This is a genomic window from Aeromicrobium duanguangcaii, assembly GCF_024508295.1.
GTDB classification, from domain to species: Bacteria; Actinomycetota; Actinomycetes; order Propionibacteriales; family Nocardioidaceae; genus Aeromicrobium; species Aeromicrobium duanguangcaii.
In genome coordinates this window covers 1,634,782-1,692,452 of record NZ_CP101990.1, presented here as the reverse complement: position 1 = coordinate 1,692,452, position 57,671 = coordinate 1,634,782, and the positions used below count along the sequence as shown (strand labels likewise).

Genomic DNA, 57,671 nt, shown 5'->3' with positions numbered 1-57,671 from the left:
GTCGTCCCGGCGACGGGTCTGTCGGACGCGGAGGCGGCACGCAGGCTCGAGGAGAACGGCCCGAACGAGCTGCGCGGCAAGGACGCGATCCCGACCTGGCGCAAGATCCTCGCGCAGTTCCAGGACCCCCTCATCTACCTGCTGCTGGTGGCCGTCGTCATCTCGTTGGTCTCCTGGGCCATCGAGGGCGCAGACGGGGTCCCGGTCGACGCGGTCGTGATCGCCCTCGTCGTCATCCTCAACGCCGTGCTCGGGTACACGCAGGAGTCCCGGGCGGAGGACGCGGTCGCTGCGCTCGGCTCGATGACGGCTGCGACGTCGACGGTGTTCCGCGGGGGTGAGCTCAAGACCGTGCCGTCGGCCGAGCTCGTGGTCGGTGACGTGCTGGTCCTCAACGAGGGCGACGCAGTGGGCGCCGACGCGCGACTCCTGAGCGCCAGTGCGCTCCGGATCCAGGAGGCGTCGTTGACTGGTGAGAGCGAGGCGGTGACCAAGAACGCCGCGACGCTGGCCGAGCCGGCGCCTCTGGCCGAGCGACGCGACATGGTCTACAAGGGCACTGCCGTGGTGCAGGGAGTCGGCCGCGCCGTGGTGACCGGAGTCGGCATGTCGACCGAGGTCGGCGCGATCGCCGAGATGCTCGACGCGACGGAGGAGGAGCCCACGCCGCTGCAGGTCGAGGTCGCCTACATCAGCAAGATGCTCGGGATCGTCGTGGTGGTCATCGCGCTGATCGTGATGATCACGATCGTCGTGGTCGACGGGGTGACCGAGCCGGCCGACTTCGTCGTCGTCCTGCTGCTGGGCGTCTCGCTGGCGGTGGCGGCGGTGCCCGAGGGGATGCCCGCGATTCTCTCCGTCGTCCTCGCGATCGGCGTGCAGCGCCTGGCGCGACGCAATGCGGTGGTGAAGCAGCTCAACTCCGTCGAAGCGCTCGGATCGGCATCGGTGATCTGCACCGACAAGACCGGCACCCTGACGCGCAACGAGATGATGATCGAGCGTGTGGTCACGTCGTCGGGCAGCGCCGACGTCAGCGGTGTCGGCTACCGGCCCGAGGGTCAGGTCACGGTGGGCGGTGAGCCGCTGGCGGGGGCACAACGTTCGGAGACCCAACTCCTGCTGGCCGCGGGAGCGCTCGCCAATGACGCCCAGCTGACCGAGCGGGATGGGGAGTGGAGCATCCAGGGCGATCCCACCGAGGCGGCGTTCCTCGTCGCGGCGCGCAAGCTCGAGGGCACGGGGGAGGAACTCGCCCGGTTCGAGCGCCAGGCCGAGATCCCGTTCACCTCCGAGCGGAAGATGATGTCCACGGTGCACCGCGAGCGCGGGGACGGGTCCCGTCTCATCTTCAGCAAGGGCGCGCCCGACGTGCTGCTGGCGCACTGCACGGCCTACCAGGTCGGTGAGACCACGGTGTCGCTCACCGAGGAGGCCCGGGCCGAGCGTCTGGCCCAGGTCGAGGCCCTGTCGGGTGAGGCCTTCCGGACCCTCGGCGTCGCCTACCGGGTGGCCGACGACCTGCCGGTCGACGGACCAGGCGAGGTCGACGCCTCCATCGAACGCGATCTGGTCTACGTCGGCGTCGTGGGCATCATCGACCCGCCGCGGGCCGAGGCCGCCACGGCAATCGCCGAGGCCCACCGCGCCGGCGTCCGGGTCATCATGATCACCGGCGACCACCCGACCACCGCGACGCGGATCGCGGCCGATCTGGGCATCATCGAGCCCGGCGGTCGCGCCGTGACGGGCGCGGAGCTCGACACCCTCGACGACGGCGCGCTGGACGAGACCACCCGCGAGGTGTCGGTGTACGCGCGGGTCTCGCCCAAGCACAAGCTGCTGCTCGTCGACACCCTGCAGTCGCAGGGACAGATCGTGGCGATGACGGGCGACGGCGTCAACGACGCACCCGCGCTCAAGTCCGCCGACATCGGCGTGGCCATGGGCGTGACCGGCACCGAGGTCACGAAGGAGGCCGCCCGGATGATCCTCGGCGACGACAACTTCGCGACGATCGTCATGGCGGTCCGTCAGGGACGGGTGATCTTCGACGACATCAAGAAGTTCCTGCGCTACCTGCTCTCGTCGAACATGGGCGAGGTGCTGACGGTCTTCCTCGGGGTCGTGTTCGCCGGGGTGCTCGGGCTCAACGAGGCGAGCAACGAGACGATCGTGCTGCCGCTGCTGGCGACCCAGATCCTGTGGATCAACCTGGTGACCGACTCCGGCCCGGCGCTCGCGATGGGCGTCGATCCCGAGATCGACGACGTCATGCAGCGACCGCCCCGCCGGCTGGACGACCGCGCGATCGACCCGCGCATGTGGAGAGGCATCGTCACGATCGGACTCGTGATGGCGATCGTGAGCCTGTTCTCGATCGACGTGTTCCTGCCGGGGGGACTGGTCGAGGGCGACGATTCCCTCGAGGTCGCCCGGACGGCCGGGTTCACCACCTTGGTCCTCGCTCAGTTGTTCAATGCGCTCAACGCGCGGTCGGAGACCACGACGGTGTTCCACGGGCTGTTCCGGAATCCCTGGCTGTGGGGCGCGATCGTCCTCGCGGTGGTCCTCCAGGTCGCCGTGGTGGAGATTCCGGTGCTCCAGGTCGCCTTCGGCACCGGCTCCCTGGACCTGGTCCACTGGGTCGTCTGCACGGCACTGGCTTCCGTCGTGCTCTGGTACGACGAGGTGCGCAAGATCGTCATCCGGGGATTCGCGCGTCGTTGAGACGACCCCCGTGGACGCCCCCGTACTGTCGAATGGTGACCGTCATGCGACGGTCCACGACCCGCGAGAGGACCACGCATGATCGAGTCACCCGCGGCGTCACCACGCCGTGCCCTGGTCGTCGGAGTCACCGGAATCGTCGGGCAGGCGGTCGCCCGCCGTCTGGTCGAGGACGGCTGGGAGACCTACGGCCTGTCGCGCAGCGGATCGACGCCGCACCCCGACGTTCGCACGATTCGCGCCGACCTGAGCGATCCCGCCGGGCTGCACGCTGCGCTGGCGGACGTGGCCCCGGAGTTCGTGGCGATCACCGCGTGGACCCGGATGGAGACCGAGGCCGAGAACATCCGGGTCAACGGCGGTGCCGTGCGCGACCTCCTCGGGGCGCTGTCCCCGGCCGCATCGGTGAAGCACGTGGCTCTGATGACCGGGCTCAAGCACTACCTCGGCCCCTTCGAGGCCTACGGCCAGGGCGACATGCCCGACACCCCCTTCCACGAGGACGAGGAGCGGCTGCCGTACCCGAACTTCTACTACGCGCAGGAGGACGAGCTCTTCGCCGCCGCCGAGCGCGACGGATTCACCTGGAGCGTGCACCGCTCGCACACGGTGTTCGGGTTCGCCACGGGGAACGCCATGAACATGGTGGCGACTCTCTGCGCCTACGCGTCGCTGTGCCGCGAGCTGGACCAGCCCTTCGTCTTCCCAGGTTCGGAGCAGCAGTGGAACGGGTTGACGGACGTCACCGATGCCGGCCTGCTCGCCGAGCAGATGACGTGGGCGGCGCGGACTCCGGCGGGTCAGGACGAGCCCTTCAACACGGCCAACGGCGACGTCTTCCGCTGGCGCTGGCTGTGGCCCCGAATCGCGGCGTGGTTCGACCTGGAGTGGGAGGGCTACGCCGGCGCCCCCCGCACGCTCGAGGCGTCCATGGCCGGTGCGGAGACGACATGGCGACAGATGGCGGAGACGTACCGCCTTGTCGAGCCGGACCTGTCCCGGGTGGCCTCCTGGTGGCACTCCGACGCCGACCTGGGCCGCGGGATCGAGGTGGTCACCGACATGAACAAGAGCCGCACCGCCGGCTTCTCGGCGACCCGCGACACCCGCGCGACGTTCTTCGACTACGCCCAGCAGTACCGCGACGCCCACGTCATCCCGTGATTCCCCCACGGGCTCGACTGGGCGCCTCGTGCCGGAGGCGAGGCGGTCAGGAAGGCTGAGCCCCCAGGGCGGCCGGGCGGTCGTCCCTCTCGCGCCGCCAGGCCTTGGCGGCGACGGTGCCGGTGACGACCACCGCGAGCAGGATCAGCGGAGCGTCGATCCAGGTCGGCAGGCCGCCCACGGCATCGACGATCGTGACGGCGTTGACCACGATCACCAGGCCGCCCACCAGGGTGCCCATCGCCGCATGCGGCAGCCGGCCGGCCAGTCGCGCGGCGATCGGGGCCATGATGACGCCGCCGAGGGCGAGGCCGGCCACGGGCAACCACGGGATCCCGTGCTGCGCGGCGCCGGTGAGGAATCCGAAGGAGACGGAGACTGCGACCAGGAACTCGGCGGCATTCGCGGTTCCCACGATCTTGCGCGGCTCGTGACGGGTGACGGTCATCAGGCTGGGGGTGACGACCGGACCCCAGCCGCCGCCACCGGTGGCGTCGACGAAGCCGCCGAGCAGGCCGATCGGTGAGAGCCAGCGTGCGGTGTGGCCGTTCTTGGGTGTCGGGATCAGCTGGGCTCCGAGGCCGAACCTGGCGAAGATCACGAAGCCGAAGAAGACCAGCAGCCCTGACATCCAGCCCTTCGCCGAGGCGAGGCTGATGTTGGTGAGCACGACGGCGCCCAGGAAGCCGCCCACCGCGCCCGGCAGTGCGACGCGGACCAGGACGCCGGTGTCGATGTTGCCCTCACGCCAGTGCGACAGCCCGCTGATCAGCGTCGTCGGCAGCTTCGCCGCGTGGGTGGCGGCACTGGCCGTGGCGGGCGCGACACCCATGAACAGCAGCACGGTGGCCGAGGTGACGCCGAAGCCCATGCCGAGGGTGCCGTCGACGAGCTGAGCAAGCCCGCCCGCGAGCGCGAAGGCCACGACGATCCCCATGCCAACCCCGCCTCAGACGTTCCAGTAGTGGTCAAACACGAGTAGGTTACGTGAGTTAGAAACCATGTGGACGGGTGTCCGGAACGTGGAGCGGCCGCCGGTCGGACGCGACGGCGCACCGCCAGCGTCGGATCCGGAGAAGGTCGCCAACTCCCATGACAGGCCGATCGACACGACGTGACGTCGCCGCGCCTCCTGCTCGGACGCGGTGGGCGCCGGTCCTGGCCGTGATGGTGGTGGCGCCGTGGTTCGCCGAGCTGTCCTGGGGCGGCTATCCCGCCACCGACCTCCCGCTGATCGTGCTGTTCCTCGGTCCGATGTACGGGGGAGCGGCGGTTCTGATCCGCGAGGTGGCTCGACGTACCGGCCGTGGGTGGCCGACGATCGTGCTGTTCGCAGCCGCGTTCGGTGTGCTGCAGGCGGGCTTGGTCGACCAGTCGCTGTTCAACCCCCGCTTCGGGCGCTACGACTTCCAGCACCCCGTGCACATCGAGGGCATAAACATCAGCCTCTACTACCTGGTGACCTTCGTGACCGGGCACGTCGTGGCCAGCATCGCCATACCCATCGCCCTCACCGAGGCGTGGTCACGGCGCGGCGCCGAGCCGTGGCTCAGTCGCCGCGGCGTGTGGATCGTGGTCGCGCTCTACGCGATGGCGACCCTGGTCAACTTCCTTGGCGTCAAGGACGAGGACGGCAACGGCTTCCAGGCCTCGCCGCTCCAGATCGGAGTCGCCGTCGCCGCGGTGTCGTTGTTGGGGGCCGCGGGGCTGTGCTGGCGCCGACGCGCGGCGACGGACACGCGCGTTCCGCCCCCGTGGGTGCTCGCCGCCGGCGGATTCGCCGCGTACCTGCTCTACCTGCCCGGCGAGAACGCCGTCGCCCTTGCTGTCGGTGTTCTGGTGATCACGACCGCCATCATGGCGATCGGCACGTGGTCGCGCAGTCGCCGGTGGAAGTCCGAGCACACGCTGGCACTCGCTCTGGGCGCCGTTCTCGTCGGCGTCGTCGTACCCTTCTGGGCCGACCCCTACGACGACTCGGTGGGCGCCAGCGTGGAGCTCCTCGCCGACCTCGGTGCCGCCGCCATCAGCCTGACGATCGTCGTCGCCACGCTGCTACGCCAGCGCACGCTCCGTGCCGACCCCGATTGACCCATGGAGTTCCTCGTCCGAACCGCAGGGAAGAGTCAGCAATCGCAAGCCTGGGCGGCACGTCGGGACGGATGATGTGGACGTGACAGAGACCACGGGAGCGGACCGGCGTCCGTGACGTCCTGCGCACCGGGGGGAGCCTGATGTGGTGGCTGGTCGACATCGAACTCGCCTTCGCCCCATACGTCGACCGATTCACAACACAAGGGTGCACGGCGAACGCGGTCAGATCCCGCTGGCTGAGTTTGGGGTCAACCACCCGGCCGGTTGGCGGCACATTGGCGACCCAGTCGAGTCCGAACAGCGCCACGACCACGAGCAGAGGGGCTCGACGCCGGGACCCGCCGCCGGGGGCACGGCCAGCAGCGCCGGTCCCGATCCCTCCGGGGTTCCCATGTCCGTCATTCGCGCCTCCATCCCGACTCACACCGCGCACGCGCAGGCCAGGCGATCGGCCGTGGGCCCCCGCGGCAGCTGCCCGCCGCGGGGACCGAGCACGGGCGGCCCCAGCATCGGGTGCACTCCGGCGAGGTGCGGTCCTGTCGTTCAGCGCTTGAAGGTCCAGGCGGTCCTGCCGATCGTGCGGAACCCGGTCTTCGCCGTGACTGTCACCCGCACGGTCTGGCCCTTCTTGACCTTGAGCACGGCCTTGGAGCCCTTGAAAGTGATGGTCCTGACCTTCGCCTTCTTGCCCTTGGCGGTGATCCGCACCTTCACCACGAGACCTTCGGTCCGGGTGAAGGTGAGCGTGCCCTTGCGCTTGACCCACTTCGGCTTCTTCGCCTTGACCTGGGTGACCTTCGCCTTGGCGGGAGTCTTGACCGGCTCGGCGCCGGGCACCGCGGCGGTGTCGTCGGGCGGCGTGGCCGCGGCCGGCGGCGTGGTCGGTGTGGACCACGCCCACGTCGAATCGACGCCGTCGGCGATCCGCACGGTGTCCGACGCAGGCTCGGCGACCACCTTGGCGGGCAGCGCGACCGGGTGGCTCCCAGCGCCGAGCAGCGTGCCGTTGACCCGGTATGCGACGCCTTCGGTCGCGGGCACCGTGATCGTGGACGTGTCCGCGTCGAGGGTGGGTGCCGCCGGGGTGACCGCCGCCCTCAGGTCGAACAGCCACTTCTTCGCGCCGAACAGCTCCCACGAGCGGTTCTCAGCCACTGCCGTGACGACGACTCGGGTGGTGAACTCGTGAGTTCCGGCCGCCACGACCTCTCCGTCGATGCGGTACTGCACCCCGGCGAGAGACGGGACCGTGATGGTCCTGGCGGACGTGTCTGCGGTGGGGGACAGGACGATGACCGCGTGCGTCGTGAACTGGTGGTCCCAGGCCGACGTGGCGCTCTCGTCGATCCTGTACCCCGTGTCGGCCTTGGCGGAGACGCGCACGGTGCCGGCAGACACGACGTGGATCCCCGGCCCGACGGGTTTCCCATCGATCGCGTAGGTGGCCCCGGTGACCTCAGGGATCTCCACCGTCATGTCTTCACCGTCGAAGACGGGTTCCTGCAGGTGGACGATCTCGCCCAGATCAAGTGCCCGCCACCCGGTGAAGCCCACGACGCGGACCTCGGGGCCGGCCGGGACGACACCCACCGCCACGATGCCGCGGACGTGATGGTCGCCGGTTGCTGCCGGCTCACCGTCGATCGTGTAGCTGATCCTCGCGTCGTGAGCCGGTATGGTCAGCCGGCCGGCGTCGAGGTCGACGTCAGGCCACGGAGCCCGCACGAGGTCGAAGCGGAAGTCGTGCTCCCAGCTGGTCGGCGCGCCGGTGGTGACGACGTGCTTGCGCGGCTCCTTGAGCTCGGCGCGGATGCCGACCGTGGTGGTGGCTTCGTTCCGGCCGGGCACGGGGTGCGTCCCGGCCTCGACATCGCCCCCGCCGGAGATCTCGTACTGGAACGCGTCGCTCGACGGGATCGTGAAGGTCTTGGTCGTGTCGTCGAACGTGGGCACCGGCGGGGTCATGACGGTGCGGAAGTCGAAGCTCTCGGAGGTGACGCCCCCCAACCGCAGCAGCGGGTGGGTGGAGACTGCGTGGACCGTGACGATCTCCTCGGAGAACGGACCTTGGAGCCCGCTGACCGGTTTGCCGTCGATGCGGAATTCGATCCACTTCTGGTTCGGGAGCACGAGGGAGTTCCCGTCCTCGCCGACGCGGGCACGGAGCGGCAGGAACGAATCGAGGGCTCCGAAGGAGAACGTCCAGGAGATCGTGCCCGCGAGCATCGTCTCGGCCGGATCGGTCGCGACCGCCGTGATGTCGACGTTGCCCGGCGTCGACTTCTCGTACCAGTGGACGCCCGGCTCCACAGGCTCGCCGTCCACCAGGTACTGCACACCTTCGGTCTGCGGGATCGTGTAGCCGAAGTAGTCGCCCTCGAAGGGCGGGAGGGGCGTGACCCGCAGACGTTCGTCCCACGTCCACGAGGTCTGGCCCTCGATGACGTACCTGGCGGACGCAGGCTCGGCGGTGATGGTGAAGACGCGGGGGAGGTCGTGGACGCCGGTCGCCACCCGCTCGCCGTTCAGGCGGTAGACCACTCCGGTCGTCGCCGGAATCCGGATCCGGTTCCCGCTCAGGAACTCGAACGACGTGACGACGACCTTGATCTGCTCGAAGTCGAAGGTCCAGGACGCGCTGGCTCCGGCGGTCACGGCGTACGTGTCGTCCGCGGTCGTCGCGGTGACGGTCACGGCGCCGCGGCGATCGACCAACCGGCCCTCCTCGACGGGTGTGCCGTCGATCGTGTAGATCAACCCGTGCACGGACGGAATGTCGAGGGTCATCGCATCGAGGTCGGCGGTGGGGGCGACCGGGGTGAGCCGACGACGTACGTCCAGGTCCCACGTCGCGACGCCGTCGAGACGGTGGAACTCGTCGGTCGGCTCGGCGGTCACCCGGACCCGGCCGTAGGGGCCGTGCTGGCCGGGGGCCAGGACCTCGCCGTCGACCCGGTACTTCACGAACGGAGCACTCGGGATGACGATGTGACGTGCCGTGGAGGCCCCGGTCGGAGCCGGGGGTGAGACCGGGGACCGGCGATCGAACTGCCACTGCGACGTGCCGGTGATGCGGTAGAACTCGGCCGGCACGGCGCGGACCAGCACGAGAGTGTGGTCGGCGACCGGGTGGGTGCCGGCGGCAACGGGATCCCCGTTGATCGTGTAAGTGACGTTCGGCGAGGTGGGGATCGTGACCGCCGAGGCGGCCTCGTCGAAGGTGGGAGCGGCTGGGGTCGCCTCACGTGCCAGCAGGGAGACGACCACGGAGTCGACGGAGGCGTTGGCGTAGCCGGTCTTGCTGCCTGTGTCGCGGCGGAAGACCTTCTTGCCGATCATGGAGCCCGGCGGGACCCAGTCGACCGAGGTCGCCCCGGCGATGGGGGTATGGGTCGTGCCTTCACTCTCGAACCATTGCGTGGAGACGGTGACGTCCACGGGGAACCACTGCATCGGCGCGAGGAAGGTCAGAGGCTCCAGAACACTCCACTGCGCGAGACTGCCCCAGCCGTCGGGATGGGAGGGAAGGATGTTCCCCTTCACCACGTTCACGACCAATTGGTTGGATGTCGCGGCCTCCTTGGGCTGCATGAACCCCGTGAAGGACACAGCCTCGATGGTGTACCTCCCTGCGGCGGCCGTACCCGGGATCGTCCAGGTGTAGGTGGAGCCGTAGATGCCGCCCCCGATCGCGGCGACGGTCGGTGCGGCCATCGTGGTCCCGGCGGGGGACTTCATGGCGAGTTCGGCACTGGTGAACGGGTTGCCGAGCCACGTCGCGGAGACGGTACGGCTCTGATTTCCCGTGATGTCGACGAAGGAGCTCGAGGGGCCGGTGATCGTGAGGGCTACGGCGGCGTTGCTCGGAGCTGCCGTTCCCACGAGGACTCCAGCCGCCGTGACCAGGGTGGAGAGCACGATCGCAAGGGCTCGCTTGATGTTCATGTTGTGCCTTCCGGCTCGTGCGCGGGTGCTCATCGGCGGAACGTCCACTTCTTTGCTCCCGAGATCTTGTGGCCACGCAGGGCGGTGGCCGTCACGACTGCGCGTTCACCGCGCTTGATGCGGATCACCTTCGTCCGACCGGTGAACCTCACCGTGACAGTCTTGGCCTTCTTGCCCTTGGCCTTGACGCGCACCTTGTACGTGACGCCGGTGGTGCGGGTCAGGACCAGTCGACCCTTCTTCTTCCGGAACTTCGGCTTCTTGGCCTTCACCGCCTTCAGCGCCGCAGCGGGCTTCGATGGCGACTCCGCCTTGGGAGGAGCGATGTACCCGGCGGGTGCCGCGAATCGCCACGACGCCGTGCCCGTGACGGCGATGCTCGGGTCGACCACCTTGAGCAGGACGGTCGCCGGCAGCCTGACGAGATGGGTGCCGCCGGTGAGTTCGACGCCGTTGACGACATAGACGATTCCGGCCGTCACCGTGAGCGTGATCGTGCTGGAGGCGGCGTTCACCACGGGAGCTGGGACGGGGGTGCGGGTGCGCAGGTCGAACGTCCAGCGGTCATCGCCGTTCAGCACGAACCCCGGACCGGTTGCGTGAGCTGTCACCTCGACCAAGGTCCGGTAGGCGTGCTCACCGGGTCCGACGAGGACACCGTCGATCTTGTACTGGACTCCGGGCGTCTCCGGGATCGTCACCCTTCGCCCACCGAGGTCGGCCGTCGGCGCGGTCACCGTCACCGGCACCGTGAAGTGCGAGACCAACCACGGCCCCATGGACGTGTCGGAGAGGCGATAGGTCTCGTCGGCCGGGATGGCGTAGACCACGAAGAGCCCGACGGCGGGCTGCGGACCGGGAGCGAGCTCCACGACCTCAGGCTGGGCCTGGAGGTCGTCGCCGGGACGGACGGCGGCGTAGATCACGCCGGGCGCGCTGGGGATGACCATCGACTGGGCCTCGGCATCGAAGGTCGGCGCAGCCACCTCGACCAGCCTGCGACCGTCGTACATCCAGTGGCTCGTCCCAGTGACCCGGTAACGCAGTGAGGCCGACGCCGCGCTCACGGCAACCTGGGCCTCGGCGGGCAGGGTGTGCGTACCGGGCGAGACCGGCGTGCTGCCGATGCTGTAAGCGACGCCCGCGACCACCGGGATGGTGACCTTTCCGGTGCGTTCGTCGAGTTCCGGCTTCGGGGGCTCGACGTCGACCTGCCCTCCCATGTCGATCCTCCACGAGGTGGTCGCGTCATCGGTGAAGACGGACTCGTCCGCGTTCGTGAGGCGTGCGTGGATGTCGATCGCGGTGAGCTGGGTGTAGACCCGCGGCTCGAGGACATGCAGGCCCGCGAGGTACTCGACACCGGGGACCGAGGGGATCGTCATCTCCAGTCGGTCCACGTCGGTACCGGGGCCGGGCGGACTGATGCGGACACGGTTGTCGAAGTCCCATCGCGTGCTCGGCGGCTCTTCACTCCACACGGTCGTCTCGGTGTCGACGAGCCGGGCCGTGACCGTGGCGGTCGTGCGCAGCGCGCGAGGACCGGCGTCCGTCACGGGAGTGCCGTCGATGCGGTACTCGACGCCGGACACGTGCGGGATGGTGAGCGTGCGGGCGGTCCGGTCGGCCGATGGCGGGACGAGGGTGACCGGCCGGCGGTGGTCGACGTTCCAGCTGGGCGGTTCGCTCAGGCTCCAGACGTAGTCGTCGAGCAACCGCGCGGTGATGACGGACTTGGTGAGCAGGTCGTGCGTCCCTGCCTCGACCACGATGCCGTCGACCAGGTACTCGATGCCGTCGACCTCGGGGATGACGACGGTTCGCTCATCGCGATCGAGGACGGGCGGCACGACGGCGGCGGCGCGGAGGCGCGTGTCCAGACTGGTCCACGACGTGTCACCGCTCAGGACGAAGGAGTCGTCCTCGGCGAGCGCCCGCACCTCGAACACGCCACCACCGACACGGCCGTCGGTCGGCAGCAGCCGCCACGGAGCAGTGGTGCCGGCGCGGTACTCGTAGCGGGCACCCTCCGGGACGTCGACCTCGATGGTCAGCGGACCCGCGGTCGGGACGGCCGTCTGCACGGTCATGCGCCCGGGTTCGAAGGTCCACGTGGTGTCGCCCAGTGCCTTCTGGGCGTCGGGCAACCGGAACTCCGCGTTCACCGTGGCCGCGATGACGCGGTGGGTGGTGCCGGCCGCGACCGGCTCGCCGTTCAAGGTGTAGGTGAGATCCGGGTGCGTCGGGATGGTGAGCACATGGCCCACCAGGTCGGGCGCCACCGTGGCGATCACTTCACGGGCGTCGACGTCGTAGGAGCTGGTGCCGGTGACCCGGTAGCCAGCGTTCTCCGTCGCACTCACCCGCCAGACGCCGGGCGTGACCACGCCGGTGGCGGGCAGCGTGCTCGGAGGCTGGAAGGTGCCATCCGCCCGCCGGCCTGCTTTCAGGGTGTAACCGGGGTGGGCGACCGCGGCGATGTGTCCGCCCGTGCCGACAGGCTCGGGGAAGGACACCGGCTCACGCGTGTCCGCGCTGAACGTCGAGGTCCCGACCAGCTTGTAACCGGACTGCGCCTGCGCCCGCACCTCGTAGACCTGCCGGCCGGTGACGCCGGCCTCCGGGACAGCCGTCCAGCTCGTCGCGCCCGGGCCGCGGAACTGGTAGGTGAGACCCGCCACGGTGGGCACGGTGAAGGAGCCAACGTTCACCGTGGGTGCGATCGCGGTGACCTTCGGCAGCGGTGCCGTGACGTTGATGGTCGCGGTGGTGGGGGAGACGTCGATCTCCCAGGTGACGCAGCCGGTCTGGCCGCAGCCGTAGCTGACGTACCGCCGCGTCGCCCGAACCCGGAACTCGTACTGGCCGGGCGTGTCGATGCTCATGGGAAACGAGTGCGAGCGGCTCATGGTGGACCACTGATGGGGGCCCAGTTCGATCCACGTGGCGGCACCGACCCTGCGGTAGTCGTAGTACACGCCGCTCATGTCGAAGGTGCTCGTCATCGAGACCGTGAATGATTCCTCTGCGGGAATGCTGGAGACGTTCACCGCGACGCCCGTCGCCGCCTGCGCGGCGGGGACGACCGTCAGCATCGTCGCCAAGGTCGCGAGAAGGGCTGAGAGGAGGATCGCTAGCTTTCTACAGCCACCGGAACTTTGACGCATTTCGGGAGGCTATCGGGGTTCGACGCCTGGAACAGGTGTTCCGCATGATTAGGGTGTGACATAGATCGCGCGGAGGGCTCGACTCAGGAGTGGCCTGCGTTCGGTCCTGCGACGCGGTGGTGATGACACGGAAAGTCGGACCGGATGCGTTGGAGGACAGAGGGCGGGACTGCTGCACGGTTCGTGACATCTGAACTGTGGCGCTGAGTGTGCCACTGGAAAAATGGTCACCATGCAAGACCTATCCCTTCGAAAGCGCCGTGGGTCACCGTGAGTACCGGCCCCACTCCAACGTCAGCAAAGCGGTTCGAGGACGGTGACCTTCGGCTTTCGGCGGCAGCCCTCTGGGACATGGACGACCGGCGCGTCGTTCACTGACGCATAGGGAGGCTTCTCGATCCACGTTAGCGCAGGTCAGAGGCGGAATCGTCATCCATCGAGACGGTCGACCTGCACATTGGACAACACAGGTTCGTGGCGGTGCGCTGCGGATAACCGCATCGATAGTCGCATCGAACTCCGCGCCACGCATCGACTCGGATGGGTCAGCGGGGCCCGCCCGGCGGCGCGATCACTGTCTGGCGTTCTTGGGTTGCGTCGAGAGGAGATCACGCACGGTTGCACGGGCAGCGGTGTACGTCCGGTCCATGATCTCGTGCGCCGAGTCGGGGTCCCGACTTTCGGCAGCCTCGATGAGCTTCGGCACGTGGTCCCACGCCCCGAGGCCTTCGGCGATTGCGTTGATCGACCACAAGCTCTTAGGGCCGGCAGGCGTCCCAGAGTTCGTTGACCAAACGCACCAAGACGGCGTTCGGTCCAGAACGGTAGAGCGCGTTGAGGACGTTCTCGTCCTCGACCACGGCACCATTCACGTCCCCTCGATCGGAAGCGACCTGCAGTAACGCCCAGTGGTGTTGCATCACCGACACGACCGAGTCGTCGGCCCGCCGGGGGATGAGGTGGCGTCGGCCGAGGCGGACGACGGTGATCGTGCCGTCCTCGATGGCGCGGTCGATGGTGCGCGGGTCGGCTCGAGCAGGGTGGCGACCTCGGTGCGGTTCAGCACCTCGCGGTCGGTGTTCAGGAGTTCGGCCCAGGTGCGGATGGGGGCTGCGATGGTGTGGTTCGTCATACCCGACAGGTGCGCGCCGGGACCCCTCCTGCGGTGCTGAAAGCACCTGGACGCGGGACGTGCGCCACGCCGGGTTTCTATGCCGCGGGCCCGCGATCTAGGGTGGATAGTCGCATGGATAGTCGCATGGATAGTCGCATCGGACGGTTTTGAAGCCATGGTGAGTGCCGCCAATTCTCGAGAAACTGCAGGTCAGAGCATGAATGCGCCCTGGAAGCACCCGAAAGCCGTCCTGTGGGACATGGACGACCAGCGCGTCTTCTACTGATGCGTCCAACTGCTTCCAGGTCCCACGTTTCCGCAGGTCAGAGCGCGTCCAATTACCCTCCGGGACTCTGAAGCCGCATAGAGCAACACTCCGGTTCGCCGTGGTGCGCTGCGGATAGTCGTATCGATAGTCACATCGGCCAACGGTTCGATGTTGCAGCGAATATCGCAGACTTGGTCTCCTGAAAGGCCGGGGGCGCGTGCCTCTCGCCGTGCCCCGACGACGACTGGTCGCCGACGTGAAGAACCGACGACGGGCGGTTCGATCCGGCGGTGCGATTCACCCATGCAAAGCATTGCAATCATGCCCGTGGTGTTTCAAGGTGGAGTAATTGCTGTCCTCACGACCGTCTGGACACGACAAGTGGGAAATGCACATGATTCGACCATCGCCGGCTCAGGATCCAACAGTTCCCGAGCTTCGCCTCCAAGCGAACGCTTACGATTTCGACGAGTTGAGTGAACTCGTCGGCCCGGACGGCACGGTCGACAAGCTCGAAGAAGAGCCCCGGGCGCTCACGGGGAGCCTGTCACCATCGCGGTATTGCTGGTCAGCCCGCTCGTGATCCAAGCGATCGCGGCGTGGTTGCTAAAGAAGCGGCGCAGAAAGTCGGTCGAGGTCCTCGCGGAGAAGGTCCAGCCCGACGGGACGCGTGAGGTCCTAATCGTAAAAGTGGACGTGAATGAGTCGAGCACCGAAGCGGAAGTCGTCAAACAGGTGGTCCACGGCTTCAAGCTTGATCCGGACCTCATTACGTCAATCGCGGCGCTCGGCGGCTGAGATGGGCCTCGGGCAAAGCTGGACCGACCCGTTCTCAAATCATACGAACATCACCAACGTCGGAGTCTCCCATCAGCTCGACGACCTCGTCGGGGTCGGGACTACTCCCCTTGAGTTGCTGTTGCCGCTCATGCACGAGTCGAGCCATCACTGGTGCTTCCTGTCGACCGTCGGCAACACGATCTCCGCCATCAACTCTCGCCTTCGTCAGCAGGCGGTCGAAAGGATCGAGACGGCGGCATCGTCCGACGTCCCACTCATCCAGGGGTACGTCGCGTCAAAGGTCGCGACTGAGATGCTGAGACCCATTTCCGAAGGCATCGCCCTCACCATGGAATTCGACAGCGTTAGCCAAGATTCCAACTTTATTTCAAGGCCCTTTCTGGGGGTCGGTCGAGCCTTCGCTCCCGGATATGCCTTGGATCCGGCCATGGCGGCGATGCCGACGAATGCGGCCCTTACGTCGGCACGCATGAGTCCCCGAGGCGTGGACCGCCGGCTGAACGTGTACGCGGACCGCCTCGACGCAGAAGGCAACGGATACCTGCTGGGGTACCTCTCCGCCCGGTCGATGATGCGCAGTTTGTGGTGTGCCTCGTCACGATTGATTAAAGAAGCGGATCTGTGTGCAAGTTACTTGCGCACCTACATCTACGGGGATTGGGAGCTCGTTGACCTTCTCTTGGAGCGGGACGTTGAGGAGATCAGGTTCGCTAACGCGATCCGTGAGTACATCTCGAACCGGTTGTGGGACGTCACCCACGTGACAGAAGCACAGATTGAGCTCTTCGAGACTTTGGCCGCGGAGGAACGTCCCTTGGCTGATCCTCAGTGGGCGGTCGCGCTTCGCTACGACGCAGACAAGGCAGCGCGGGGCCAGCGACGCCTCGAGGCACTCGCGGAGAAGCTCGAATCGCTGAGGTTGCCCGACCACCCTGAGCTGGCCGAACTGTATGCCGGCTTGATTTTGGTGGACAGGGAGATCTCGAAAGCTCGGCCAAGGGTCTACCTCGGTGGCGACGACGTGACTATCCAAGTTGAGCACGGCGAGTGCACGGTTCGACTCGAAGGGCGCACGCTGCTCGCGAGCGTCCCGACGGATGCCGAAGACGGGGTGGCGACCGGCTCCATCGACGTCTACTACGATAGTCAAGCCCTCGACGCGCGCCGATACGTGCATATCTGTTCCGAACAGCAAGGCACCATCGCCTTTGTCATCGCCGGACCGGACCTGTCCGGCGCGGCGGTCCACGACTTCTCGCCCTTGTACTCCGCTCACACGGTTCGGGAACTGAGCGCCGTCTACGACTCGCTGGTTGCCCAAGCAGTAGCCAGCGGCCATGCCGGAGTCGCAGTTGCGCACTTCGCACGCGGCCTGCCCGACGTCTGCCAGAGCCTGTATCTCGACGTCGCAACGCGCTTTATTGACGTCCGCTCCCGCGCCCAGGTCGTGGAGACGCTCAGCCGGGGGGCCTGCGCGCGATCCTTCGCAACGACCAGGACCTTGCCGAGGCGCAGGCGTTAGCCGCAGCGACGACGGCTGTGGCAACTTCTAGGCAAATCGTCGAGGCCGTGCTCGGCAGCAACGGACTACCCGCGGAATTGATCGACGAGTTGCTCGCCATCAGCGCAGAAGGGCTGGAGTTGGCGCTCAACAAGGGTGATCTGCTCCGGACGCTCACCTAGCCTCCGGCCGTGCCGGATTGGCACCACGGGGCAAGGCGGTCGCAAGAATTGCTGAACTCACCGACCGGGACGCTAAGTCGTCGCGCGGGTCGAAAACCCTCCCGCTTGAACCACAGGATCTCCAACATGCAAGAAGTTCGTTCGTGTCCTGCCGCAGCCATGGAGTCGTTTTTCATCCCTGCTGCGAAAGGACGTCCTGAACACTTAGCGCTGCTATACACGAGAGGAACTCCGGCTCGCGATCGCGAGCCGGATCGAGACCAAGTCCCACCGCAAGCGTCGACAACGAGGCCTGGGCTAACTGACCCGGGTCGAGATTGAGGGCATTTACATGGCCTCTGGCTGTGAAGTCTCAGGCGGGGATGGGGTTGTTCTCGGAGAGTACTTCGTGCTCGATGGATGTGCGATAGGCCAACGAAGAATGGCGGCGTTGTCGGTTGTGGAAGATTACGATGCTATGCGGGGATCGCGTTCGACAGTTCGAGGCGCGTCTTCCCCTTCTTGCGGTTGAGGAGTTCGATCTGCATTGACGACCAGAAATCTTGGCGGCTTGTGCCGTCGAGGATGTCACCGACCCTGGAACCTCGTAGTGATGCCACGGACGATCAGGAACGCCGCGGCGCCACAGATGAGCGTCGTCATCTGGTGCCCGCTGCCGAGGTCTCCGCACGAGCCGGACGTCAGGACCGAGCCCCATAGCGAGGCTGCGGCGAGGGCGAGGGCGAGTACCCCCATGAGGAAGGTTGGTGCAAGGCCGACCAGTAGCCCGAGGGCGATCGCGACCACGTTGCCGACAAGCCGTTGGCCTCCCACGAGGTCGAGCCCCAGCGGAGCCGTGAGGAAGGCCGCCAGTTCGGCGATCACGAACATCTCCAAGCCAACTGTCGGGTTGATCCCGCGACGCACCACCGACACCAGCGTTGCCGCGGCAAACAGGCCAAGTGACGTGAAGAACACCACGGCGCGCTCAGCGGTCGCACCGCCACAGTTCGCGGGGCTCAGAACCGAGACGACGGTGGCCACCGCTGCGAAGGCGCCGAGGATGCTCAGGCCGGCGTCGCGGATCGGGCGAAGCGCCCCCGGCATCAGCGCACATGCTGCACCGAGTATGGCGCCCGACGTCCCCGCGCCGGTTCCGTCCGTGGGCAGTAGCGATGCGAGTGCGAGCAGCGCGATGACCGGCGCCGACCAGTCGGCGGCATCCTCGGGGGAGCCCCACGAAGTCATGGGCTTACGGCCTGACTTGAATCGTCGATCGCGCAGTGCCGACCGGGGGATGAGCAACGAGTAGACCCAGACCAGGGCGGTGCCCACAAGCACGCCACCGAGCAGTTGTTGCATTTCCTCAGCCCAGCCGGACCGCGACGATGCTGACGTTGTCAGGCGCGCCCGCCCGGCACGCCGCGCTGACGAGTTCGTCCGAAATCTGGACCACGTCCTTCGAGTGGGCGACGATCCTGCCGATGGTGGCATCGTCGACGACGTCCGTCAGGCCGTCCGAACAAAGGACGAGTACGTCCGCTTCGCGAGGTGCAAATCGTTCAGCGTGGGCGTCGACGACCGTTGCCTGAGTTGCGCCGCCGAGACATTGAGTAAGCCGAGTGCGCCCCGACGCGTCCACGTCGGTCCTGTCGATCACGGCGAGCTGTCCGACGAATCCATCCGTGATGCGCAGAATCGAACAGTCGCCCACGTTGAACAGCAGCAGGTCGTCGGGCGTGACCACGAAGCCGGCGATGGTGGCCCCCATGTTCGCGTGGCCCTCGGTGATGGCGCCGACTCCACGCACGTGATCGGAGACCTGTTGCAGAATTTGATCGACGTCTTCGGCGCTGGTGGCGTTCGCCAGGCGGCAGTCCGCGAGATGGGCAGATGTAATGCGTGCCGCCACCTCACCACCTGCGTGCCCGCCCATGCCGTCGATCACGGCAACGACACCGTGACCGTCAAGGTGGTGCCGCAGCCGACTTCCGGACGATGAGGCGGTCCACCCGTCGATGTGGAGGCAGTCCTGGTGACTCGTGCGCACCAACCCCAGGTGGGTCGCGGCGCCGATCCGAAGCTTCATCGCCATCCTCAGTAGTTCGACAGGACGAAGGCACCGATGCCCAGCACAAGCACAACGCCGGAGATCATGATCACGCCTGTGAGGTAGAGCGGCCACAAGAACACGACCGCCACGAGAGCTGCCACAAAGGTGACGGTGAGCAGAGCGAGCTCCAGCCACGTCCGGCTCGGAGTGTTCTCGAACGCCAGGAGCGTGAACAGGGCGAGCCCCGACGGGATCGCCCACCAGACCCCGCGGTCATCGAAGAAGTGGTCGTACTCGTTGAAGACGTCGTAGACCGACCCCAGCCATGGCCAGGCGTCGGCCTGTAGTTCGGCCACGACAACACCCAATGCCATGCGTGTCTCTGGCGAGGTATCCCACAGCATCGTGAACACGCTGAGGGGCAGCACGACGGTGGCGCACAGCGACAGCCGTTCGCCCCACTGCGCGGTGCGCCCCGTGACCTCGGCCGCGGCCGTGGGCCACCAGCTCCAGGGTCTGATGGCCCAGGTCGCGACGGCCGCGACTAGGTATCCCGTTCCGGCACCGATGAGCGGGTCACCCCACCGATACAACGATCCATACTCGGAGAGTCCCTCCCAGCCGAGCCAGAAACCGAGCGGGAAGAGCACGGCGAGCGCAACCGTCGATGGTCGACCGACCAGAGCGTCGGCCGCGACGGCGGCACCGATTCCGACAGCCAGACCAATAGCGACCGCTTGAGCGGCAGTCCTCAGCAAGTCAGCCTGAATCTCCTCAGGACCGCCTGCGGATGTCGAGACGACGAACGCGACGAAACCGCCGACGCTGTAGAGAACGCCTAGCCAGACCTTCGGCCACAACCCCGCACGAGCTTGGCCGGCGCGGTTTGCCCGGATGGTCGCACTGCGCTCGGAGCGTTCGCGATTTCGCTGTGCCCGGATGGCCGAGGCGACGGATCGGCCGTCGGTTGCGGCCGCAGGCGCTAGGAGGATCAGGAGCAGGTCCGACGGCGGATGGGATCCTGATTGTCGCCGGGAGCGGAGTTGGTCGAGCCAACCGGCCGTGTCGCGGTTGATCTCGGTCGATCGCGATCTCGCGTGCAGTTCCGCCGCGTGGTGGTAGTCCAACGCTGCCGAGAGAAGTTCGCCTTCGATCCGATCGCGTGAATCGGTGACAACTGCGGTGACACTCCGGAGGGCTGGGGTCTCGTCCCCGGTTTGCTGATCACGCAGCCACGATTCCTGGGCCCCCAGCAGTGATGCCGACAACTGCTCCAACTCGGTCCACCACTGGGTCACGATCGCGTCGGTCTCGACGAACTTCCGGTGCTCAGGGTGTCCCATTGCCAACTGAAGGATGTGATCCTCGCGCAGACGCCGAATCCAATCAGCGGCGTCGGCGTCGCCGTTCGCCGCCCGCGAGCCCACCGAGATGAGGTTCTCGCTGCTCAATTCGTGGCCACGGAAGGTGGGTTCGCGTCCGGGAGCCAACTGCCGGGAGAGATCGAACAACAAGGCATTCGTACTCAGGCTGCCCCGATCGTGCAGGTCGAACAGCGCGTGCACCGCCTCAGCATGAGCCGTGCGCGCCAGTGCATTTCGGGTTGCGGTCCTACCCCTGCCACTAAGGAAGGCACCGGCCGCCTGCCACTGGTCGATGAGTCCGTGGCCGACTGCCTCGGGACTGTCGAAGGTGCCCCAGTTGGGCGCCACCAGTTGCCATTTCGTCGGTGTCGTGTCGACGGTTCCGCGGTGGACGGCAGGAGATTCTCCGGCCAGCCAGCGTTGGACCTGATCTCCACCCCACCGTTGCTGGGGATCTTTAGTCAGCAGGCCCCGGATCAGAATCTGCCACCGTCCGTCGAGACCCGACACGTCAACGTCGTTGCTCATCAGATGGGCGAAGATGCGTGCCTCGGTCCAGCGTCGGCCTTCCGCGTCAGCGAAGGGATATCGTCCCTGTCGTACCTCGAGCAGGGTGATGCCGACGGCCCACCAGTCGCTAGGAAATCCATGTACTCCCTGCAGGGCTTCGGGTGAGCCGTAGCCGCGTCCGTGCGACGACGATCCCGCTTCCGCCCCCGCCATCAGTTCGCGGGCGAGGCCGAAGTCTGCGAGCACCAGGTCGATGGGATCGAGCCCGCGGACGAGCACGTTGCTCGGTTTGACGTCGCGGTGGATCAGGCCTGCGGAGTGCGAATGCTGAACCGCTGCGGTCAACTCGCGCACGATCTGCGCGTAGAACTCCTCGTTGACCGTGACCATGGGGTGTTCGGGGAGAGTGGTCAGAGTTCCGAAAGCGGCATGCTCCTGGATCTCCCATTGCTCGTCGCCGTGTTGCCCGAATCGCGTGCGGATCACGTGCTCGTCACTGGCTGCTTCGATGAGTCTGATGACGTCATCATTGAGCCGGTGGTTCGGCGTGGTGTACAGCTTGATCGCGACCACGTCGCCGCTGGGCGTGTGTCGACAGCGGTAAACTTCGGCTTGGTTGCCGCGGCCGATGAGTGACTCGATCTCGTACTCGTCGACCAGTGTCGACGGCAGGCTGCGGCGGATCGACTTGGTCGGAGTGTCGGACATCCCATCGAGTTCGGTGGGCTCGTGGCCGCCGGGAAGAGAGTCGAATTCGGTGGGGTGATGGTCGCTCACGGTGTTCTCACTTCCAGTTCCAAATGGCGGCTGAGACCGATGACGATGCCGTCCTCGACTGGCACGGAGGCGGCCCCGTCGATCCTGATGCCGCGAACCCAGGTGCCGTTCGTGGAACCAAGATCGCGCACATGAAGCACGCCGCGGTGGAGCACCACCTCGGCGTGCCGTCCCGAGACCTTGAGGTTGCTCTCGGCGAGCCGTGCCCACGGACTGTGCTGGGGATTGCGCCCGAGCACTACGGGAACGCCCTCGCGCAGTTCAATGGTGGTGCCGTCGGGAGCGACGAGAGTGGGGGTGGGGGTGGGCTCTGTCAGCCTGGGGTGTGGTTGCGCGGCCGGGGCGGGCTCCCCACAGTAGTCACAGTGGGACTGTCCCGTCGGGATCGGCAACGCACAGTCGGAACGGGTGCAGAGCATGTGCTCGACAGTGGTGGTGGCGCCGGTCGGCGCGCTGGCCTCCTCGCCGAGTTCGGGGCTCGTTGGAACGATCTGTTCGAAGAAGCTCCCTGAACACATGCCACACACGCCGGGGTCTGCTGGATACACCTGCTGGCATCCGCCGCAGCGGAATCCACCGCTCATGCCTCCCATGACGCCGACCCGAACTCGATGCCTCGCTTAGCCATGAGCAGGCGGAATCGATCAAGGTCTCCTGCGTCCGGCAGTCCCGCCATCACGAGATTGCCGCTGGATTGACCGACTTGGATGCGTCGAGTGTCCGGGCGTGCGAATCGCGTACGCGCCAAGTCCGTGAGCAGCGTCATCTCCTGGTTGCCGCTGGCCAGCAGGTTTCCGTCCCCGGGACGCGAGGCGACATAGGGGCCGCTGACGACGGCATCGACCAAGTCGAGGACTCGCGGCCCGATGCGTTGAGCACGAGACCATGCGTAGCCGGTGAACAGCAGCACGTCGCGGCTTTCCAGTGCGCCAATCCGTCGCATGCGAGTCAACAAGGCCGTCAGTGATGTCGCCTGCTGGAGCGGCTCGCCGCCGGAGATCGTCAGCCCGGAGAGCTCGTGCTGGTCGAGCCGATCTGCCAGTTCGGGGACAAGCTGCTCGACAGGACGGACGACTCCACCTGCCGCTTCCCACGTGTCTGTGGAGGCGCATCCGGCGCATCCGATCGTGCAACCCTGGACCCAGAGGCCGAGCCGTCGACCGGGCCCTAAAGACGTGACCGGGGCAGCGATACGGTTGATTTTCAGCCGATGTCCAACGCCCATGCGCCACCTTCCTCCCGGATGAAATTGCGGATGTGGATCGGACTGTCGGAGTCGTCGTGGAGGAAGACTGCGCGGGCGAGGGGGTTGGTCAGGACGGACTCGACTCGTTGTCCGATGCCGCGGCCACCCATCGAAAGATCTGAGCAGCATTCACGCCACAGGGTCTTGTGAGCCGTCTCAGCCAGCGTCACGTCGATCGCGTGCAATTCACGGACGCGGGCCAAGGTGTTCGCAACGAAGTTCGTCAGCAATTCGGTCGCGACATCAGTGCGGATGAAGTCGAAAACCACGATGTTGTCGCCGAGGCGGTTGAGCAGTTCGGGTCGGCCGAGCTCTTCGGCGAAGTGTCTTGACACCGACTGACGCACGTGCGCGTCGAACTCGGGGAAGCCCAACTTCGCCGTCGGCAAGTCCCCGTTCGGTAGAGGATCGGCCATTCCCTTGTTCGACGTAAACACGATGATTGTCTCGGAGAAGTGCACCGTTGCACCTGACCCGTCGGTGAGTCTTCCGTCGCTGAGGATCTGGAGGAACTTGTCCATGATCGGCGGGTGGGCCTTCTCGATCTCGTCGAACAGAACTAGGCTGAACGGCTTCTGCCGGACGGCGTTCGTCAGTTCTCCGCCCGCCTCGTGGCCGATGTAGCCGGGCGGGGCGCCCATTAGTCGCAGGTCGCTCCCCGTGTTCGAGAACTCGCTCATGTCGAAACGGATGTAGGCGTTCGGGTTGCCGAAGATCACTTCAGTGAGGATCTTGGCCAGTTCAGTCTTGCCGACGCCGGTGGGGCCGGCGAGGAACAGCACGCCTCTCGGTCCGGTCGACCGACCTCCGGTGTGCGCGGATGTCAGTCCGGTGGTGGATCGCATCAAGATATCGAGGGAACGGCGGATCGCGCCCGGTTGGCCCAGGACACGTGACGACATGAGTGTTCCGGCATCCCTGATGTTCTGTCTCAGTGCTGCTTGGTTCCACGGATTGTCGATCAGGCCCACCCGGTACATGCGGATCGCGCTCTCGAACTCGGCAGTCGACAACCGCTGGTCATTCGCGAGCTGGATGATCTCGAACATCGCGCGCAGCGTCATGCCGTCGGTCTGCGAGACGAACTCACGGCGCTGGTCGTCGGTGAAGTCGCCCATTCCGCGTTGGCTCAATCCGGCGGCAAGTTGCCGCGCAGCACGAGCGCGGGCATCGAGGTCAGGAAGGGGTATCGGCACCGGGTGGCTGCCGTCGGTGGCTCCCACCAGCCACCCGGGCAGGTCTGACGGTCGATCAACGATCCAGAAGACCGGGTTGTAGAGCGAGGTCCGTTCCATGTCGGCCACGTAGGTCTGGCGAGTCCGGTGCATTCGATGCAACGCGGTACGGAACACCCCGTGCAGGCCCTCGCTCGTGGCGGCTCCCGCCGGTGAGAACTGCGAGACGTAGTCGATGGCCAAGGCAACGCGGGCCCGTGGTTGCGCCGGTTGGACGGCGGTGATGAGTTCGCCGAGCGCCTCGAAGCTCAGTGGGCGACCAAGTCGCTCGATCCACTGCTGCCCTCGTTCCAACTGGGCGAGAGCGGAACGGGACTCTGCAGTGTCGGGTTGGAGCCCCAAGCCGCCGACCGGGTCGTAGGTGATGACGGCGGCATAGTTGCTCAGCTCGAGAAGTGCGGCGAGCGCCTGCGGCGTTTCCAGGAATCGAAAGGAGCTGTCGACCGGGATGAGGTGACGATCGCGGATGTTCCCGTGCAGGACAAACTGGGCCGCCACGGGAAGGTGAGCATCGACGTCGCGCAGCCAATGCGGGAACTCGCTCGCCAGCGCACGCGGTGTCATCGGATCAGTTCTGCTCACGGCGCGCCGCGTCCTGCTCTGCCTTGATCGCTGTGGTGGGCGAACTGTCCCGGTGCCGCAGTCGCTGGACGGGGAGCTCGCCGGCGGCCTTGTGTCGCGAGAGCTTCGTCGAAAGCCCGCGAGCGTCGAGACCGCGCATGAAGGATCGGATGTCGCGACAGCTTTCCTCCTCCACCTCCAGGTCACGTCGCGGGTCAGTCTCGGTGAGTGCCACGACATTCGTTCCGAGGCCCAGGCCATCGCTGGCCAGGCGGATCTGCAGAGCGTGATCGGGCCACTCGTCGCGCGTGAGCAAACCCGATCCGCCTGCGAGTGTCAGATCCACGAGATCCGCGTCGGCGACATAGCCCAGTTCGCGCCAGACTTCGATGGCCGAACGCACGACGTGAGCACGTTCTGATTCACGTTCGGCAGCGGCAACCGCCGCCAACAATCGAGGACGTAGCCGTTCGACGTCGGTGGAACCGGCTGCTGCGGCGAGTTGCGCCCGCAGGTCGTCCGCTGTCGGCCCATCGATCCGCGCGATGACGGACTCCAACTCGCGAGCCAGCCTCGCACGTAGCTCCTCGTCGCGCGATACTCGGACTGCGTCGGTGATTGTGCGGGTGAGTGTGAGCCACGACGTGCTCGAACCGTCGGCATCAGTCGCGCCGAGCTCCGCCACCTGACGGGTCAGGGGACCGCGCACTGTGTCAGGGACTTCGGCGAGCAACTCGGCCAGACGTTCCGCCAGTGGCGGGATGACGTCCCGCGTTGATGGGTTGGCCTCGCTGGCGGGTGAGTTGATCCGTCCCGCCAAGACGGAGCGTGTGCGAAGTGCGTGTGCGTCGGTGCGCGCACGACGTGCACCCGAGACGACAACCTCGACGGCGGCCTGGAAGCGCGCAAGCTCGTCGAGATCGGCATTCGAAGGATTTTCGCACCGGGCGGATTCGAACCCTGCGCGAGACAACGCAACGGTGACATCGAAGTCGACGGCATCGCGTCGGATCTCCTTTCGGAGTTCGACCAACGACTCGTACGTTGCCGCCCACGACCGCCGTTGGGCAGCGAGCTCTCGTTCGCGCTGCAGTTGAAGTTCGAGCTCGACGTCGTACCCCTTGGGTCCGCTCAAGGCCTCTCCTCCCGAACAAAGGCAAAGAATGGCAGAAACGCCGGGCGCTCAAGGGCGTTTCGCGCAATTGAGCGAGATTCCTTCGTGCGTGCAGCAGCAGATCTCCCCTGCCGGTCCGCTCGGAGTCGCAGCGCGGGGAACGGGGGTAACGGAACAAATACCGGATGCCCTCCATGCAAGTCAAGGCGGCGCTAGCATTTCAAAAATCTCACCCGCGAGTGGCAACGGAAGGGAACCCGATGAGCAACTGCAAGAAGTGTCACCGACCCGTGAACGACTGCCAAGCTTGCAACGGGGGACGAGCGAGCGGCGCGTTCGGCAAACTCACATGCAGCAAGTGCAACAACACCGGAAGCGTCTGCAGCGAGCATGCCGGTCGCTGGAAGTGACCCGGACGGGATCGTAGTAGTTGGACCTCCGCGAGACGCGGCTCATCGTGAAGTTCCGAATGCTAGTGAGATCGCATGACACTGGATCTCTTGTAAAAGCACCGCCGGAGACATCGACGGGGTGCTTGGCGAGGCCGAGGGAACGGGCTCCTTCGGAGCAGTGTTGACTGAGCAGTTGGCCGATCTCGGCTTGAGTCGTTGAGCGCCTTCTCAGTCGTTGAAGCGCCTTCTCAGCTGGCTGTCCGGGTTCGTGGAATCGGCAAGACCGACAGGTTGGACGCGATCACTGCGGCACGTTCATCGCTGGTGATGAGGTTGGGTCGTCTTCTTGAACGGCGCGCGAGTGAACTGCAGGTGCCGTTGCCGATGGAGTGCCCGTCGAGCCACCGTCGCGCATATGGGGTGAAGGTGTCGCGTCCGACGGCCTGCGGGATCTTGCGGATCACGTCGGCGCGCACCAAGGTGATGGCCTCGTCGGCCTCCTCGTAGCTGGCAAAGCCTGCACAGGTCTGGCTGCGGCTACCGGCTTCGGGGTGGCCGGGCTCGACGGGGACGTTGATCTCGTAGCGCCACCGTAGCCCGGACTTGGTCTGGTACTTCGTGACGGAGCCGGTGCCCTTCTCGCGCCGAGCGCGTGCGGCGACCGGCTTCGCCCGAGGGCTCATCAGGATGCCTCCGATGATGGTCTGCTCGCTGCGTCAACGCCGAAGGCGGCCAGGAAAGGGCGTCGGGGGATGAGGTGGCGTCGGCCGAGCCGGACGACGGTGATCGTGCCGTCCTCGATGGCGCGGTCGATGGTGCGCGGGTCGGCTCGAGCAGGGTGGCGACCTCGGTGCGGTTCAGCACCTCGCGGTCGGTGTTCAGGAGTTCGGCCCAGGTGCGGATGGGGGCTGCGATGGTGTGGTTCGTCATACCCGACAGGTGCGCGCCGGGACCCCTCCTGCGGTGCTGAAAGCACCTGGACGCGGGACGTGCGCCACGCCGGGTTTCTATGCCGCGGGCCCGCGATCTAGGGTGGATAGTCGCATGGATAGTCGCATCGGACGGTTTTGAAGCCATGGTGAGTGCCGCCAATTCTCGAGAAACTGCAGGTCAGAGCATGAATGCGCCCTGGAAGCACCCGAAAGCCGTCCTGTGGGACATGGACGGCACGCTCGTGGACACCGAGCCGATGTGGATCGCGGGGGAGCACCAGCTCGCCGAGGACCACGGCGCGGTCTGGACCGAGGAGGACTCGCTGCACCTGGTCGGCAGCGACCTGCTGGTGGCGGCGCGCTACATCAAGCAGCGGATCGGCGGTGACATGACGCCGGAGGACATCGTCGACTTCCTGGGCGGTCGCGTGGCCACCGCGCTGCGCCGGCAACAGGAATGGCGTCCCGGCGCCCGCGAGCTGATCGAGGAGTACCGCGCTGCGGGCGTTCCGCAGGCCCTCGTCACGATGTCGTACGGCTACATCGCCGAACCGGTCGTCGACGCGCTCGGGTTCGAGGCGGTGGTGACGGGCGACTCGGTGACGCAGGGCAAGCCGCACCCCGAGCCGTACCTGAAGGCCGCCGAGCTGCTGGGGGTGCGGGCCGAGGACTGCATCGCCATCGAGGACTCGCGAACCGGTGCCGCGTCGGCCAACGCCGCGGGTTGCTTCGTGATCGCGGTGCCGCACGCCGTCGCCGTCCCCGAGGCACCGTTCCGGGCGGTCGTCCCGACCTTGGCCGGCCTGACGGCAGACCACGTGGGGCGACTGGCCGGGCTCGGTCACGAATGACCAGTGATCTCCTCGTCACCCGCCAGTAGGTTGTACGCATGAGTGGTGGCTGGCGCGTCGCGCGCATCGCGGGCGCGGACATCCGCGTGCGTCCTTCTTTGCTGTTGATGGGCGTCATCCTGGTGATCGTCTTCGCGCCGCAATTCGAGTCCCTGGGGGCCGGGCCGAACCCGTACCTGACGTCCATCGTGTTCGTCCTGAGCCTCTACGTGTCGGTGTTCCTGCACGAGCTCGCCCACCTGGGCGTCGCCCGGTGGTTCGGCATGCGGGTGCCGATGGTCGAGCTGCACCTGCTCGGCGGTGAGACCCACATCGAGGGCGACTCGCGGAACCCCTGGCAGGAGCTGGCGACATCGGTCGTCGGTCCGATCGCCTCGTTCGTCGTGGGCATCGCGGCGCTCTGGGGCGCCCAGGCCACGGAGGGCGCGACGCGCTCGGTGCTGTGGTCGGTGGGCTTCATCAACGTGCTCATCGCGATCTTCAACATGCTCCCGGGCCTGCCCCTGGACGGCGGCCGCGTGCTGCGCGCCCTCATCTGGGCCGTCACGGGCAGCGAGCCCAAGGGCGTGCGCGTCGCCGGCTGGATCGGCCGACTGGCCGCCCTCGGACTCGTGGTGATCTCGATCATGATGATGTTCGGCGAGGACACGTTCGCGATCGGTCGAGCCCTGTTGCTGCTCGCCGTCGCCCTCTTCCTGTGGCAGGGCGCGTCCTTCGCGCTGCAGCAGGGGGTCGCCCTGGCCCGGATCGGCTCGTTGTCGGCCTCCACGCTCATGGACCAGGAGCATCCTCCGTCCGGCGCCGTTCCGATCTCCGTCGAGCTGTCGGGGCGCGATCTGCTGCTCGCGATGGCCGAGAACCCCTCGGATGCCTATGCGCTCGTCGACGACTCCGGGGTCGTGGTGGGAACCCTCTTCGCGTCCGCTGTGGACCGCGCCTATCGTGAGGCCGGATGAATCTTCAACGCACGGGCCCGTTCGTCGAGGGCGAGTGGATCCGCCTGTCCGACCCCAAGGGCCGTAAGCACAACATCCAACTCGTCGCGGGCAAGGAGTTCAGCACCAAGAAGGGGCAGATCCGCCACGACGACATCATCGGACGCCCCGAGGGGATCGTCGTCGAGACCTCGCTGGAGTTCCCGTACCAGGTGTTCCGGCCCCTGCTGTTCGAGTACGTCGTCTCGATGCCCCGCGGCGCCGCGATCATCTACCCGAAGGACGCCGCCCAGATCCTGGTGCAGGCCGACATCTTCCCCGGCGCCCGCGTCATCGAGGCCGGCGCCGGATCGGGCAGCCTGACCACCTACCTGCTGCGAGCGATCGGCCCCGAGGGACACCTGGAGTCCCACGAGCTGCGCGAGGACTTCGCCGAGACGGCCCGCAAGAACGTCGAGCTCGCTCTCGGCGGCTCTCCCGACACCTGGTCCCTCACCGTCGGCGACCTGCGTGACGCCGCGGAGGGCCCCGAGGTCGACCGCATCATCTTGGACATGGTCGACCCGTGGACCTGCATCCCCCTGGCCCTCAACCGGCTCGTCCCCGGCGGCATCGTCTGCGGCTACGTCGCCACGACCACCCAGCTGTCGCGGTTCGTCGAGACGTTGCGCGAGTCGGCCGGCTTCACCGAGCCGCACGCGTTCGAGACGCTCGTGCGCGACTGGCACCTCGAGGGACTGGCCGTTCGCCCCAACCACAAGATGAACGGGCACACCGCGTTCCTCGTCACCGCACGTCGCCTGGCTCCCGGTCAGCGTCCGATGCCCAAGACGCGCCGGCCCGCGCCGGGGGCCTACGGGCCCGACTACGTCGGCCCGCGTCCTGCCGATCTGCAGGACTGACCGGCCTCGGTCGGAAGGGTGCGTGATCAGCCGGCGACACGATCGCAACACGGCTGTCTCACGACGAGGTGTTGCGTGCGTCTCAGACGGGTAGGGTCGTGGACATCACCCTCCAGGAGGTGCACATGAACGGCAATGAGCCCACCGATCGGTACATCGAGGCCCGTCTCGCGGACGTCGAGTCCCGGCTCGCCACCACGGCCGCGCAGAACGAGCGGCTGACCTCCACGCTGCGTGAGGCGCGCGACCAGATCGTGGCCCTCAAGGAGGAGGTGGACCGTCTCGCCCAGCCGCCCACCGGGTTCGGAACCTTCCTGAAGCGCAACGACGACGACTCGGTCGACGTGATGACCGGCGGCCGAAAGCTGCGCGTCAACGTCAGCCCCGCGGTCGACAAGGACTCGCTGCGCAAGGGCCAGGAGGTCATCCTCAACGAGGCCATGAACGTCGTCGCGGCGCTCGAGTTCGAGCAGATCGGCGAGGTCGTCATGCTCAAGGAGCTGATGGCCGACGGCGACCGTGCGCTCGTCCTGGGCAACGCCGACGAGGAGAAGGTCGTGCGTCTCGCCGACACCCTCGCCGACGAGCGGCTTCGCGCCGGCGACTCCCTGCTGCTGGACAGCCGCGCGGGCTACGTCTACGAGCGCATCCCGAAGTCCGAGGTCGAGGAGCTGGTCCTCGAAGAGGTGCCGGACATCGACTACACGAGCATCGGCGGCCTGGGCAACCAGGTCGAGATCATCAAGGACGCCGTCGAGTTGCCGTACCTGTACCCGGACGTGTTCATCGAGCACGAGCTGAAGCCGCCGAAGGGCATCCTGCTCTACGGCCCTCCCGGCTGCGGCAAGACGATGATCGCCAAGGCCGTCGCCGCGAGCCTGGCCAAGAAGGTCAGTGAGCGGACGGGGGAGGAGGGTCGCTCCTACTTCCTGAACATCAAGGGTCCCGAGCTGCTCAACAAGTACGTCGGCGAGACCGAGCGGCACATCCGCCTGGTGTTCCAGCGCGCCCGTGAGAAGGCCAACGAGGGCACCCCGGTCATCGTGTTCTTCGACGAGATGGACTCCCTGTTCCGCACCCGCGGGTCGGGCGTCTCCTCCGACGTCGAGAACACGATCGTCCCGCAGCTGCTCAGTGAGATCGACGGCGTCGAGGGTCTCGAGAACGTGCTGGTCATCGGCGCCTCGAACCGCGAGGACATGATCGATCCGGCCATCCTGCGGCCCGGGCGCCTCGACGTGAAGATCAAGATCGAGCGCCCCGACGCCGAGGCCGCCCGCGACATCTTCAGCAAGTACCTGACCATGACGCTGCCGCTGCACGAGGACGATCTGCGCGAGTGGGGCGGGGACCGTCAGGCCTGCGTCCACGCCATGATCCAGCGCACCGTCGAGCGGATGTACACCGAGAGCGAGGAGAACCAGTTCCTCGAGGTCACCTACGCCGGCGGCGACAAGGAGATCTTGTACTTCAAGGACTTCAACTCCGGCGCGATGATCCAGAACATCGTCGACCGCGCGAAGAAGATGGCGATCAAGGACCTGCTCGACCACGGCAGCAAGGGCCTGCGGGTCCAGCACATGCTGCAGGCGTGTGTCGACGAGTTCAAGGAGAACGAGGACCTGCCCAACACGACCAATCCGGACGACTGGGCGCGGATCTCGGGCAAGAAGGGCGAGCGCATCGTCTTCATCCGCACGCTCATCACGGGCAAGGGCGGCAACGAGCCGGGTCGATCGATCGACACCGTCGCGAACACGGGACAGTACCTCTGACACTCGAATTGCGCGTGGTCCGCTACGACCACCCGGACGCGGTGAAGCTCACCGAGCTGGTCCAGGCCGAGTACGTCCGGCGCTACGCCAGCGAGGTGGGCGACGCCTCGCCGATGGATCCGTCGGAGTTCGACCACCCCAACGGGATCTTCTTCATCGGGTACGTCGACGAGGTGCCCGTGGCCATGGGCGGCTGGCGCCGCGGCGGCCCCCACGGTGAGACCGACGGCGAGATCAAGCGGATGTTCGTGCTCGACTCGCACCGGGGCCAAGGACTCTCGCGCCAGGTGCTCGACGAGCTCGAGCGCAGCGCTGCCCGCCAGGGCATCGTCCGGCTGGTCCTCGAGTCCGGGACCGAGCAGCCCGAGGCGATCGCGCTCTACCGGTCTGCCGGCTACGTCGACGTCGAGCCGTTCGGCTACTACGCCGGCTACGACGACTCGGTCCATCTCGGCAAGTTCCTCTGAGCCACGGTGCCGCAGGTCACACGACGTAGGGTGAAGACGTGAGCGTCCGACGAGTGCAGGGGTCCGAGGTCGAGTACGGGATCGCCGTCCAGGGCCAGCCCCAGGCGAACCCGATGGTCGCGGCGACCCACGTGGTCAACGCCTACGCCGCCGCCAACGGGCTGACCCGGCGAGCGCGCTGGGACTACGAGGAGGAGAGCCCGCTGCGCGACGCGCGCGGCTTCGACCTCGGCCGGGACGTCGCCGACCCGTCCCAGCTCACCGACGAGGACATGGGTCTGGCCAACATCATCCTGACCAACGGCGCCCGGCTGTACGTCGACCACGCCCACCCCGAGTACTCCAGCCCCGAGGTCACGAACCCGCTGGACGTCGTCCGGTGGGAGAAGGCCGGCGAGCTCGTCATGGCGCGCGGCGCCCGCCTGGCGGCCCGTGTGCCCGGCGTCGCGCCGATCATGCTCTACAAGAACAACGTCGACAACAAGGGCGCCGCCTACGGCTCGCACGAGAACTACCTGATGCGCCGGGACGTGCCGTTCCTGTCGATCGTGCAGCAGCTGACCCCGTTCTTCGTCAGCCGGCAGATCATCACCGGAGCGGGCCGCGTGGGCCAGCGTCAGGACGGCAGCGTCCACGCGTTCCAGATCAGCCAGCGGTCCGACTACTTCGAGGTCGAGGTGGGTCTGGAGACGACGCTCAAGCGCCCGATCATCAACACGCGCGACGAGCCGCACGCCGACCCCAAGAAGTACCGCCGCCTGCACGTCATCATCGGCGACGCGAACCTCTCCGAGACCTCGATCTACCTCAAGCACGGGACGACGTCCCTCGTGCTGGCGATGATCGAGGCAGACGCCCTGCCGGCGCCGCTCATGCTCGCCGACCCCGTCCGCGCGCTGCACCAGATCTCCTACGACCCGACGCTGCGCACTGCGGTGAAGCTGGCGGACGGCCGCACGATCACCGCGCTGGAGTTGCAGGGCCACTACCTCGAGCACGCGAAGAAGTTCGTCGAGACCGAGGGCAGCGACGAGCAGACCGACGACGTCCTGGCGCGCTGGGAGTCGACGCTGACCCGGCTGGCCGACGACCCGATGAACCTCGTGCGCGAGCTCGACTGGGTGGCCAAGCTGGCGCTGCTGGAGCAGTACCGCGAGCGCGACGGGCTGGACTGGGACCACGCCAAGCTCCACCTCATCGACCTGCAGTACCACGACATCCGTCCCGAGCGCGGGCTCTACCACCGCCTCGTGGCCGGCGGCCGGATCGAGCGCCTCCTCGATGACGAGACGATCGCGGCGGCCGTCACCGAGCCACCCCACGACACGCGTGCCTACTTCCGCGGCCGGTGCCTGGAGCGGTTCGCCGCCGACATTGCCGCAGCCTCCTGGGATTCGGTCATCTTCGACCTGCCCGGATACGACTCGCTGCAGCGGGTCCCGACCATGGAGCCCCTCAAGGGAACAGCCGAGCACGTGGACGGATTGTTCGGCCAAATCCATTCGGCCACAGAACTCTTCCGGGCCATCACAGGTCGCTAGGGTGTGATCATGGCCGAGCAACAGCACCGGAGCACGCGCAAGAGCGACGTCGACGACGAGCAGGTCGAGGCGCCCGAAGTCGACACCGAGCGCAAGGAGAAGCTGGACGACGACGTCGACTCGATCCTCGACGAGATCGACGACGTCCTCGAGGAGAACGCCGAGGAGTTCGTCCGCAGCTTCGTCCAGAAGGGCGGCCAGTGATGCTCGATGGAGGCTTCCGCGCCGTCGGATCCTCCTCGTTCACCGAGTTCCTCGCCACTCAGGCCCCTGATCTGCTGCCGAACGCCTCCGGAGGGTCCGTGTCCGGTCTCGACGTGACGCACGGGACGACCATCGTCGCCGCGACGTTCGACGGGGGAGTCGTCATGGGCGGCGACCGCCGCGCCACGATGGGCAACGTCATCGCCCAGCGCGACATCCAGAAGGTCTTCCCGACCGACGAGTTCAGCTGCGTCGGCATCGCCGGCACCGCGGGCATCGCCGTCGAGATGACCCGCCTGTTCCAGGTCGAGCTCGAGCACTACGAGAAGATCGAGGGCATCACGCTGTCGACCGACGGCAAGGCCAACCGGCTCGCGACGCTCATCCGCGGGAACCTCGCCATGGCCATGCAGGGGCTGGCGGTCGTCCCGCTCTTCGCGGCCTACGACCTCGACGCCCAGTGCGGCCGCATCTTCGCCTTCGACGTCACGGGCAACAAGAACGAGGAGCGCACCTTCCACTCGGTCGGCTCCGGCTCGACGTTCGCCCGCGGCTCGCTCAAGAAGCTCTACCGCGCCAACATGAGCGAGTCCGACGCGGTCACCGCCGTGATCCAGGCGCTCTACGACGCCGCCGACGACGACACCGCCACCGGCGGCCCCGACCTCACGCGACGGATCTTCCCCTTGATCTCGGTCATCACCCGCGACGGGTACCGCGCCTGGGACGAGTCCCGCACCGCCGCCGTCGCCGACGCCGTGATCGGCGGCCGCATGCAGTCGCCCGACGGCCCGTCCGCCCCGCTGACCTAGGAGCGCCCTGATGACCACCCCCTTCTACGTCTCGCCCGAACAGCTGATGAAGGACCGGGCGGACTTCGCCCGCAAGGGCATCGCCCGGGGCCGCTCCGTCGCGGTCGTCCGCTACGCCGGCGGGATCGTCTTCGTCGCCGAGAACCCCTCGCGGGCCCTGCACAAGATCAGCGAGATCTACGACCGCATCGGCTTCGCCGCGGTCGGCCGGTACAACGAGTTCGAGAACCTGCGGATCGCCGGCGTGCGCCTGGCCGACATGCGTGGCTACTCCTACGACCGCAGTGACGTCACGGGGCGCGGACTGGCCAACGCCTACGCGCAGACCCTCGGCACGATCTTCTCCAGCGGCGGCGAGAAGCCGTACGAGGTCGAGATCTTCGTCGCCGAGGTCGGCGCGACTCCCGAGGCCGACCAGATCTATCGCCTCACGTACGACGGCTCCGTCGCGGACATCCAGAGCTACGGCGTCATGGGCGGTCAGAGCGACAAGGTCGAGGAGTATCTGCGCACCCACTACACGCCCGATCTGACCCTGGCCGACGCCCTGCGCCTCGCCCTGACCGCGCTGGGCAACGACACCGAGCCGGCCCGCACGATCGCTCCGGGCGACCTCGAGGTGGCCGTCCTGGACCGCACCCGCAGCCAGCCGCGGAAGTTCAAGCGGCTGGCCGAGTCGCGGGTCGCCGAGCTGCTCGGCTGACCGTGGGCCCGCCCTCCTCCGCCCGGTGAGCTTCGTCACGTGCGGCTGGCGCTCACAGGTCTAGGCTGGCTGCATGGACCGGCGGATCTTCGGAATCGAGAACGAGTACGGCGTGACCTGCTCGTTCCGTGGGCAACGCCGTCTGTCTCCGGACGAGGTGGCGCGCTATCTCTTCCGCCGCGTCGTGTCGTGGGGGCGCAGCAGCAACGTCTTCCTGCGCAACGGCGCGCGCCTGTACCTGGACGTGGGCAGCCACCCCGAGTACGCGACGCCCGAGTGTGACGACATCGTCGATCTGGTCACCCACGACCGGGCGGGGGAGCGGATCCTCGAGGGCCTCATGCTCGACGCGCAGGAGCGCCTCGCCGAGGACGGTGTCGAGGGCGACATCTACCTGTTCAAGAACAACACCGACTCGGCCGGCAACTCCTACGGCTGCCACGAGAACTACCTGGTGGGCCGCAGCGGCGAGTTCAGCAAGCTGGCCGACGTCCTGATCCCGTTCCTGGTGTCGCGCCAGATCATCGTGGGCGCCGGCAAGGTGCAGCAGACGCCTCGCGGCACCGTGTTCAGCGTCAGCCAGCGGGCCGAGCACATCTGGGAGGGCGTCTCCAGCGCCACGACGCGCTCGCGGCCGATCATCAACACCCGCGACGAGCCGCACGCCGACGCCGAGCGGTTCCGCCGCCTGCACGTGATCGTCGGCGACTCGAACATGAGCGAGACGACCACGATGCTGAAGGTCGCCACGACCGACCTCGTGCTGAAGATGATCGAGGCCGGCGTCACGATGCGCGACCTGACCCTCGAGAACCCGATCCGGGCGATCCGCGAGATCTCGCACGACATGACGGGCCGCCGCAAGGTCCAGCTGGCCAACGGGCGTGAGCTCTCGGCGCTGGAGATCCAGGCCGAGTACTTCGCCAAGGCCGCCGAGTACATCGACCGTAACGGGCTCCGCACGCCGACGATCGACCGGACGATGGACCTGTGGGAGCGCACGCTCAAGGCGGTCGAGAGCGAGGACCTCAGCCTCGTCGAGCGCGAGATCGACTGGGTCATCAAGTACCGGATGCTCGATCGCTACCGGACGCAGCGCGGGCTGTCCTGGTCCGATCCGCGCATCGCTCAGCTCGATCTGGCCTATCACGACATCCGTCGAGACCGCGGCCTGTTCTACCTGCTCGAGAGCAAGGGTGCGGTCGCGCGGGTCACGAACGACCTCGAGGTGTTCACCGCCAAGTCCGTCCCGCCGCAGACGACGCGGGCGCGGCTGCGCGGTGACTTCATCGCACGGGCGCAGGAGCGGCGCCGCGATTTCACGGTCGACTGGGTGCACCTGAAGCTCAACGACCAGGCCCAGCGGACGGTGCTGTGCAAGGACCCGTTCCGTTCGCAGGACGACCGCGTCCAGCGCCTCATCGATTCGATGTGACCTCTCAGTTCATCCTTGGAATCAGCCGTTACTGTGGGCACGGCATCGATCCTCAGGAGGAACCTCATCGTGCGTCGTACCGCTCTCGTGGTTGCCATGACCACCGCATCCATCGTCCTCGCTGGCTGTGGCGGCGGCAATGACCTCGACGGGATCGAGGTGAGCAAGTCCGGTACCCCGAAGGTGAAGGTCGAGAAGGACTACACCACCGAGAAGACCGAGGCCAAGGTCGTCTCCAAGGGCGGCGGTGACGAGATCAAGTCCGGCGACACGATCAAGCTGAACTACGTCGCCGTGAACGGCCGCACGGGCAAGGAGTTCGACAACTCGTTCAAGAACGAGACGCCGATGACGCTGACGCTCAACGAGAAGACGGCGCTGCCGGGCTTCTACAAGGGTCTCGTCGGCCAGGACATCGGTTCGCGCGTCGTGGTGTCGGTGCCCTCCAAGGACGGCGCCTCGCTGCTGCAGAGCGTCGAGTCGCTCGGCCTGGAGAAGGACGACACGATGGTCTTCGTGTTCGACCTCGTCTCCAAGATCCCGCCGAAGGCCGAGGGCAAGGCCGTCAAGGCGCCCGCCTCGCTGCCGAAGCTGACGTACGACAAGGACCAGCAGCCGGCCAAGTTCGTCAAGACCAAGAAGACCGCTGCCAAGCTCGGCAAGTCCGGTTCGTACGTCCTGATCAAGGGCGAGGGCGACAAGGTCGAGAAGGGCGCCACGGTCACGATCCAGTACGTGGGCCAGAAGTACCCCGCCGGTGACGTCTTCGACGCGTCCTGGGCGAGCGGCCCGCGCCAGATCTCGCTGGCCGAGGGCAACGCCGTGGGCTGCTTCACCGATCAGGTGCCCGGCAACACGCTCGGCAGCCGCATCGTCGTGACCTGCACCACGGACGACGCCTACGGCAAGGACGCCAAGAAGAACGGTCAGCCCGAGGGTCCGCTGATCTTCGTCGTGGACCTGCTCGACGCCAGCTAGTCTGTCGCTCATGGCGCAGCGGAAGACCGAGCGGTTGATGAACCTCGTCTTCACCCTCCTGGCGACGAACCAGTACCTGACGAAGGACCAGATCCGGTCCTCCATCGCCGAGTACCGCGAGGACACCGACGTGGCGTTCGAGCGCAAGTTCGAGCGGGACAAGCAGGAGCTGCGCGACCTCGGGCTCGAGATCGAGACCGGCACCTACGACGCCCTCGGGGGCGTCACGGGCTACCGGCTGCTGCGGGCCGAGGTCGAGCTGCCGCAGATCGACCTGACGGTCGAGGAGGCCGCCGTGATCGGTCTGGCCGGTCAGCTGTGGGACCACGCCGGCATGGCCGCCGAGACCACGACCGCGCTGGCCAAGCTCAAGGCCATCGGCAACGACTTCGACCCCTCGGTGCTGCGGATGACCGAGGCGCGGCTCAGCGCCGAGGAGCCGTCGTTCGACGCGGTCTTCGACGCCACGGGCCGCCGGATGCCGATCGCCTTCGAGTACCGCCGCCCCGACGGCGAGACGACGATGCGGCACCTGGAGCCGTGGGGCATGACCTCGTTCCGCGAGCGCTGGTACGTCGGCGGTTTCGACCGTGACCGCCGTGGCCCGCGCCTGTTCCGGCTCTCGCGCATCGTCGGCGACGTCAAGCCCGACGGCGAGCCGGGGGAGTACGAGGTCCCCGAGGACGCCGACCTGAAGAAGGTCGCCCGCGCTCTGTATCCGCCCGAGCCGAACGCCTCTGCCGTCCTGCGGGTCGCGGCGGGTCGCGGCCAGTCGCTGCGCCGCTACGCGGTCCGGATCGATCCCGTCGACAGCGCGACGGACGAGGTCGAGATCGCCTACGCGGCGCTGGATGACCTGGCGGCCGAGGTCGCCTCCTACGGCCCCGACGTGTTCGTCGTGTCCCCGCCCGAGCTGCGTGACGCCGTCATCGCCCGCTTGCGCTCGATCGCGGAGGCCCACGCGTGAACCCGTCCCTGAAGCAGGTCGTCCGCATGCTGGCGATGGTTCCCTACCTGCAGAGCAACCAGGGGATCCCGCTGGCCGACCTCGCGCGTGAGTTCAACATCAAGCCGGCCCAGGCCCAGCGCGAGCTCGAGATCATGATGCTCACCGGCTGGGGGGAGTTCCACGGCGAGCTCATCGACTTCGACGTCACCGCCCTGCAGGACGAGGGCGTCGTCTACATCCGCGACGCCGAGTTCATGTCCCGGCCGCTGCGCGTCTCGCGCAGTGAGGCCGCGGCGCTCATGGTCGCGCTGCGCACCCTCCGTCAGTCGGCGGCGGGCGACCAGGCGGCGCTGATCGACTCGGCCCTTGCCAAGCTGGCCGAGGCCGCCGGCACCGATGTCGAAACGTCCGTCGACGTGCTCCTGCCCGAGGTCGACCCCGCCGTGCAGACCGCGGTCGCCGAAGCGCTGGCCGGCGAGCGTCAGCTGCAGATGGTCTACGCCAACGAGACCCGGGACGAGCAGACCGAGCGCACGGTCGACCCGCACCGCGCGTTCACGCAGGACGGTCACCGCTACCTGTCGGCCTGGTGTCACAAGGTCGAGGCCGAGCGGCTCTTCCGCGTCGACCGGATCGTCGCGGCCACCGTCCTCGACGCGCCGGTGACGACCGACGCCGATCACCGCACCCGGCTGGAGGATCTCTTCCCCCTGGGACCGGACGCGCCGTCGATCGTCGTCGAGATCGACGCCGGAGCGACCTGGGTGCTCGAGCAGTACCGCACGGAGGTCCTGGAGGAGCGCCCCGACGGCTCGGTCCGGGCGCGACTCTTCGGCAGTGACCCCTCGTGGCTGCGCCGCGTCGTGATGCGCGCCGGCGGCGGCGTTCGTGTCGTGGAGCCGGCCGATTTCGCCGATCAGGTACGGGACACCGCCCGCTCAGCGGTGGACGCGTACGATGGAACAAGTTCCGTCTAAGGAGTTCCCCATGTTCAACGGCATCGGCGCCCCCGAGATCCTCATCGTGTTGGGGATCATCGTTCTGCTGTTCGGCGGCCGCAAGCTGCCCGAGCTGGCGCGAGGCTCCGGCCGTGCGCTGCGCATCTTCAAGTCCGAGATCCGCGAGAGCGAGCAAGAGGACAAGAAGGCTGACCCGACGGCGCGGGCCATCGATCCCGCCGCGGTCGAGCGTCACGACGACACGACCCGCTGACCGGGGTGGCCCTCGGATTCGGGTCGGCCCGCCGCCGTCCGGGCGCCGGCGGCGAGATGCCGCTGCTCGATCACCTGGCGGAGCTGCGCGCTCGCCTGATGAAGGCGCTCGCGTCGATCGTGATCGGCGTCGCCGTCGCCTGGTACTTCTACCCGCAGATCCTCGAGTGGCTGACCGATCCCTATGAGCAGGTCCGTCCCGCGCTCGAAGCGAAGAACATCGACAGCGAGCTGATCGTCAGCGGCATCGGCGGGGCCTTCCAGTTCCAGCTCAAGACCAGCGTCATCGCGGGACTGGTCCTGTCCAGCCCTGTGTGGATGTGGCAGCTGTGGGCCTTCGTCCTGCCCGCCCTGCACCGGCACGAGAAGCGTGCCGCGCTGCTGCTCACGGCGACCTGCCTGCCGCTGTTCCTGGGCGGCGCGTGGGTCGGCTACTGGACGTTCCCCAAGGCGATCGAACTGCTCGTCGGCTTCGCCCCCGAGGGATGGACCAACCTGCTCAACGGCGCCGACTACCTTAGCTTTGCGACGCGCATGATCATCCTGTTCGGCGTCGGCGCGCAGATCCCGGTGGTCGTGGTGATCCTCAACCGGATCGGCGCGGTCAGCGGCGCTCAGCTGATCCGGGCGCGCCCGTGGATCATCGTCGGCATCTTCGTGTTCGCCGCCATCGCGACGCCCACCGTCGACCCCGTGACCTTCCTGTTCCTGGCGATCCCGATGAGCCTGTTGTACTTCCTCTCCGAGATCATCGCGCGCGTCACCGACCGGCGCCGCGGTCGCGGCTCGGAGGCCTGGGACGACGAAGAGGCCTCGCCGCTCGAGGCTCCTGGAGGCCTCGGCGACTGATCCTCCGTAGGCTGGAGGCATGTCCACCCCGGCCGAGCAGTACGCCCGATTCCGCAAGGACCGCAAGCATCCTCACGTCGCGGCCTTCCGAGACCTCTACCCCTTCGGCCTCGACGAGTTCCAGGTCCGGGCGTGCGAGGCGCTGGAGGACGGCCACGGAGTGCTGGTCGCCGCGCCCACGGGCTCGGGCAAGACCCTGGTCGGCGAGTTCGCCGTCCACCTGTCCCTGGCCACCGGGCGCAAGTGCTTCTACACGACGCCGATCAAGGCGCTGTCGAACCAGAAGTTCAGTGACTTCGCCGATCGGTACGGTGCCGAGAACGTCGGCCTGCTGACCGGCGACAACACCATCAACGGTGAGGCCCCGATCGTCGTCATGACGACCGAGGTGCTGCGCAACATGATCTACGCGGGCTCCTCGACGCTGAAGAACCTGGGGCACGTCGTGATGGACGAGGTGCACTACCTCGCCGACCGCTTCCGCGGCGCGGTGTGGGAGGAGGTCATCATCGGCCTGCCGCCCTCGGTGTCGATCGTCTCGCTGTCGGCGACCGTCTCGAACGTCGAGGAGTTCGGCGCCTGGCTGCACGAGGTGCGCGGCGAGACCGACACGATCGTCGAGGAGAAGCGCCCCGTCCCCCTGCACCAGCACGTGCTGGTCGGCCGCAAGATGTTCGACCTGTTCGAGCCGAACAGCACCGAGGTCAACCACACCCTCGAGCAGATGGCCCGCGACGACGCCCAGTGGAACCGCGCGTTCGCCAAGAACCGCTCGCGCCGCCCCCAGAAGGGCGGCCGACGGCCGCGCAGTCGCCACCGCACGCCGGACCGGATCGACATCGTGCTCAAGCTCGAGTCCGAGGGGATGCTGCCGGCGATCGTCTTCATCTTCAGCCGGGCGGGCTGCGCCACCGCCGTCGAGCAGTGCCTCGCGGCGCGGCTGATCCTCACCTCGCAGGAGGAGCGTGAGGCCATCCACGCCCACGTGGACGCCGCCTGCGCCCACCTGCCCGACGAGGACCTGGCGGTCCTGGGGTTCCACGAGTTCCGCGAGGGGATCGGGCGCGGCATCGCCGCCCACCACGCCGGCATGCTGCCGACCTTCAAGGAGTGCGTCGAGGACCTGTTCAGCGAAGGTCTGGTCAAGGTCGTGTTCGCCACCGAGACGCTGGCCCTGGGCATCAACATGCCCGCGCGCTCCGTCGTGATCGACCGCCTGACCAAGTGGAACGGCGAGAACCACGTCGACGTGACGCCGGGGGAGTACACCCAGCTGACCGGCCGCGCGGGCCGGCGCGGGATCGACGTCGAGGGACACGGCGTCGTGCTCTGGCAGCCCGGCCTGGACGCCCGCCACGTGGCCGGCCTGGCGTCGACCCGCACGTATCCGCTCAACTCCTCGTTCCGGCCGTCGTACAACATGGCGGTCAACCTGGTCCATCAGGTCGGCCGCGAGCGCGCGCGTGAGCTGCTGGAGATGTCGTTCGCGCAGTTCCAGGCCGACCGTGCCGTCGTGGGCATCGCCCGCAAGGTCCGCAAGGCCGACGAGGCGATCGAGGGCTACCGCGAGTCGGCGATGTGCGAGCAGGGCGACTTCATGGAGTACATGGGTCTGCGCCGCAAGATCAGCGAACTGGAGTCGGCCGGCTCGAAGTCCCGTCGCGCGGCCAAGCGCGAGGCGGCCCTCGAGTCCCTCGGCCGGCTGAAGCGCGGGGACGTCATCAACGTGCCGGCGGGCAAGTTCTCGGGCCTGGCGGTCGTGCTCGATCCCGACGCGGGCAACCTCGACGGACCGCGCCCGATGGTGCTGACGGCGAACCGGCACGCCCGGCGACTCGCCGCCGTCGACTTTCCGAGCCCGGTCGAGCCGCTGATGCAGATGCGGATCCCCAAGGCGTTCAACCCGCGCGACCCGCAGTCGCGGCGTGACCTCGCCTCGTCCCTGCGCGACCGCGCAGGTCACCTGGCGGACTACCCGCGGGCGTACCGGGACGGCCCGACCGTCGAGGACCCGCGGATCGCCGAGCTGCGCCGTCAGCTGCGCGACCATCCGTGCCACAGCTGCCCCGACCGTGAGGCGCACGCCCGCTGGGCCGAGCGCATGATCGCGCTGGACCGCGAGACCGAGAGCATGCGCCGCCGTGTCGAGCAGCGCACGAACAGCGTCGCCCGCCAGTTCGACCGGGTGTGCGTCGTGCTGGACGCGCTGGGCTACCTCGAGGGCGATGACGTCACGGCGGAGGGCCGGCGCCTGCAGCGCATCTACGGCGAGTCGGATCTCATCGTCAGCGAGTCGCTGCGCAATGACGTCTGGGAAGGGCTGTCGCCCGCGGAGTTCGCCGCGGTCGCCAGCGGCCTGACCTACGCCGCGCGCAATTCCGAGGACGCGCCGCCGGCCCGGTTCCCGACGAAGGCGGTCGCCCGGGCGGCCGAGTCGCTGGGCATGCTCTGGCTCGAGCTGGACCAGCTGGAGCGCGAGCACCGGCTGAAGTTCCTGCGCCGTCCGGACTTCGGGTTCGCGTACGCGGTCTGGATGTGGTGCGAGGGCACCAGTCTGGACCTGGTCCTGGGCGCCGCCGAGATGGCGGCCGGCGACTTCGTGCGGGCGATGAAGCAGCTCATCGACACCGTCGCCCAGATCGCCGACGCGGCCGGTCCGGGCACGGTGCGCGACTCGGCGCGTGCCGCGCTGGACGAGCTGCGCACCGGCGTCGTGGCGTACTCCAGCGTCACGTCCTGACGGACTCCAGCAGCCGCTCGATCGGGCCGGCGACGTTCCACTGCTCGCCGAACGCGCGCAGCCCGTCGACGTCGATGGCGCCGGCGACCGGGTCGGCCAGGTCCAGGTCAGGGCGCACCGTGACGACCTGGACGGCGGCGTCGATGTAGTCGGCCGAGTCCAGCAGCGACTGGCGGATCCTCGGCCGCAGGGAGGACGAGGGGTCGGCGGCCGCGGCGCGGATCCCGGCCAGGTCGCCGAACTCGCCCAGCAGCGTCGCAGCGGTCTTGTCGCCGATCCCGGCGACGCCGGGCAGTCCGTCGGACGCGTCCCCGCGCATGACGGCGAAGTCGACGTACTGGCTCGGCTCGATGCCGTACTTGTCGCGCACCCACGCCGCGTCGACGACGTCGTGCTTGCTGACGCCGCGGGCGGTGTAGAGGATGCGGACGTCGCGGGCGTCGTCGACCAGCTGGAAGAGGTCGCGGTCTCCCGTGACGACGTCGACGCCGGTGTCCCACCGCCGCACGAGGGTGCCGATGACATCGTCCGCCTCGGCCTCGGGAGCGCCCACCACGGTGGCGCCCGCCAGGGTGAGCACCTCGGCGATGAGGGGCACCTGGTGCGCGAGCAGGTCGGGCGTCTCCTCGATGCCCGCCTCCGGGTCGGCGAGACGGTGCGTCTTGTACGTGTCGAGCAGCTCGACGCGCCACGCCGGCCGCCAGTCGTCGTCCCACGCCGCGACCACGACCTCGGGCTCGTAGCGCGACTGCAGCGTCGCCAGGAAGTCGACGATGCCGCGGATCGCGTTCACGGGGCGGCCGTCGGCGGCCTTGATCGAGTCGGGCACGCCGTAGAACGCGCGGAAGTAGAGGCTGGCGGTGTCGAGCAGGAGCAGTCGCGAGGACATGGCGTCATGATGGCACGCCCGGACATGCGTCGTCCCCGCCACCGCGAGCGGTGACGGGGACGAGCGCGGGTGATCAGCGAGCGGCGCCCGCGTGACCGTGGGCCTTGCCGTGTGCCTTCTTCATGGCCTTGCCCGTGACCTTCTTGGCGGCCTTGCGGCTGCCGTCGGGGTACAGGCCGGACTTCGACAGACCGATGGTCGCCACCGCGTGCGCCGCGGCGTCGCCCAACTCGTTCAGCGCCTTCACGCTGATGTTGGTCGTGTCGTCGCACGCCTGGTGGTAGCACGGGTCGTAGGCGACGCCGGCGGTGCCGCCGTACAGCTTGACCTGCTCAGGCGTCTTGACGCCCTCCGCACCGCTGAACAGTCCGCCGGCCGGGATCCCGACCGCGATGAACGGACCGTAGTCGGACCGGCCGTCGAACGCCGTCGGCTCGCTGGCGAGCTTCTTGCTGGCGAAGAAGTCCGTGAAGATCTTCTCGATCTCGCCCGATCCGGCCGGGCCGGCCTCGCCGTTCGAGCCGTCACCGTCGTACACGAACCGCGCGTAGTTCGGCGAGCCGATCATGTCGAAGTTCAGGTTCGCGTAGATCTCGGAGAGCTCGTCGGACGACAGGCTCGCGACGTAGTGCTCCGAGCCGAGCAGACCCAGCTCCTCCGCGCCCCAGAAGGCGAAGCGGACCGGACGCTGGAGCTTGCGGTCCAGGCCGGTCTTGGAGAGCTGCTTGGCGATCTCCAGGGTGCCGGCCGAGCCGGAGCCGTTGTCGTTGATGCCCGGTCCCTCGGTGACGCTGTCGAGGTGCGAGCCGACGACGACGACCTGGTCTTCGTTCTTGATCTTCTTGAGCTTGGACTTCGGCAGATCGGCGATGACGTTCCACGTCGTACGGTTCGGATCGGCCTCGACCGAGGTCGTCAGCGTGCCGGTCGGGGTGCCCTGCGCCGCGATCGCGGCGCCGTCCTCGTAGGAGACACCCGTGACCGGGACGTCCTTCGGGACGCCGAGCGTGCCGTTGATGAGGTCCGTGCGGCCCGGCTGGCCCTCGTTCATGAGGATCACGGCGTCGTAGCCCGCGGCCACGGCGTTGTCGACCTTCGCCTCAAACGTGCAGGTGCCGCGCTGGGTCAGCGCGATGGCATCCGTGGTGGGAGCGGCCGGGAAGTCAGACGCCTCGCAGCCGGACGTGCTGCTGTTGGGCTCGGCGCCCGGCGGGATCTGGATGTCGTTCGTCGGGACGATCGGACCCGTGACGCTGCCGCTGCCGGAGTAGGTCGCGATGCCGGACGCGACCTCGGCACCCGCGACGGTCAGCGTCGTCGGGGTGAGCTCCTCGAAGTACGGGAACGTGAACTCCTGCTTCGTGACGTCGTAGCCGGACTTCTCCAGCTCGCGGGTCACGTAGTTGACGGAGGCCTCGTACCCGGGCAGGCCCGAGGCACGGTTTCCGTCGTTCGCGTTGGCGATCGCCTGGAACTGGCGTAGGTGCTTCAGAATTCCGTTGACGGTGACGGCCTCGGTCAGCTTGGTGGTCTGACCCTTCGGTGCCGTCGGGCCCGGCTTCGCTACCGCGGGTGACGCGGTGACGAGGCCGGCGGTGAGGACCGCCGTCGATACGGCGATGACTGCCTTCTTCATGGATCCCCCGATCCTGGGTGTGTGGAGAGATAGGCCCTACGGTCACACATCCGCTCGGGTTCCGCCAGATAGCCTCGGGGTGTGACTGAACGCCTTGACCGCGCCCGCATCCTTTCCAGCCAGCACGGTGTCGATGCCCTGCTCGTGACCCCCGGCGCTGATCTGCGCTACCTCACCGGATACGCCGCCAAGCCGCTCGAGCGACTCACCTGCCTCGTCGTGACCCAGCTGGGGAGCCACCTCGTGGTTCCCGGACTCGAGCGAGCGGCCGCCGAGGCGGCGGACGTGTCGATGCCGATCGTCACCTTCAACGAGACCGACGACCCCTACGCGATCGTCGCCGATCTGGTCCGCCATGCCGACGTCGTGGCCGTCGACGACCAGATGTGGGCGTCGCGCGTGTTCGCCCTGCAGGAGGCGCTGCCCGAGTCGAGCTTCGTGCTCGGAGGACAGCTCGTGTCGGCACTGCGGGCGGTCAAGGACGACGCCGAGGTGCAGGCGCTGCGCGAGGCCGGCGCCGCGATCGATCGCGTCCACGCCCGGATGGGAGAGTGGCTGCGTCCCGGCCGCACCGAGCGCGAGGTGGGGGCCGACATCGCCCGCGCCATCGTCGAGGAGGGCCACGAGCAGGTCGACTTCGTCATCGTCGGCTCGGGCCCGAATGGCGCGTCCCCGCACCACGAGGTCTCCGACCGCGTGATCGGCGCGGGTGAGCCGGTCGTCGTCGACATCGGCGGCACGACCCCCGCGGGCTACTGCTCGGACTCCACCCGCAACTACGTCGCGGGCGGCGAGCCCGACCCGGGCTACATCGCCATGCTGGCCGTCCTGCAGGAGGCCCAGCAGGCGCAGCGTGAGTACGCCCGTCCCGGCGTGAGCGCCGAGTCGGTGGACGCGATCGGCCGTCAGATCATCGCCGACGCCGGATACGGCGACCGCTTCATCCACCGCACCGGCCACGGGATCGGCCAGGAGACGCACGAGGAGCCCTACATCGTCGAGGGCAACACGACGGTGCTGGAGCCGGGCATGGCCTTCTCCATCGAGCCGGGGATCTACGTCGAGGGCCAGTGGGGCGCGCGCATCGAGGACATCGCGGTGTGCACCGAGGACGGTCTCGAGGTGCTGAACAACACCCCGCGCGACCTCGTCCGCCTGTGAGACAGGTCCTCGCGGCCGCCCTGCTCGGCGCCGCGTCCGCCGCGGCCTTCGAGCCGCTCGCCGTCCCGGGCCTCATGGTCCTGACCCTGGCCGGGTACCTCGCCGTCGTCCGGACGCTGCGTGATGCGCCCGTGTGGCGGGTGTTGCTGACCGGCCTGGTGTTCGGGCTGGCCTTCATGGGCCCGCTGATCTGGTGGATGAACGCGGTCGACCCGTGGGCGTGGGTGGCCCTCGTGTCGATCGAGGCGCTGTTCCTCGCCGGCATCACGTGGGCGCTGCGGGCGGCCGTGTGGGCTCCCTTCTGGCCGGTCTGGGCCGCTGCGGTCTGGGTCGCCGGTGAGCAGCTGCGCGGCGCGTTCCCGCTGAGCGGCTTCCCGTGGGGCCGGCTGGCCCACACGGCGCTGGACACGCCGCTGGAGGGCTGGGTGCGCCTCGTGGCGCTGCCGGCGACGTCCTGGTTGATGGCGTTGATGGCCGGGCTGCTCGTGGTGGCCGTGAAGGACCGCCGGCTGACGGCGCTGGCGGCCGCCGTGGCCATCCCGGCGATCGGGCTCTTCCTGCCCGTGGGGATCGCCGACGGGGGAGAGTCCCGCACCGTCGCGGTGGTCCAGGGCAACACCCCCGGGCCGTTCCTGCAGTGGCCGCGCGCCGAGATCTTCCGGCTCCACCTCGCCGAGACCGAGCGCATCGACCAGCCGGTCGACATCGTGATCTGGCCCGAGAACGGCTCCGACCTGGACGTGATCAAGAACCCGTGGGCCCGTCAGGAGCTGACGGAGCTGTCCGCCCGGCTCGACGCTCCCATCCTGGTCGGCGCGCTGCTGGACGGTCCTCGTGAGGACACGGCGTACAACGCCTCGGTCCTGGTCGACGCGAACGGGCCGCGCGACGACATCTACCTGAAGCAGTACCCGGTGCCCTACGGCGAGTACGTGCCGTTCCGCGCCCAGCTGGGCTCCTTGGTCCCGCGGTTCGACCGCGACATCCCACGCGACATCCTCGCCGGCGACGAGCCCGGCGTCATGACGCTCGACGACCTCGCCATCGGGCTGACGATCTGCTGGGACATCGCCTACGACGGCGCGGTGCACGGGGCCGTCGAGCGTGGCGCCGAGATCCTCGCCGTCCAGACCAGCAACGCCAGCTTCATGGACTTCGGCCGCGGCGTGCAGCCCCAGCAGCAGTGGGCGATCTCGCGCCTGCGGGCGATCGAGACGGGGCGCTGGGTGACGGTCGCGTCGACGAACGGGATCACGGGTATCGTCGATCCGAGCGGCCGCGTCGAGGGCCGCGCCGAGCCCAAGGAGCCCGCCACCGTGGTCGCACAGGTGCAGGCCGCACGCGGCACGACGCCGGCGACGACGTGGGGGCACCGATGGGCGGTGGTGATCTACGTCATGTCCGTGGCAGGATGGGCCCTCGGTAAACGGAAGTTACGACTGGAGCGGCCATGAAGACGTTGATCATCATTCCGACCTACAACGAGGCGGACAACGTCGGTTGGATCTGCGAGAGCGTGCTCAAGGAGCAGCCCGACGTCGAGATCCTGGTCGCCGACGACAACTCGCCCGACGGCACCGGCGAGATCGCCGACAAGCTCTCGGTCGAGGACCCTCGGATCCACGTTCTGCACCGCCAGGGCAAGGAGGGTCTCGGCGCCGCCTACCGGGCCGGCTTCGCCTGGGGGCTCGAGCGCGACTACGACGTGCTGGTCGAGATGGACGCGGACGGCTCCCACCGGCCCGAGGACCTCGGCAAGCTGCTGGAGTCGGCGCGGTCGGGCGTCCCGTTGACCCTCGGGTCGCGCTGGGTCCCCGGCGGCTCGGTGGTCAACTGGCCCAAGCGGCGCGAGGCGCTCTCACGCGGTGCGTCGCTGTACGCCCGGATCATGCTGAACCTGGGGGTCAAGGACGCCACGGCAGGCTTCCGGGCCTTCCGACGCGAGACGCTCGAGGCGATCGACCTCGACGCCGTCGAGTCGCAGGGCTACTGCTTCCAGATCGACATGACGCGCCAGACCCGGCTCGCCGGACTCGACGTCGCCGAGGTCCCCGTGACCTTCGTCGAGCGGGTGCACGGTCAGTCGAAGATGAGCCTCGACATCGTGAAAGAGGCCCTCACACGGGTCACCGTGTGGGGCCTCCAGCGGATGAATCCGTTCGCCGCTAGGCGTTGACGGACTTCTTCCGCGACTTGCTCTTGCGGTGCAGGTGCGGGGGGCCGATCTCGCCGCCACGCAGCATCTCCAGCCGCTCGGTGAGGATCTCCTCGAGTTCAGCCTCGGAACGACGCTCCAGGAGCATGTCCCAGTGCGTGCGCACGGCCTTCTGCTCCTTGCGGTCCGGCTCGGCTCCGCCGACCCGGCGTCCCATCTGACCGGTCTTGGGATCTTCCCACTCGGCCGGAACCTCGGCCTCGTCGGACATCGTCACCGTGAAGGTGTGTCCGTCGGCGCACACGTATTCGATCTGCTGGCGCGGCGCCATCTCGACTCCGCGCTCGTCCTCGAAGCTCTGGGCTCCCAGCCGCGCTCCGCGCAAGGCTCGTTCTGCCATCGTCGGTCCCCCTTCTGAAAGGTCTCCGTCCTGTCCAACGTACGACAGATCCGTGAGATTCCCCTGAGAGCAGCTTTTCGCGACTCAGCCGACGATGGCGCGGGCGCGGTCCTCGACCTCGCGGGGGACCCGCAGGAGCAGGAGCAGTCCGACGGCTAGAACCACCATGATCCCAGCGATTCCCCAGCGGTCGGTGTCGGTGCCCAGGATGAGGTTTCCGGCCCAGATGGTGAGGGCGAACATCAAGGGCGCCATGAACGAGACCGCGCGTCCGGTCATCGCGTAGAGGCCGAAGTTCTGGCCCTCGCGACCCGGCGTCGTGATGCGAGTGAGATACGTCCGCGAGGCGGACTGCGCCGGCCCGACGAACAGGCACAGACCCAGACCGAAGATCCAGAACATCCGGGGACCTTCGACGAACAGCAGGACGGTGCCACACACGATCATCGACACCAGGGAGAACACGATCACCGAGCGGGGTCCGATGGAGTCGTCCCACCGTCCGGCCAGGAGGGCGCCCACCGCCGAGATGACGTTGGCGGCCACGCCGAAGAGGATCACGTCGTCCTTGTCGATCGAGTACACCGACACGGCCAGGACGGCACCGTACGCGAAGACGCCGGCGAGACCGTCGCGGAAGAACGCGCTGGCGATGAGGAACTTCAGGATGGAGCGGTCCTCGCGCCACATCTGGGTGATGTCGTTCCAGACGCCTCGGTAGGAGTCGGCGATGCCGACCTTGGGCGCGTCGGGGGTCGCCGTGGCCGGCAACTCGGGCACCTTGAGGAACAGCGGGATGGCGAACAGCAGGAACCAGCCGGCCGCCAGCGGCGCGATCAGCCGGATGTTGAGTCCGTTGTCGGTGGGGACGCCGAGGAAGCCACGCGTGTCGCCGTCACCGGCGACGAAGCCGAAGTAGCAGATGAGCAGCAGGACGATGCCGCCGAAGTAGCCCATGGCCCAGCCGAAGCCGGAGACACGTCCGACGTCGTCGGGCGTCGAGACCTGCCGCAGCATCGCGAAGTACGGCACCTGGGTCAGCTCGAAGATGACCGAGCCGGCCGCCAGGAGGACCAGGCCGAGCCACAGGAAGTGCCAGTCGCTCTCGACGAAGAACAACGAAGCGGTGATGAGCACGACCGCGAACGTGAGCCAGAACAGCGTCTTCTTACGCGCGCCGCCCGCGTCGGCGCGTCGGCCCAGGACAGGCGCCAGGACGGCGATCAGCACCGCGCCGGCCGCGCTGGACAGGCCCAGCCACGTGGCGGCGCGGAACGGCCCGGGGAGGTCGTCTCCGACGCCCTCGACGAGGTACACCGAGAAGATGAACGTCACGATGACGGCGTTGAAGGCCGCCGACCCCCAGTCCCACAGCCCCCACGCGATGACGCGTCCTCGGTTGCGTTGGCTCGCGACGAGCTCGTGGGTCATGCGGGGTCCTTCCACTGGCCGCGCTCGAGGAGCACGTTCTTGAGCAGGTCGGTGCGATCGGTCATGATCCCGTCGACCCCGAGGTCGGCGAGACGGTGCATCTCCTGCGGGTCGTCGACGGTCCAGACGTGCACGTGCTTGCCGGCGCGATGGGCCCGGCGCAGGAAGCCCGGCGTCATGATGCGGGCGTGCCCGTGCCGGACCGGAACCTGGAAGATGAGGGGAGCGGCCGGCACGCGCCGGGTCAGCACCATCTGCGCGACCTCGCGCGACGACGCGGACGTGACGACCCCGGGGTGGCGCGCGCGCATGCGGACGAGGCGGGCGTGCGAGAACGAGGCGAGGCAGATCCGGTCGAGGATGCCGAGCCGCTCGACCAGGTCGGTGGTGGCGTCGACCGCGTCGTCGGCCTTCACGTCGATGTTCCACCGGGCGTCGGGGAGCGCCTCCACGAGCGTCTCGAACCGCACGATCGGCTCGCGGTCGCCGAGCAGCGCCCGGTCGATCGTGGCCGAGTCGAGGTCGGCGATCGCGTCGTCGGTGCCCAGCAGGCGGTCGAGCAACTCGTCGTGGCACGCGTAGACGACGCCGTCGCGGCTGCAGCGGACGTCGGTCTCCATGTACCGATAGCCCAGCTCGTAGGCGTGGCTGAACGCGGCCAGGGAGTTCTCGATCCCGAGATTCTCCTCGACCTTCGCGCCTCCGCGATGGGCGAAGGCGATGGGCGGCGGGTGCTCGAGGTACGGCGGTGTCCTCACCCGCACCAACCTAGGCCACGGCGGGCCCGCCGCCGTGGATCTCAGATGTCGCGGAAGGTCTCGATCTCGGCGCCGAGGGCGTTCAGGCGCAGGGCCAGGTCCTCGTAGCCGCGGTTGATCACGTAGACGCTGCGCAGCACCGAGGTGCCCTTCGCGGCGAGCATGGCGATCAGGATCACCACGGCGGGCCGCAGCGCCGGCGGGCAGACCAGCTCGGCGCCGCTCCAGCGCGTGGGTCCCTCGATCAGGACGCGGTGCGGGTCGAGCAGCTTCACCTGGGCGCCGAGCTTGTTCAGCTCGGTCAGGTAGATCGCGCGGTTCTCGTAGACCCAGTCGTGCAGCATCGTCTGACCCTCGGCCTGCGCCGCGATGACGGCGAAGAACGGGAGGTTGTCGATGTTGAGACCCGGGAACGGCATCGGGTGGATCTTGTCGATCGGCGCGCGCAGCTTCGACGGGTGCGTCGTGATGTCGACGAGGCGCGTCTGACCGTTCTCGGCGAGGTACTCCTCGGAGCGGTCGTAGCGGAAGCCCATCTCCTCGAGCAGTGCCAGCTCGATCTCCATGAACTCGATCGGCACGCGGCGAACGGTGATGTTCGAGTCGGTGACGATCGCGGCGGTGATGAGGCTCATCGCCTCGATCGGGTCCTCACTGGGCGCGTAGTCGACGTCGCCGCGGATCTCGCGCTTGCCGGTGACGCGCAGTGTGGTGGTCCCGATGCCCTCGATCTCGACGCCGAGCTTCTCGAGGAAGAAGCACAGGTCCTGGACCATGTAGTTGGGGCTGGCGTTGCGGATGACCGTGACGCCCTCGTGGCGCGCTGCGGCGAGCAGGGCGTTCTCGGTGACGGTGTCGCCGCGCTCGGTCAGGACGATGGGACGCTCCGGCACGACACCGCGCGCGGCGGAGGCGTGGTAGCTGCCCTCGGTCGCCAGGACCTTGAGGCCGAAGGGGCGCAGGGCGGTCATGTGCGGCTCGACCGTGCGAGTGCCGAGGTCGCAACCGCCGGCGTACGGCAGGTCGAACTCCTCCATGCGGTGCATCAGCGGGCCGAGGAACATGATGATGCTGCGGGTGCGGCGGGCGGCCTCGGCGTCCATCTTGGCCAGGTCGAGGGTCTCGGGAACGACGAGTTCGAGGTCGTTCGCGTCGTTGAGCCACGTGGTGCGCACGCCGATCGACTCCAGCACCTCGAGCAGGCGGTTGACCTCCTCGATGCGCGCGACCTTGCGCAGGACCGTGGTGCCGGTGTTCAGCAGGGCCGCGCACAGCAGGGCGACGCCAGCGTTCTTGCTCGACTTCACGTCGATGCTGCCCGACAGCGTCGTGCCGCCCTTGACGCGCAGGTGGCTCGGTCCGGTCGCCGTGGCCACGCTGACGAGCTCGGAGTCGAGCGCGGCCCCGATGCGGGCGAGCGTGTCGAGCGTCAGGTTCTGCTGACCCTTTTCGATGCGGTTGATCGCGCTCTGACTGGTCTTCAACTCGGCCGCCAACTGGGCCTGGGTGAGGCCCGAGTGCTGGCGCGCGTCACGGATCAGCGTGCCGATCCGCGAGAGGTAGGAGTCGTTCTGAGTCATGCGCTCCAGCGTATATCAGTTGTGAGATAAAGCCAGTTTGCACCAGGCGTGCCGGGTGTGAATACCGACACCCCGGTCTCAGAGGTTGAGGGCGCCGCCCTGGGGGAGCCGCTGCAGGTCGTCGATCCCGGCGTGGTTCTGCAGCTGCATCCAGTAGATCCCGTAGCCCGCCTCGGAGACGGTGCAGTCGTGGATCGGGAACGCCGTCCGTGGCGCGATGGCACGGGCGAACTCGACGGTCTCGCTGAGCTTGGCCCACGGCGCCGAGAGCGGCAGCGCGAGGATGTCGACGTCCTCGGGCCGGTACTCGTAGGTGTCGCCGGGGTGGAAGAGCGTCGGCTCGCCGGGTGCGGTGACGAGCATGCCGACGTTGCCCACGCGGGGGATGGTCGGCAGGATCTCGGCGTGACGCGAGCCGACGCCGGTCAGCGTGGCGCCGCCGATCTCGTAGGTCGCGTCGCCGGCCGTGGACTCCCAGCCCTCCAGCGTGGCGGCGGTCTCCGGCTCGGCCAGCAGCCGGGCCGACGGATTGGCTGCCAGCAGGGGTCCGACGCGCTCGCGGTCGAGGTGGTCGGGGTGCTGGTGGGTGACCACGATCGCGTCGAGGTCGGTCAGCTCGAAGGTGGCGGCGGTGCTGAAATTGCCCGGATCGAGGAGGATGCGAGCGCCTGCGACCTCGACGAGCACGGCTGCGTGACCGAATCGGGTGACGTCCATGCTCGTCATCGTGCCACGATGGGCGCATGGACGAGCGCGAGATCCTGACCTGGCCGACCTACGGAACCGCGATCCGCGAGCTCGCCCAGACCGTGGCGGACTCCGGTTTCCGGCCCGACATCGTGCTCGGCATCGCCCGCGGCGGGCTCATCCCCGCCGGCTCGGTCGCCTACGCGCTGGACTGCAAGAACCTGTTCACGATGAACGTGGAGTTCTACACCGGCGTCGGCACGACCCGCGAGGAGCCGACCCTGCTGCCTCCGTTCCTGGACCTCGCCGAGCTCGACGACCTCTCGGTCCTGGTGGTCGACGACGTGGCGGACAGCGGCAAGACTCTCGAGCTCGTCGCGCGGATCTGCTGGGAGCACGCCGGCGACGTGCGGTCGGCCGTGATCTACGAGAAGCCGCGCTCGATCATCAAGCCGGACTACGCCTGGCGCCAGACCGACCGGTGGATCAACTTCCCGTGGTCCAGCGAGGCCGTCATCACGCCGCGCACGGGCGTCGTCGACGCCTGAGGGACCGGACATGACCGCTGCCGACCTCGCCCCGCACCTGCGGGACGTCGTCGGCCGGATGTCCGTCCCGGGGATGACGTGGGCGGTCGTCAGTGGTCCTCGCCAGACGATCGGCATCGGCTCCGCCGGACCGTTGGGCCGCGACTCGATCTTCCGGATCGCCTCGGTCACCAAGCCGATCGTCGCGGTCCTCACGCTGCGGCTGGCCGAGCGAGGTCTGTTCGTCCTCGACGAGCCGATCGACCGGTGGCTGCCGGAGTTCGCCGACCGACGAGTGCTCCGCGCCCGTGGCGCCGCCCTCGATGACACGATCCCGGCGACGCGCCCGACGACGATCCGCGACCTGCTGCAGATGGGCTCGGGGTTCGGCTGGGACATGACGGCGACCGCCACGGATCCGTTGGCCGGCGAGTTCGAGCGCCGCGGCCTGGTCTCGACCTGGCAGCCGCCCGTGGTGCGCCCGGACCGGTGGGCCCAGCTCGCCGGACCGCTGCCGATGGCCCACCAGCCGGGGGAGGGCTGGCTCTACCAGTTCTCCTTCGATCTGCTGGCGGTGTTCCTCGAGCGGGTCACCCGACGGCGACTCGACCTGGTGCTGCGCGAGGAGGTGCTCGCTCCGCTCGACATGCACGACACCGGGTACGCGATCGCGATGAAGAACGTCGATCGAGTCCCGTCGTCCTGGTTCCCGAACCGCCGTGGCACGTTCGTCGAGGTCGCGCCGATCGGCGACCCGAGACTGATGAACGTCCCGGTCTTCCGGTCGGCCGCGACGGGGCTGCTGTCGACGGCCGACGACCTCGCGAAGTTCGTCCGCATGCTGCTGCGTGGCGGGCGCGGACCGCGCGGGCCGGTGATCTCCGCGGCGTCGTTCGACGCCCTGCGCACCGTCACGCTGGGGGAGTCGGCGCGCGCCATGTCCCACGAGTTCCTGGAGCCCAGCGTCGACTGGGGGCTGGGAGTCGGCGTCGACAACACGGCGCGCTACCCGTCCTCGCATCCAGGTCGCTTCGGCTGGGACGGCGGAACCGGGACGAGCCTGTGGGTCGATCCCGAGGCGGGCGTGGGCGGCGTGCTGCTGACGCGCCAGGGGATGGGCACGCCGGAGCCGCCCGAGTATCTCGACGCGTTCTGGCGAGCCGTTCACGCGTGACACGCCGCGCGCCGTGATCGAACACCTGTTCTGTCTTCGTCGTAGAGTGGCAGTCATGTGGCTCCAGGGATCCTTGCTCGACGGCGACGCCGGGGTGCGCGTCGGTCCGCTCGACGGAGTGCGGCGTCACGAGCTCTCCGACGGCGCCTGGGTGGACACACTTCCGGGCTGGGTCACCGGATCGGACGAGCTGTTCGACGTGCTGCGCACCGAGGTCCCGTGGCGCGAGGAGCGCCGTGAGATGTACGAGCGGGTCGTCGACGTCCCGCGACTGCTGTGCTTCTACGGGCCGCGTCGCACGTTGCCCCACCCCGCACTGGAGGAGGCGCGGAACGCCCTCTCGGCGCACTATGGCGACGAGCTCGGCGAGCCGTTCGTCACCGCCGGCCTGTGCTTCTATCGCGACGGCAACGACTCGGTGGCGTGGCACGGCGACCGGATCGGCCGCAGCCGCACGGAGGACACGATGGTCGCGATCCTGTCGCTCGGCGCCGAGCGCAAGCTGAGTCTGCGCCCCGCCGGCGGAGGACCCCAGACCGGGTTCAGTCTCGGTCACGGTGACCTGTCGGTCATGGGCGGCAGCTGTCAGCGCACGTGGGAGCACGCGATCTTGAAGACCGCGCGCGCCGTGGGCCCCAGGATCAGCGTGCAGTTCCGCGTTGCCGGCGTTCTCTGACCAGTTGCAGCGCATCGGTCGACCACAGCGCCCACACCACGAGGACGGGCTGGAAGAACAGCCGGATCAGGCGCGAACGGTCGCTGTCCAGGCCGAACGCGTCCACCCCGTTGAGGTACTGCGAGACATTGCCGGGGAACACCGCGACGAAGAAGGCCGCGCCGATGAGGCCGACGACGCGCCGCTGCCGCGGCAGGGCCATGAACGCCGCACCGAGGGCGATCTCGACGATGCCGGACGCCACGACCACGAACTCCTCGTCCAGCGGGATGCTGTTGGGGACCTGGGCGTCGAACTCGTCGCGGGCGAAGGTCAGGTGGCTCACTCCGGCGAAGGCGAGCATGGCGCCGAGCGCGAGTCGGGCGATGGTCTTCATGGCACCCGACGCTAGGTCACTGCGCGGCGATCCGCTCGTAGAGCACGTGGTCGCGCCAGGCACCGCCCACGCGCAGGTAGTCGCGGGCGATCCCGACCCGGGCGAAGTCGTTGCGCTCCAGGATGCGCTGGCTGGCGGCGTTGTCGAGGCGGGTGGCCGCCTGGATGCGGTGCAGCCCCAGCCGCCCGAACGCCAGGGTGACGATCTCGTCGATCGCGCGAGTGGCCAGGCCGCGCCCCTGTGCTTTCGCGTCGAGGTAGTAGCCGAGCTCGGCCCGGCGGGCCGGGCCCTGGACGATCTCGCTGAGGTTGATCCGACCGACCACCGTGTCGTCATCGAGGATCACGCGCGGGAAGGCGAGCCCCTCGGAGTAGCGGCGCAGGGCGTCCTGGATGATCGCCCGCTGGCCCTTCGTCGTGAAGTAGATCGAGGGACGTCGTGGCTCGATGGCCGCCATCGCCTCGCGATTCCGGCTCAGGACGTCGGCGAGGGCCTCGGCGTCGGTCGCGGCGACGAGGCGGGTCACGGGCATGCGCCCAGTCTGGCAGCCCGACGCGGGGGAGGGGAGGGTCTTGACGGCCTCAGGGATATCGTGTTTCGATAACATCGACAAACGATATGGATGGAGAAGCCATGAAGGCACCCTTCGGCACCGCCACTCGCGCGGACGTGTGGTTCACCGCCAGCCTCGCCCTCATCGGCATCCTGGCGACGCTGACCGATGCCGTCTCGCGGCTGAG

The 57,671-nt window shown here is 68.0% G+C and carries 48 protein-coding genes and 1 pseudogene (2 of these 49 only partly in view); 29 read left to right on the top strand and 20 right to left on the bottom strand.

From position 1 onward, the window contains the following. Positions 1 to 2,730 carry the 3' portion of a cation-translocating P-type ATPase gene (locus tag NP095_RS08430; protein WP_256765900.1) on the top strand. The gene continues 66 nt to the left of window position 1, outside the view, so the window shows 2,730 of its 2,796 coding nt (coding positions 67-2,796); its start codon lies off the left edge, out of view; its stop codon occupies positions 2,728 to 2,730. A 78-nt stretch (positions 2,731 to 2,808) separates the two neighbouring features. Next, on the top strand, positions 2,809 to 3,894 hold the full coding sequence (locus NP095_RS08425; RefSeq protein ID WP_256765899.1) for an SDR family oxidoreductase: 1,086 nt from the start codon (positions 2,809 to 2,811) through the stop codon (positions 3,892 to 3,894). Positions 3,895 to 3,940: 46 nt separating this feature from the next. Here the strand turns inward: NP095_RS08425 and NP095_RS08420 are convergent, their stop codons facing one another. Next, positions 3,941 to 4,831: a sulfite exporter TauE/SafE family protein gene (locus NP095_RS08420; RefSeq protein ID WP_256765898.1), complete on the bottom strand. Its 891-nt coding sequence runs from the start codon at positions 4,829 to 4,831 to the stop codon at positions 3,941 to 3,943. A 155-nt stretch (positions 4,832 to 4,986) separates the two neighbouring features. Between NP095_RS08420 and NP095_RS08415 the strand changes: the two genes are divergently transcribed. Then, the gene (locus NP095_RS08415) at positions 4,987 to 5,985 is read left to right on the top strand and encodes a hypothetical protein (protein WP_256765897.1); all 999 of its coding nucleotides are present in this window, start codon (positions 4,987 to 4,989) and stop codon (positions 5,983 to 5,985) included. Between the two features lie 546 nt (positions 5,986 to 6,531). On the opposite strand, the gene NP095_RS08410 is transcribed toward NP095_RS08415, so the two are convergent. Both NP095_RS08410 and NP095_RS08405 read right to left on the bottom strand, forming a co-directional pair. Continuing rightward, complete coding sequence (locus NP095_RS08410; protein WP_256765896.1) at positions 6,532 to 9,966, bottom strand: hypothetical protein; 3,435 nt, start codon at positions 9,964 to 9,966, stop codon at positions 6,532 to 6,534. Further along, positions 9,963 to 13,028, bottom strand: coding sequence for a hypothetical protein (locus NP095_RS08405; RefSeq protein WP_256765895.1), 3,066 nt, complete (start codon positions 13,026 to 13,028; stop codon positions 9,963 to 9,965). The genes NP095_RS08410 and NP095_RS08405 overlap by 4 nt, the downstream gene beginning before the upstream one ends. A gap of 2,015 nt (positions 13,029 to 15,043) precedes the next feature. Here NP095_RS08405 and NP095_RS08400 point away from each other — a divergent pair. From NP095_RS08400 to NP095_RS08390, 3 genes and pseudogenes are all read left to right on the top strand, one after another. Next, positions 15,044 to 15,280 (top strand): hypothetical protein, encoded by a 237-nt coding sequence (locus NP095_RS08400; protein WP_232416355.1) that lies wholly within the window; start codon positions 15,044 to 15,046, stop codon positions 15,278 to 15,280. Between the two features lies 1 nt (position 15,281). Then, entirely contained in the window at positions 15,282 to 16,805 is a 1,524-nt protein-coding gene (locus tag NP095_RS08395) for a hypothetical protein (protein WP_232416356.1), read from the top strand. Positions 16,806 to 17,119: 314 nt separating this feature from the next. Then, positions 17,120 to 17,267 (top strand): annotated as a pseudogene (locus NP095_RS08390) (IS3 family transposase); the annotation flags it as partial. 266 nt (positions 17,268 to 17,533) lie between these two features. Here NP095_RS08390 and NP095_RS08385 read toward each other — a convergent pair. The 8 genes from NP095_RS08385 to NP095_RS08350 all read right to left on the bottom strand — a co-directional run bounded on the left by NP095_RS08385 (position 17,534) and on the right by NP095_RS08350 (position 26,880). Beyond that, positions 17,534 to 18,307, bottom strand: coding sequence for a hypothetical protein (locus NP095_RS08385; RefSeq protein WP_232416357.1), 774 nt, complete (start codon positions 18,305 to 18,307; stop codon positions 17,534 to 17,536). A 4-nt stretch (positions 18,308 to 18,311) separates the two neighbouring features. Then, entirely contained in the window at positions 18,312 to 19,034 is a 723-nt protein-coding gene (locus NP095_RS08380; RefSeq protein WP_232416358.1) for a PP2C family protein-serine/threonine phosphatase, read from the bottom strand. Positions 19,035 to 19,042: 8 nt separating this feature from the next. Continuing rightward, positions 19,043 to 21,649 (bottom strand): protein kinase domain-containing protein, encoded by a 2,607-nt coding sequence (locus NP095_RS08375; protein WP_232416359.1) that lies wholly within the window; start codon positions 21,647 to 21,649, stop codon positions 19,043 to 19,045. Continuing rightward, on the bottom strand, positions 21,646 to 22,233 hold the full coding sequence (locus NP095_RS08370; RefSeq protein ID WP_232416360.1) for an FHA domain-containing protein: 588 nt from the start codon (positions 22,231 to 22,233) through the stop codon (positions 21,646 to 21,648). Before NP095_RS08370 ends, NP095_RS08375 begins: the two co-directional genes overlap by 4 nt. Further along, a complete protein-coding gene (locus NP095_RS08365; protein WP_232416361.1) occupies positions 22,230 to 22,874 on the bottom strand; it encodes a 4Fe-4S single cluster domain-containing protein in 645 nt (214 codons plus the stop codon). Before NP095_RS08365 ends, NP095_RS08370 begins: the two co-directional genes overlap by 4 nt. Beyond that, positions 22,853 to 24,712 (bottom strand): AAA family ATPase, encoded by a 1,860-nt coding sequence (locus NP095_RS08360; protein WP_232416362.1) that lies wholly within the window; start codon positions 24,710 to 24,712, stop codon positions 22,853 to 22,855. Before NP095_RS08360 ends, NP095_RS08365 begins: the two co-directional genes overlap by 22 nt. Beyond that, positions 24,699 to 25,826 carry a hypothetical protein gene (locus NP095_RS08355; protein ID WP_232416363.1) on the bottom strand — a complete coding sequence of 376 codons (1,128 nt, stop codon included), beginning with the start codon at positions 25,824 to 25,826 and terminating at the stop codon, positions 24,699 to 24,701. Before NP095_RS08355 ends, NP095_RS08360 begins: the two co-directional genes overlap by 14 nt. Before the next feature lie 619 nt (positions 25,827 to 26,445). After that, the gene (locus NP095_RS08350) at positions 26,446 to 26,880 is read right to left on the bottom strand and encodes a hypothetical protein (protein WP_232416364.1); all 435 of its coding nucleotides are present in this window, start codon (positions 26,878 to 26,880) and stop codon (positions 26,446 to 26,448) included. A 434-nt stretch (positions 26,881 to 27,314) separates the two neighbouring features. Here NP095_RS08350 and NP095_RS08345 point away from each other — a divergent pair, with 434 nt between their 5' ends. The 16 genes from NP095_RS08345 to NP095_RS08270 all read left to right on the top strand — a co-directional run bounded on the left by NP095_RS08345 (position 27,315) and on the right by NP095_RS08270 (position 43,481). After that, positions 27,315 to 27,980 carry an HAD family hydrolase gene (locus NP095_RS08345; RefSeq protein ID WP_232416365.1) on the top strand — a complete coding sequence of 222 codons (666 nt, stop codon included), beginning with the start codon at positions 27,315 to 27,317 and terminating at the stop codon, positions 27,978 to 27,980. A 38-nt stretch (positions 27,981 to 28,018) separates the two neighbouring features. After that, complete coding sequence (locus NP095_RS08340) at positions 28,019 to 28,936, top strand: M50 family metallopeptidase (protein WP_232416366.1); 918 nt, start codon at positions 28,019 to 28,021, stop codon at positions 28,934 to 28,936. Next, on the top strand, positions 28,933 to 29,817 hold the full coding sequence (locus NP095_RS08335; RefSeq protein WP_232416367.1) for a tRNA (adenine-N1)-methyltransferase: 885 nt from the start codon (positions 28,933 to 28,935) through the stop codon (positions 29,815 to 29,817). The genes NP095_RS08340 and NP095_RS08335 overlap by 4 nt, the downstream gene beginning before the upstream one ends. A gap of 125 nt (positions 29,818 to 29,942) precedes the next feature. Beyond that, positions 29,943 to 31,592 (top strand): proteasome ATPase, encoded by a 1,650-nt coding sequence (arc, locus tag NP095_RS08330; protein WP_232416601.1) that lies wholly within the window; start codon positions 29,943 to 29,945, stop codon positions 31,590 to 31,592. 14 nt (positions 31,593 to 31,606) lie between these two features. Further along, positions 31,607 to 32,059, top strand: a complete 453-nt coding sequence (locus tag NP095_RS08325) for a GNAT family N-acetyltransferase (RefSeq protein ID WP_232416368.1) — start codon at positions 31,607 to 31,609, stop codon at positions 32,057 to 32,059. 38 nt (positions 32,060 to 32,097) lie between these two features. Then, positions 32,098 to 33,600, top strand: a complete 1,503-nt coding sequence (gene dop / locus NP095_RS08320) for a depupylase/deamidase Dop (RefSeq protein ID WP_232416369.1) — start codon at positions 32,098 to 32,100, stop codon at positions 33,598 to 33,600. 9 nt (positions 33,601 to 33,609) lie between these two features. Continuing rightward, positions 33,610 to 33,804 carry a ubiquitin-like protein Pup gene (locus NP095_RS08315; protein ID WP_154594943.1) on the top strand — a complete coding sequence of 65 codons (195 nt, stop codon included), beginning with the start codon at positions 33,610 to 33,612 and terminating at the stop codon, positions 33,802 to 33,804. Next, the gene (prcB, locus tag NP095_RS08310) at positions 33,804 to 34,616 is read left to right on the top strand and encodes a proteasome subunit beta (protein WP_232416603.1); all 813 of its coding nucleotides are present in this window, start codon (positions 33,804 to 33,806) and stop codon (positions 34,614 to 34,616) included. The genes NP095_RS08315 and prcB overlap by 1 nt, the downstream gene beginning before the upstream one ends. A gap of 10 nt (positions 34,617 to 34,626) precedes the next feature. Then, the gene (prcA, locus tag NP095_RS08305) at positions 34,627 to 35,319 is read left to right on the top strand and encodes a proteasome subunit alpha (RefSeq protein ID WP_232416370.1); all 693 of its coding nucleotides are present in this window, start codon (positions 34,627 to 34,629) and stop codon (positions 35,317 to 35,319) included. A 73-nt stretch (positions 35,320 to 35,392) separates the two neighbouring features. Next, positions 35,393 to 36,754 carry a Pup--protein ligase gene (gene pafA, locus NP095_RS08300; RefSeq protein ID WP_232416371.1) on the top strand — a complete coding sequence of 454 codons (1,362 nt, stop codon included), beginning with the start codon at positions 35,393 to 35,395 and terminating at the stop codon, positions 36,752 to 36,754. A gap of 96 nt (positions 36,755 to 36,850) precedes the next feature. Then, complete coding sequence (locus NP095_RS08295; protein ID WP_232416372.1) at positions 36,851 to 37,732, top strand: FKBP-type peptidyl-prolyl cis-trans isomerase; 882 nt, start codon at positions 36,851 to 36,853, stop codon at positions 37,730 to 37,732. Positions 37,733 to 37,742: 10 nt separating this feature from the next. Next, entirely contained in the window at positions 37,743 to 38,699 is a 957-nt protein-coding gene (locus NP095_RS08290) for a helix-turn-helix transcriptional regulator (RefSeq protein ID WP_232416373.1), read from the top strand. Then, a complete protein-coding gene (locus NP095_RS08285) occupies positions 38,696 to 39,658 on the top strand; it encodes a helix-turn-helix transcriptional regulator (protein WP_232416374.1) in 963 nt (320 codons plus the stop codon). Before NP095_RS08290 ends, NP095_RS08285 begins: the two co-directional genes overlap by 4 nt. Before the next feature lie 10 nt (positions 39,659 to 39,668). Continuing rightward, positions 39,669 to 39,893 carry a twin-arginine translocase TatA/TatE family subunit gene (gene tatA, locus NP095_RS08280; protein ID WP_232416375.1) on the top strand — a complete coding sequence of 75 codons (225 nt, stop codon included), beginning with the start codon at positions 39,669 to 39,671 and terminating at the stop codon, positions 39,891 to 39,893. A 5-nt stretch (positions 39,894 to 39,898) separates the two neighbouring features. Next, positions 39,899 to 40,741, top strand: coding sequence for a twin-arginine translocase subunit TatC (gene tatC, locus NP095_RS08275; RefSeq protein ID WP_232416376.1), 843 nt, complete (start codon positions 39,899 to 39,901; stop codon positions 40,739 to 40,741). 19 nt (positions 40,742 to 40,760) lie between these two features. Beyond that, positions 40,761 to 43,481 carry a DEAD/DEAH box helicase gene (locus NP095_RS08270; RefSeq protein WP_232416377.1) on the top strand — a complete coding sequence of 907 codons (2,721 nt, stop codon included), beginning with the start codon at positions 40,761 to 40,763 and terminating at the stop codon, positions 43,479 to 43,481. On the opposite strand, the gene NP095_RS08265 is transcribed toward NP095_RS08270, so the two are convergent. Continuing rightward, positions 43,471 to 44,370 (bottom strand): 5'-3' exonuclease, encoded by a 900-nt coding sequence (locus tag NP095_RS08265; protein ID WP_232416378.1) that lies wholly within the window; start codon positions 44,368 to 44,370, stop codon positions 43,471 to 43,473. The two genes, NP095_RS08270 and NP095_RS08265, sit on opposite strands and share 11 nt — an antisense overlap. Before the next feature lie 73 nt (positions 44,371 to 44,443). Continuing rightward, on the bottom strand, positions 44,444 to 46,006 hold the full coding sequence (locus NP095_RS08260; protein ID WP_232416379.1) for a M28 family metallopeptidase: 1,563 nt from the start codon (positions 46,004 to 46,006) through the stop codon (positions 44,444 to 44,446). An 81-nt stretch (positions 46,007 to 46,087) separates the two neighbouring features. On the opposite strand from NP095_RS08260, the gene NP095_RS08255 reads away from it, so the two are divergent. The 3 genes from NP095_RS08255 to NP095_RS08245 are packed head-to-tail and all read left to right on the top strand — an operon-like array spanning position 46,088 to position 49,343. Further along, on the top strand, positions 46,088 to 47,167 hold the full coding sequence (locus NP095_RS08255) for a M24 family metallopeptidase (protein WP_232416380.1): 1,080 nt from the start codon (positions 46,088 to 46,090) through the stop codon (positions 47,165 to 47,167). After that, positions 47,164 to 48,621 (top strand): apolipoprotein N-acyltransferase, encoded by a 1,458-nt coding sequence (gene lnt / locus NP095_RS08250; RefSeq protein WP_232416381.1) that lies wholly within the window; start codon positions 47,164 to 47,166, stop codon positions 48,619 to 48,621. The genes NP095_RS08255 and lnt overlap by 4 nt, the downstream gene beginning before the upstream one ends. Then, entirely contained in the window at positions 48,618 to 49,343 is a 726-nt protein-coding gene (locus NP095_RS08245) for a polyprenol monophosphomannose synthase (RefSeq protein ID WP_232416382.1), read from the top strand. The genes lnt and NP095_RS08245 overlap by 4 nt, the downstream gene beginning before the upstream one ends. Here the strand turns inward: NP095_RS08245 and NP095_RS08240 are convergent. From NP095_RS08240 to NP095_RS08220, 5 genes are all read right to left on the bottom strand, one after another. Next, positions 49,333 to 49,722, bottom strand: a complete 390-nt coding sequence (locus NP095_RS08240) for an RNA polymerase-binding protein RbpA (RefSeq protein WP_232416383.1) — start codon at positions 49,720 to 49,722, stop codon at positions 49,333 to 49,335. The genes NP095_RS08245 and NP095_RS08240 overlap by 11 nt on opposite strands. An 84-nt stretch (positions 49,723 to 49,806) precedes the next feature. Then, positions 49,807 to 51,153 carry an MFS transporter gene (locus NP095_RS08235; RefSeq protein ID WP_232416384.1) on the bottom strand — a complete coding sequence of 449 codons (1,347 nt, stop codon included), beginning with the start codon at positions 51,151 to 51,153 and terminating at the stop codon, positions 49,807 to 49,809. Further along, positions 51,150 to 51,911 carry a glycerophosphodiester phosphodiesterase family protein gene (locus NP095_RS08230; RefSeq protein WP_232416385.1) on the bottom strand — a complete coding sequence of 254 codons (762 nt, stop codon included), beginning with the start codon at positions 51,909 to 51,911 and terminating at the stop codon, positions 51,150 to 51,152. Before NP095_RS08230 ends, NP095_RS08235 begins: the two co-directional genes overlap by 4 nt. A gap of 41 nt (positions 51,912 to 51,952) precedes the next feature. Then, positions 51,953 to 53,491: a UDP-N-acetylglucosamine 1-carboxyvinyltransferase gene (locus NP095_RS08225; RefSeq protein ID WP_232416386.1), complete on the bottom strand. Its 1,539-nt coding sequence runs from the start codon at positions 53,489 to 53,491 to the stop codon at positions 51,953 to 51,955. A gap of 78 nt (positions 53,492 to 53,569) precedes the next feature. Continuing rightward, positions 53,570 to 54,208, bottom strand: a complete 639-nt coding sequence (locus tag NP095_RS08220; protein WP_232416387.1) for an MBL fold metallo-hydrolase — start codon at positions 54,206 to 54,208, stop codon at positions 53,570 to 53,572. A 26-nt stretch (positions 54,209 to 54,234) separates the two neighbouring features. Here NP095_RS08220 and NP095_RS08215 point away from each other — a divergent pair, with 26 nt between their 5' ends. Genes NP095_RS08215 through NP095_RS08205 form a run of 3 tightly spaced genes read left to right on the top strand, consistent with a single transcriptional unit; the run spans position 54,235 to position 56,555 of the window. After that, complete coding sequence (locus NP095_RS08215) at positions 54,235 to 54,726, top strand: phosphoribosyltransferase (protein WP_232416388.1); 492 nt, start codon at positions 54,235 to 54,237, stop codon at positions 54,724 to 54,726. Positions 54,727 to 54,736: 10 nt separating this feature from the next. Further along, entirely contained in the window at positions 54,737 to 55,879 is a 1,143-nt protein-coding gene (locus tag NP095_RS08210) for a serine hydrolase domain-containing protein (protein WP_232416389.1), read from the top strand. 55 nt (positions 55,880 to 55,934) lie between these two features. Continuing rightward, positions 55,935 to 56,555 carry an alpha-ketoglutarate-dependent dioxygenase AlkB gene (locus NP095_RS08205; protein WP_232416390.1) on the top strand — a complete coding sequence of 207 codons (621 nt, stop codon included), beginning with the start codon at positions 55,935 to 55,937 and terminating at the stop codon, positions 56,553 to 56,555. On the opposite strand, the gene NP095_RS08200 is transcribed toward NP095_RS08205, so the two are convergent. Together NP095_RS08200 and NP095_RS08195 are read right to left on the bottom strand one after the other, a co-directional pair. Continuing rightward, positions 56,521 to 56,931, bottom strand: coding sequence for a DoxX family protein (locus tag NP095_RS08200; RefSeq protein ID WP_232416391.1), 411 nt, complete (start codon positions 56,929 to 56,931; stop codon positions 56,521 to 56,523). The genes NP095_RS08205 and NP095_RS08200 overlap by 35 nt on opposite strands. 16 nt (positions 56,932 to 56,947) lie before the next feature. Continuing rightward, entirely contained in the window at positions 56,948 to 57,463 is a 516-nt protein-coding gene (locus NP095_RS08195) for a GNAT family N-acetyltransferase (protein WP_232416392.1), read from the bottom strand. Between the two features lie 101 nt (positions 57,464 to 57,564). Here NP095_RS08195 and NP095_RS08190 point away from each other — a divergent pair, with 101 nt between their 5' ends. Continuing rightward, positions 57,565 to 57,671 carry the 5' end (the start) of a DUF2975 domain-containing protein gene (locus tag NP095_RS08190; protein ID WP_232416393.1) on the top strand. It continues 502 nt past the right edge of the window, so the window shows 107 of its 609 coding nt (coding positions 1-107); the start codon lies at positions 57,565 to 57,567; the stop codon falls past the right edge of the window.

Coding starts and splice junctions, on each gene's coding strand:
- NP095_RS08425 (WP_256765899.1), top strand. CDS start 2,809: ATGATCGAGTCACCCGCGGCGTCACCACGCCGTGCCCTGGTCGTCGGA.
- NP095_RS08420 (WP_256765898.1), bottom strand. CDS start 4,831: ATGGGGATCGTCGTGGCCTTCGCGCTCGCGGGCGGGCTTGCTCAGCTC.
- NP095_RS08415 (WP_256765897.1), top strand. CDS start 4,987: ATGACAGGCCGATCGACACGACGTGACGTCGCCGCGCCTCCTGCTCGG.
- NP095_RS08410 (WP_256765896.1), bottom strand. CDS start 9,966: ATGAGCACCCGCGCACGAGCCGGAAGGCACAACATGAACATCAAGCGA.
- NP095_RS08405 (WP_256765895.1), bottom strand. CDS start 13,028: ATGCTGACGGTCGTCCCCGCCGCGCAGGCGGCGACGGGCGTCGCGGTG.
- NP095_RS08395 (WP_232416356.1), top strand. CDS start 15,282: ATGGGCCTCGGGCAAAGCTGGACCGACCCGTTCTCAAATCATACGAAC.
- NP095_RS08385 (WP_232416357.1), bottom strand. CDS start 18,307: ATGCAACAACTGCTCGGTGGCGTGCTTGTGGGCACCGCCCTGGTCTGG.
- NP095_RS08380 (WP_232416358.1), bottom strand. CDS start 19,034: ATGAAGCTTCGGATCGGCGCCGCGACCCACCTGGGGTTGGTGCGCACG.
- NP095_RS08370 (WP_232416360.1), bottom strand. CDS start 22,233: ATGAGCGGTGGATTCCGCTGCGGCGGATGCCAGCAGGTGTATCCAGCA.
- NP095_RS08365 (WP_232416361.1), bottom strand. CDS start 22,874: ATGGGCGTTGGACATCGGCTGAAAATCAACCGTATCGCTGCCCCGGTC.
- NP095_RS08350 (WP_232416364.1), bottom strand. CDS start 26,880: ATGAGCCCTCGGGCGAAGCCGGTCGCCGCACGCGCTCGGCGCGAGAAG.
- NP095_RS08345 (WP_232416365.1), top strand. CDS start 27,315: ATGAATGCGCCCTGGAAGCACCCGAAAGCCGTCCTGTGGGACATGGAC.
- NP095_RS08340 (WP_232416366.1), top strand. CDS start 28,019: ATGAGTGGTGGCTGGCGCGTCGCGCGCATCGCGGGCGCGGACATCCGC.
- NP095_RS08335 (WP_232416367.1), top strand. CDS start 28,933: ATGAATCTTCAACGCACGGGCCCGTTCGTCGAGGGCGAGTGGATCCGC.
- arc (WP_232416601.1), top strand. CDS start 29,943: ATGAACGGCAATGAGCCCACCGATCGGTACATCGAGGCCCGTCTCGCG.
- NP095_RS08315 (WP_154594943.1), top strand. CDS start 33,610: ATGGCCGAGCAACAGCACCGGAGCACGCGCAAGAGCGACGTCGACGAC.
- prcB (WP_232416603.1), top strand. CDS start 33,804: ATGCTCGATGGAGGCTTCCGCGCCGTCGGATCCTCCTCGTTCACCGAG.
- prcA (WP_232416370.1), top strand. CDS start 34,627: ATGACCACCCCCTTCTACGTCTCGCCCGAACAGCTGATGAAGGACCGG.
- pafA (WP_232416371.1), top strand. CDS start 35,393: ATGGACCGGCGGATCTTCGGAATCGAGAACGAGTACGGCGTGACCTGC.
- NP095_RS08295 (WP_232416372.1), top strand. CDS start 36,851: ATGACCACCGCATCCATCGTCCTCGCTGGCTGTGGCGGCGGCAATGAC.
- NP095_RS08290 (WP_232416373.1), top strand. CDS start 37,743: ATGGCGCAGCGGAAGACCGAGCGGTTGATGAACCTCGTCTTCACCCTC.
- tatA (WP_232416375.1), top strand. CDS start 39,669: ATGTTCAACGGCATCGGCGCCCCCGAGATCCTCATCGTGTTGGGGATC.
- NP095_RS08270 (WP_232416377.1), top strand. CDS start 40,761: ATGTCCACCCCGGCCGAGCAGTACGCCCGATTCCGCAAGGACCGCAAG.
- NP095_RS08265 (WP_232416378.1), bottom strand. CDS start 44,370: ATGTCCTCGCGACTGCTCCTGCTCGACACCGCCAGCCTCTACTTCCGC.
- NP095_RS08260 (WP_232416379.1), bottom strand. CDS start 46,006: ATGAAGAAGGCAGTCATCGCCGTATCGACGGCGGTCCTCACCGCCGGC.
- NP095_RS08245 (WP_232416382.1), top strand. CDS start 48,618: ATGAAGACGTTGATCATCATTCCGACCTACAACGAGGCGGACAACGTC.
- NP095_RS08240 (WP_232416383.1), bottom strand. CDS start 49,722: ATGGCAGAACGAGCCTTGCGCGGAGCGCGGCTGGGAGCCCAGAGCTTC.
- NP095_RS08235 (WP_232416384.1), bottom strand. CDS start 51,153: ATGACCCACGAGCTCGTCGCGAGCCAACGCAACCGAGGACGCGTCATC.
- NP095_RS08225 (WP_232416386.1), bottom strand. CDS start 53,491: ATGACTCAGAACGACTCCTACCTCTCGCGGATCGGCACGCTGATCCGT.
- NP095_RS08220 (WP_232416387.1), bottom strand. CDS start 54,208: ATGGACGTCACCCGATTCGGTCACGCAGCCGTGCTCGTCGAGGTCGCA.
- NP095_RS08215 (WP_232416388.1), top strand. CDS start 54,235: ATGGACGAGCGCGAGATCCTGACCTGGCCGACCTACGGAACCGCGATC.
- NP095_RS08210 (WP_232416389.1), top strand. CDS start 54,737: ATGACCGCTGCCGACCTCGCCCCGCACCTGCGGGACGTCGTCGGCCGG.
- NP095_RS08205 (WP_232416390.1), top strand. CDS start 55,935: ATGTGGCTCCAGGGATCCTTGCTCGACGGCGACGCCGGGGTGCGCGTC.
- NP095_RS08200 (WP_232416391.1), bottom strand. CDS start 56,931: ATGAAGACCATCGCCCGACTCGCGCTCGGCGCCATGCTCGCCTTCGCC.
- NP095_RS08195 (WP_232416392.1), bottom strand. CDS start 57,463: ATGCCCGTGACCCGCCTCGTCGCCGCGACCGACGCCGAGGCCCTCGCC.